Source organism: Pseudomonas sp. P4_C1 (assembly GCF_056402155.1).
The window spans coordinates 1-55,505 of the sequence record NZ_JBFUHY010000015.1; the positions used below are offsets into that span (position 1 = coordinate 1).

57 protein-coding genes and 4 pseudogenes (1 of these 61 running past the window's edge) are annotated in these 55,505 nt (G+C 61.3%); 28 read left to right on the plus strand and 33 right to left on the minus strand.

The genetic code is table 11. The annotated features are described in order from the left end of the window. A partial coding sequence (locus AC1DU9_RS12140; protein WP_477810200.1) for an integrase core domain-containing protein occupies positions 1-210 on the plus strand: 210 nt, incomplete at its 5' end. Between the two features lie 248 nt (positions 211-458). Here the strand turns inward: AC1DU9_RS12140 and AC1DU9_RS12145 are convergent. Beyond that, positions 459-1,589 carry a DmpA family aminopeptidase gene (locus AC1DU9_RS12145; protein ID WP_223463507.1) on the minus strand — a complete coding sequence of 377 codons (1,131 nt, stop codon included), beginning with the start codon at positions 1,587-1,589 and terminating at the stop codon, positions 459-461. A 103-nt stretch (positions 1,590-1,692) separates the two neighbouring features. Further along, the gene (locus AC1DU9_RS12150; RefSeq protein ID WP_223463508.1) at positions 1,693-2,796 is read right to left on the minus strand and encodes an extracellular solute-binding protein; all 1,104 of its coding nucleotides are present in this window, start codon (positions 2,794-2,796) and stop codon (positions 1,693-1,695) included. Positions 2,797-2,906: 110 nt separating this feature from the next. Between AC1DU9_RS12150 and AC1DU9_RS12155 the strand changes: the two genes are divergently transcribed. Beyond that, the gene (locus AC1DU9_RS12155; protein WP_223463509.1) at positions 2,907-3,680 is read left to right on the plus strand and encodes a helix-turn-helix transcriptional regulator; all 774 of its coding nucleotides are present in this window, start codon (positions 2,907-2,909) and stop codon (positions 3,678-3,680) included. 61 nt (positions 3,681-3,741) lie between these two features. Here AC1DU9_RS12155 and AC1DU9_RS12160 read toward each other — a convergent pair whose 3' ends face one another. Next, the gene (locus tag AC1DU9_RS12160; protein WP_223463510.1) at positions 3,742-4,683 is read right to left on the minus strand and encodes a class I SAM-dependent methyltransferase; all 942 of its coding nucleotides are present in this window, start codon (positions 4,681-4,683) and stop codon (positions 3,742-3,744) included. Positions 4,684-4,979: 296 nt separating this feature from the next. Between AC1DU9_RS12160 and AC1DU9_RS12165 the strand changes: the two genes are divergently transcribed. The 5 genes from AC1DU9_RS12165 (at position 4,980) to AC1DU9_RS12185 (ending at position 8,134) form a co-directional block, all read left to right on the plus strand. Beyond that, positions 4,980-5,597 (plus strand): cytochrome b/b6 domain-containing protein, encoded by a 618-nt coding sequence (locus AC1DU9_RS12165; protein WP_223463511.1) that lies wholly within the window; start codon positions 4,980-4,982, stop codon positions 5,595-5,597. Next, positions 5,594-6,379 (plus strand): molybdopterin-dependent oxidoreductase, encoded by a 786-nt coding sequence (locus AC1DU9_RS12170; RefSeq protein WP_223463512.1) that lies wholly within the window; start codon positions 5,594-5,596, stop codon positions 6,377-6,379. The genes AC1DU9_RS12165 and AC1DU9_RS12170 overlap by 4 nt, the downstream gene beginning before the upstream one ends. A 53-nt stretch (positions 6,380-6,432) precedes the next feature. Continuing rightward, positions 6,433-6,717 carry a pentapeptide MXKDX repeat protein gene (locus AC1DU9_RS12175; RefSeq protein ID WP_223463513.1) on the plus strand — a complete coding sequence of 95 codons (285 nt, stop codon included), beginning with the start codon at positions 6,433-6,435 and terminating at the stop codon, positions 6,715-6,717. Positions 6,718-7,000: 283 nt separating this feature from the next. After that, positions 7,001-7,408, plus strand: a complete 408-nt coding sequence (locus AC1DU9_RS12180; protein WP_223463514.1) for a response regulator — start codon at positions 7,001-7,003, stop codon at positions 7,406-7,408. Between the two features lie 60 nt (positions 7,409-7,468). Continuing rightward, entirely contained in the window at positions 7,469-8,134 is a 666-nt protein-coding gene (locus tag AC1DU9_RS12185) for an HAD-IA family hydrolase (protein ID WP_223463515.1), read from the plus strand. Between the two features lie 53 nt (positions 8,135-8,187). Here the strand turns inward: AC1DU9_RS12185 and AC1DU9_RS12190 are convergent, their stop codons facing one another. Then, on the minus strand, positions 8,188-8,847 hold the full coding sequence (locus AC1DU9_RS12190) for a methyltransferase family protein (RefSeq protein WP_223463516.1): 660 nt from the start codon (positions 8,845-8,847) through the stop codon (positions 8,188-8,190). Between the two features lie 216 nt (positions 8,848-9,063). Between AC1DU9_RS12190 and AC1DU9_RS12195 the strand changes: the two genes are divergently transcribed. Beyond that, on the plus strand, positions 9,064-9,996 hold the full coding sequence (locus AC1DU9_RS12195; RefSeq protein WP_477810201.1) for a pyridoxal-phosphate dependent enzyme: 933 nt from the start codon (positions 9,064-9,066) through the stop codon (positions 9,994-9,996). Between the two features lie 53 nt (positions 9,997-10,049). On the opposite strand, the gene AC1DU9_RS12200 is transcribed toward AC1DU9_RS12195, so the two are convergent. Next, entirely contained in the window at positions 10,050-10,370 is a 321-nt protein-coding gene (locus tag AC1DU9_RS12200) for a DUF2388 domain-containing protein (protein ID WP_223463518.1), read from the minus strand. A 190-nt stretch (positions 10,371-10,560) separates the two neighbouring features. Here AC1DU9_RS12200 and AC1DU9_RS12205 point away from each other — a divergent pair, with 190 nt between their 5' ends. After that, positions 10,561-11,670 carry an NAD(P)/FAD-dependent oxidoreductase gene (locus tag AC1DU9_RS12205; RefSeq protein WP_477810202.1) on the plus strand — a complete coding sequence of 370 codons (1,110 nt, stop codon included), beginning with the start codon at positions 10,561-10,563 and terminating at the stop codon, positions 11,668-11,670. A 339-nt stretch (positions 11,671-12,009) separates the two neighbouring features. After that, positions 12,010-12,606 carry a DinB family protein gene (locus AC1DU9_RS12210; protein ID WP_477810203.1) on the plus strand — a complete coding sequence of 199 codons (597 nt, stop codon included), beginning with the start codon at positions 12,010-12,012 and terminating at the stop codon, positions 12,604-12,606. Between the two features lie 81 nt (positions 12,607-12,687). On the opposite strand, the pseudogene AC1DU9_RS12215 reads toward AC1DU9_RS12210, so the two are convergent. Next, a pseudogene (locus AC1DU9_RS12215) lies at positions 12,688-12,807 on the minus strand (LysR family transcriptional regulator); the annotation flags it as partial. Between the two features lie 854 nt (positions 12,808-13,661). After that, positions 13,662-13,757: pseudogene (locus AC1DU9_RS12220) on the minus strand (LysR family transcriptional regulator); the annotation flags it as partial. Here AC1DU9_RS12220 and AC1DU9_RS12225 point away from each other — a divergent pair. From AC1DU9_RS12225 to AC1DU9_RS12235, 3 genes and pseudogenes are all read left to right on the plus strand, one after another. Then, positions 13,756-14,145 (plus strand): annotated as a pseudogene (locus tag AC1DU9_RS12225) (aldo/keto reductase); the annotation flags it as partial. The pseudogenes AC1DU9_RS12220 and AC1DU9_RS12225 sit on opposite strands and share 2 nt — an antisense overlap. A 2-nt stretch (positions 14,146-14,147) precedes the next feature. Beyond that, complete coding sequence (locus AC1DU9_RS12230; protein WP_223463520.1) at positions 14,148-14,945, plus strand: SDR family NAD(P)-dependent oxidoreductase; 798 nt, start codon at positions 14,148-14,150, stop codon at positions 14,943-14,945. 26 nt (positions 14,946-14,971) lie between these two features. Beyond that, a complete protein-coding gene (locus AC1DU9_RS12235; RefSeq protein WP_477810204.1) occupies positions 14,972-15,382 on the plus strand; it encodes an SRPBCC family protein in 411 nt (136 codons plus the stop codon). 129 nt (positions 15,383-15,511) lie between these two features. Here AC1DU9_RS12235 and AC1DU9_RS12240 read toward each other — a convergent pair whose 3' ends face one another. The 3 genes from AC1DU9_RS12240 to AC1DU9_RS12250 all read right to left on the minus strand — a co-directional run bounded on the left by AC1DU9_RS12240 (position 15,512) and on the right by AC1DU9_RS12250 (position 18,438). Next, positions 15,512-16,915 carry a sensor histidine kinase gene (locus AC1DU9_RS12240; RefSeq protein WP_223463522.1) on the minus strand — a complete coding sequence of 468 codons (1,404 nt, stop codon included), beginning with the start codon at positions 16,913-16,915 and terminating at the stop codon, positions 15,512-15,514. Then, the gene (locus AC1DU9_RS12245; protein WP_008020526.1) at positions 16,893-17,576 is read right to left on the minus strand and encodes a response regulator transcription factor; all 684 of its coding nucleotides are present in this window, start codon (positions 17,574-17,576) and stop codon (positions 16,893-16,895) included. The genes AC1DU9_RS12240 and AC1DU9_RS12245 overlap by 23 nt, the downstream gene beginning before the upstream one ends. A 256-nt stretch (positions 17,577-17,832) precedes the next feature. Further along, positions 17,833-18,438: a glutathione S-transferase gene (locus tag AC1DU9_RS12250; RefSeq protein WP_223463523.1), complete on the minus strand. Its 606-nt coding sequence runs from the start codon at positions 18,436-18,438 to the stop codon at positions 17,833-17,835. Positions 18,439-18,808: 370 nt separating this feature from the next. Here AC1DU9_RS12250 and AC1DU9_RS12255 point away from each other — a divergent pair, with 370 nt between their 5' ends. The 3 genes from AC1DU9_RS12255 (at position 18,809) to AC1DU9_RS12265 (ending at position 21,389) form a co-directional block, all read left to right on the plus strand. Further along, positions 18,809-19,213, plus strand: a complete 405-nt coding sequence (locus AC1DU9_RS12255) for a TraR/DksA family transcriptional regulator (protein ID WP_007935965.1) — start codon at positions 18,809-18,811, stop codon at positions 19,211-19,213. 619 nt (positions 19,214-19,832) lie between these two features. Then, positions 19,833-21,056, plus strand: a complete 1,224-nt coding sequence (locus AC1DU9_RS12260) for a methyl-accepting chemotaxis protein (RefSeq protein WP_477810230.1) — start codon at positions 19,833-19,835, stop codon at positions 21,054-21,056. 129 nt (positions 21,057-21,185) lie between these two features. Next, entirely contained in the window at positions 21,186-21,389 is a 204-nt protein-coding gene (locus AC1DU9_RS12265; protein WP_223463524.1) for a hypothetical protein, read from the plus strand. A gap of 88 nt (positions 21,390-21,477) precedes the next feature. On the opposite strand, the gene AC1DU9_RS12270 is transcribed toward AC1DU9_RS12265, so the two are convergent. Together AC1DU9_RS12270 and AC1DU9_RS12275 are read right to left on the minus strand one after the other, a co-directional pair. Continuing rightward, entirely contained in the window at positions 21,478-21,708 is a 231-nt protein-coding gene (locus AC1DU9_RS12270) for a hypothetical protein (RefSeq protein ID WP_477810205.1), read from the minus strand. 160 nt (positions 21,709-21,868) lie between these two features. Then, positions 21,869-22,117 carry a hypothetical protein gene (locus AC1DU9_RS12275; RefSeq protein ID WP_223463525.1) on the minus strand — a complete coding sequence of 83 codons (249 nt, stop codon included), beginning with the start codon at positions 22,115-22,117 and terminating at the stop codon, positions 21,869-21,871. 413 nt (positions 22,118-22,530) lie between these two features. On the opposite strand from AC1DU9_RS12275, the gene AC1DU9_RS12280 reads away from it, so the two are divergent. The 4 genes from AC1DU9_RS12280 (at position 22,531) to AC1DU9_RS12295 (ending at position 24,892) form a co-directional block, all read left to right on the plus strand. Next, complete coding sequence (locus AC1DU9_RS12280; RefSeq protein WP_223463526.1) at positions 22,531-23,001, plus strand: hypothetical protein; 471 nt, start codon at positions 22,531-22,533, stop codon at positions 22,999-23,001. Beyond that, positions 23,001-23,204 carry a hypothetical protein gene (locus tag AC1DU9_RS12285; RefSeq protein ID WP_223463527.1) on the plus strand — a complete coding sequence of 68 codons (204 nt, stop codon included), beginning with the start codon at positions 23,001-23,003 and terminating at the stop codon, positions 23,202-23,204. The genes AC1DU9_RS12280 and AC1DU9_RS12285 overlap by 1 nt, the downstream gene beginning before the upstream one ends. Positions 23,205-23,322: 118 nt before the next feature. Beyond that, positions 23,323-24,336 carry an ABC transporter substrate-binding protein gene (locus AC1DU9_RS12290; RefSeq protein ID WP_223463528.1) on the plus strand — a complete coding sequence of 338 codons (1,014 nt, stop codon included), beginning with the start codon at positions 23,323-23,325 and terminating at the stop codon, positions 24,334-24,336. A gap of 118 nt (positions 24,337-24,454) precedes the next feature. Beyond that, positions 24,455-24,892, plus strand: a complete 438-nt coding sequence (locus tag AC1DU9_RS12295; protein WP_223463529.1) for a DUF3995 domain-containing protein — start codon at positions 24,455-24,457, stop codon at positions 24,890-24,892. Positions 24,893-25,065: 173 nt separating this feature from the next. On the opposite strand, the gene AC1DU9_RS12300 is transcribed toward AC1DU9_RS12295, so the two are convergent. From AC1DU9_RS12300 to AC1DU9_RS12330, 7 genes are all read right to left on the minus strand, one after another. Then, complete coding sequence (locus AC1DU9_RS12300; RefSeq protein ID WP_223463530.1) at positions 25,066-25,428, minus strand: Na+/H+ antiporter subunit G; 363 nt, start codon at positions 25,426-25,428, stop codon at positions 25,066-25,068. Next, a complete protein-coding gene (locus tag AC1DU9_RS12305; protein WP_007986253.1) occupies positions 25,425-25,703 on the minus strand; it encodes a K+/H+ antiporter subunit F in 279 nt (92 codons plus the stop codon). The genes AC1DU9_RS12300 and AC1DU9_RS12305 overlap by 4 nt, the downstream gene beginning before the upstream one ends. Then, positions 25,700-26,188 carry a Na+/H+ antiporter subunit E gene (locus tag AC1DU9_RS12310; protein ID WP_223463531.1) on the minus strand — a complete coding sequence of 163 codons (489 nt, stop codon included), beginning with the start codon at positions 26,186-26,188 and terminating at the stop codon, positions 25,700-25,702. The genes AC1DU9_RS12305 and AC1DU9_RS12310 overlap by 4 nt, the downstream gene beginning before the upstream one ends. After that, on the minus strand, positions 26,185-27,870 hold the full coding sequence (locus AC1DU9_RS12315; RefSeq protein WP_477810206.1) for a monovalent cation/H+ antiporter subunit D: 1,686 nt from the start codon (positions 27,868-27,870) through the stop codon (positions 26,185-26,187). Before AC1DU9_RS12315 ends, AC1DU9_RS12310 begins: the two co-directional genes overlap by 4 nt. Continuing rightward, complete coding sequence (locus AC1DU9_RS12320) at positions 27,867-28,211, minus strand: Na+/H+ antiporter subunit C (RefSeq protein ID WP_008020558.1); 345 nt, start codon at positions 28,209-28,211, stop codon at positions 27,867-27,869. Before AC1DU9_RS12320 ends, AC1DU9_RS12315 begins: the two co-directional genes overlap by 4 nt. Then, positions 28,211-31,129 carry a monovalent cation/H+ antiporter subunit A gene (locus tag AC1DU9_RS12325; protein WP_477810207.1) on the minus strand — a complete coding sequence of 973 codons (2,919 nt, stop codon included), beginning with the start codon at positions 31,127-31,129 and terminating at the stop codon, positions 28,211-28,213. Before AC1DU9_RS12325 ends, AC1DU9_RS12320 begins: the two co-directional genes overlap by 1 nt. A gap of 272 nt (positions 31,130-31,401) precedes the next feature. After that, positions 31,402-32,427, minus strand: coding sequence for a DMT family transporter (locus AC1DU9_RS12330; protein WP_477810208.1), 1,026 nt, complete (start codon positions 32,425-32,427; stop codon positions 31,402-31,404). Between AC1DU9_RS12330 and AC1DU9_RS12335 the strand changes: the two genes are divergently transcribed. Both AC1DU9_RS12335 and AC1DU9_RS12340 read left to right on the plus strand, forming a co-directional pair. Then, a complete protein-coding gene (locus AC1DU9_RS12335; protein ID WP_223463535.1) occupies positions 32,422-32,985 on the plus strand; it encodes a helix-turn-helix domain-containing protein in 564 nt (187 codons plus the stop codon). The two genes, AC1DU9_RS12330 and AC1DU9_RS12335, sit on opposite strands and share 6 nt — an antisense overlap. 14 nt (positions 32,986-32,999) lie before the next feature. Beyond that, on the plus strand, positions 33,000-34,406 hold the full coding sequence (locus AC1DU9_RS12340) for an FAD/NAD(P)-binding protein (RefSeq protein ID WP_223463536.1): 1,407 nt from the start codon (positions 33,000-33,002) through the stop codon (positions 34,404-34,406). A 7-nt stretch (positions 34,407-34,413) separates the two neighbouring features. Here the strand turns inward: AC1DU9_RS12340 and AC1DU9_RS12345 are convergent. Further along, positions 34,414-34,908, minus strand: a pseudogene (locus AC1DU9_RS12345) (hypothetical protein); the annotation flags it as partial. A gap of 280 nt (positions 34,909-35,188) precedes the next feature. On the opposite strand from AC1DU9_RS12345, the gene AC1DU9_RS12350 reads away from it, so the two are divergent. The 5 genes from AC1DU9_RS12350 to AC1DU9_RS12370 all read left to right on the plus strand — a co-directional run bounded on the left by AC1DU9_RS12350 (position 35,189) and on the right by AC1DU9_RS12370 (position 41,244). After that, the gene (locus tag AC1DU9_RS12350; protein ID WP_223463539.1) at positions 35,189-36,634 is read left to right on the plus strand and encodes a sensor histidine kinase; all 1,446 of its coding nucleotides are present in this window, start codon (positions 35,189-35,191) and stop codon (positions 36,632-36,634) included. A gap of 185 nt (positions 36,635-36,819) precedes the next feature. Continuing rightward, positions 36,820-37,122: a hypothetical protein gene (locus AC1DU9_RS12355; protein ID WP_411740722.1), complete on the plus strand. Its 303-nt coding sequence runs from the start codon at positions 36,820-36,822 to the stop codon at positions 37,120-37,122. A 17-nt stretch (positions 37,123-37,139) separates the two neighbouring features. Then, positions 37,140-38,237: an SCO family protein gene (locus AC1DU9_RS12360; RefSeq protein ID WP_223463540.1), complete on the plus strand. Its 1,098-nt coding sequence runs from the start codon at positions 37,140-37,142 to the stop codon at positions 38,235-38,237. Positions 38,238-38,339: 102 nt separating this feature from the next. Then, complete coding sequence (locus AC1DU9_RS12365) at positions 38,340-39,833, plus strand: sensor histidine kinase (protein WP_223463541.1); 1,494 nt, start codon at positions 38,340-38,342, stop codon at positions 39,831-39,833. After that, the gene (locus AC1DU9_RS12370; RefSeq protein ID WP_477810209.1) at positions 39,802-41,244 is read left to right on the plus strand and encodes a sigma-54-dependent transcriptional regulator; all 1,443 of its coding nucleotides are present in this window, start codon (positions 39,802-39,804) and stop codon (positions 41,242-41,244) included. Before AC1DU9_RS12365 ends, AC1DU9_RS12370 begins: the two co-directional genes overlap by 32 nt. A gap of 29 nt (positions 41,245-41,273) precedes the next feature. On the opposite strand, the gene AC1DU9_RS12375 is transcribed toward AC1DU9_RS12370, so the two are convergent. After that, a complete protein-coding gene (locus AC1DU9_RS12375; RefSeq protein WP_223463543.1) occupies positions 41,274-41,651 on the minus strand; it encodes a hypothetical protein in 378 nt (125 codons plus the stop codon). Positions 41,652-41,822: 171 nt separating this feature from the next. Here AC1DU9_RS12375 and AC1DU9_RS12380 point away from each other — a divergent pair, with 171 nt between their 5' ends. Further along, the gene (locus AC1DU9_RS12380) at positions 41,823-42,629 is read left to right on the plus strand and encodes a class I SAM-dependent methyltransferase (RefSeq protein ID WP_223463544.1); all 807 of its coding nucleotides are present in this window, start codon (positions 41,823-41,825) and stop codon (positions 42,627-42,629) included. Between the two features lie 134 nt (positions 42,630-42,763). Here AC1DU9_RS12380 and AC1DU9_RS12385 read toward each other — a convergent pair whose 3' ends face one another. From AC1DU9_RS12385 to AC1DU9_RS12440, 12 genes are all read right to left on the minus strand, one after another. Then, positions 42,764-42,928 (minus strand): helix-turn-helix domain-containing protein, encoded by a 165-nt coding sequence (locus AC1DU9_RS12385; protein WP_223463545.1) that lies wholly within the window; start codon positions 42,926-42,928, stop codon positions 42,764-42,766. A gap of 168 nt (positions 42,929-43,096) precedes the next feature. Then, positions 43,097-43,876 carry a ChbG/HpnK family deacetylase gene (locus AC1DU9_RS12390; protein ID WP_223463546.1) on the minus strand — a complete coding sequence of 260 codons (780 nt, stop codon included), beginning with the start codon at positions 43,874-43,876 and terminating at the stop codon, positions 43,097-43,099. After that, a complete protein-coding gene (locus tag AC1DU9_RS12395) occupies positions 43,848-45,059 on the minus strand; it encodes a GNAT family N-acetyltransferase (protein ID WP_223463547.1) in 1,212 nt (403 codons plus the stop codon). Before AC1DU9_RS12395 ends, AC1DU9_RS12390 begins: the two co-directional genes overlap by 29 nt. A 4-nt stretch (positions 45,060-45,063) precedes the next feature. Beyond that, positions 45,064-45,750 (minus strand): N-acetyltransferase, encoded by a 687-nt coding sequence (locus AC1DU9_RS12400; protein ID WP_223463548.1) that lies wholly within the window; start codon positions 45,748-45,750, stop codon positions 45,064-45,066. Between the two features lie 82 nt (positions 45,751-45,832). Then, positions 45,833-47,752, minus strand: coding sequence for a hypothetical protein (locus tag AC1DU9_RS12405; RefSeq protein WP_223463549.1), 1,920 nt, complete (start codon positions 47,750-47,752; stop codon positions 45,833-45,835). Then, entirely contained in the window at positions 47,749-49,053 is a 1,305-nt protein-coding gene (locus AC1DU9_RS12410) for an oligosaccharide flippase family protein (protein WP_477810210.1), read from the minus strand. The genes AC1DU9_RS12405 and AC1DU9_RS12410 overlap by 4 nt, the downstream gene beginning before the upstream one ends. After that, positions 49,050-50,048, minus strand: a complete 999-nt coding sequence (locus tag AC1DU9_RS12415; protein WP_477810211.1) for a polysaccharide deacetylase family protein — start codon at positions 50,046-50,048, stop codon at positions 49,050-49,052. The genes AC1DU9_RS12410 and AC1DU9_RS12415 overlap by 4 nt, the downstream gene beginning before the upstream one ends. A 12-nt stretch (positions 50,049-50,060) precedes the next feature. Further along, positions 50,061-51,197, minus strand: coding sequence for a glycosyltransferase (locus AC1DU9_RS12420; protein WP_477810212.1), 1,137 nt, complete (start codon positions 51,195-51,197; stop codon positions 50,061-50,063). After that, complete coding sequence (locus AC1DU9_RS12425; protein WP_223463553.1) at positions 51,190-52,158, minus strand: glycosyltransferase family 2 protein; 969 nt, start codon at positions 52,156-52,158, stop codon at positions 51,190-51,192. The genes AC1DU9_RS12420 and AC1DU9_RS12425 overlap by 8 nt, the downstream gene beginning before the upstream one ends. Continuing rightward, positions 52,155-53,522 (minus strand): O-antigen ligase family protein, encoded by a 1,368-nt coding sequence (locus AC1DU9_RS12430; RefSeq protein WP_223463554.1) that lies wholly within the window; start codon positions 53,520-53,522, stop codon positions 52,155-52,157. The genes AC1DU9_RS12425 and AC1DU9_RS12430 overlap by 4 nt, the downstream gene beginning before the upstream one ends. Further along, entirely contained in the window at positions 53,519-54,613 is a 1,095-nt protein-coding gene (locus AC1DU9_RS12435; protein WP_477810213.1) for a glycosyltransferase family 4 protein, read from the minus strand. Before AC1DU9_RS12435 ends, AC1DU9_RS12430 begins: the two co-directional genes overlap by 4 nt. Then, positions 54,610-55,505, minus strand: the 3' portion of a protein-coding gene (locus AC1DU9_RS12440; RefSeq protein WP_477810214.1) for a GumC family protein. It continues 697 nt past the right edge of the window; only the last 896 of its 1,593 coding nucleotides appear in the window; its start codon lies off the right edge, out of view; it ends in the stop codon at positions 54,610-54,612. Before AC1DU9_RS12440 ends, AC1DU9_RS12435 begins: the two co-directional genes overlap by 4 nt.

Consider the following 55,505-nt stretch of genomic DNA (forward strand, 5'->3'; position numbering starts at 1 on the left):
ATGAGTCGCAAAGGTGAGTGCTGGGATAACGCCCCGATGGAGCGTTTCTTTGGGAGCCTTAAATCAGAGTGGGTGCCAGAAGATGGCTACAACTCTGAGCATGAAGCCCGCATAGACGTGCAACGCTACGTGATGCGTTACAACAACGTCAGGCTCCATAGCTACAACGGCTATCGTTCACCGGTAGCTATGGAAAAACTGGCGGCATGAAAACCGTAACTGGTGTCCAAAATTAGTTGACCAGTTCAGGCTCGCTCCTACAGTGATTTGTGTGGGTTTTCAGAGGCAAAAAAAGAGCCTCAAAGCTCTTGATGGGGAGGAAGTGGAGCCGTGAGGCTCAAGATGCGCGTGAAGCAGGCAGTGAGCTTGGTAGGGGTTCAGTTCACTCACCACCTACGCAGCGGCTTGAGCAAGCAAGCGGCTGCGCAAGTTCATCCTAAAAAGACCGAGTGTTGCACTCAAGTACCGCTAGTCGCATCCCCAGGCCAGCCGGCGCGACGCAACGCCTTGAGCAAGGTTTCAACATCCAGCCCCCGTACCGCATGCCCGTTGCCTTCGGCGGTGTCGGCGGCGAGCAAGGCATTGATGATGGCTTCTTCCACGGCTTCGGTGGCCGCCAGGAACAGCTCGCTGATGTGATCGTTGTTGACCATGCTCAGGTTGTCGGTGGTCGGTGCTTTCTTGCTCTCATATGCGGCCGGCGGCACGTGTTCATTGCCGGTGGCGAAGGCGATGAAGATGTCGCCGCTGTGGTCTTCATTGCCGCCGCCGGTGCGGGCCAGGCCGAGGCTGGCGCGCTGGGCCAGGCGGGTGCACTGGTGCGGCAGCAACGGCGCATCGGTGGCCAGGCAGACCACGATCGAACCCATGCCCGGATGGGGCAGAGAGGCCTTGAGGAACGGCGAATCGACCTGTTCCATGTAGCGCCCGACCGGATACCCGTCAACGCGCAGTTCATTGCGAATGCCATGGTTGGCCTGGACAATCGCGCCGACCGTCCAGCCACCCTGGGCGCTGTTCAAGCGTCGCGACGCGGTGCCGATGCCGCCCTTGAATTCGTGGCAGATCATGCCGCTGCCACCGCCGACATTACCTTCGGTCACTGGACCGCCCGCCGCCGAACGCACGGCCTGGGCCACGTGTTCAGGCTTCACGTGAAAGCCGTTGATGTCGTTGAGCAGGCCGTCGAAGGTTTCCAGCACCACCGGCATGTTCCAGTAGAGGCGCCCGTCATCTGGTTGCTGCTCGCGGTCGAGCACGATCAGCGCATCGCGCACCACGCCCAGGCTGTGGGTGTTGGTGAAGGCGATGGGGCTGGTCAGCAAGCCCGCTTCGCGAATCCACTCCAGCCCCGTGGCATCGCCGTTGCCGTTGAGCACATGCACGCCGGCAAAGCACGGCTGCTGGCTGGTGGAACCGGCACGCGGTTCGATGACGGTGACGCCGGTGAGGATGTCGCGGCCGGTGGCAGTGCGTCCTCGTACATTGCTGTGGCCGACCCGAACGCCGGGGACGTCAGTGATGGCGTTGAGCGGGCCGGGCTGCAGTTGGCCGAACTGGATGTTCAGGTCGCGGGCACGTGGTTTCATGGGTTTTCTCATCTTCGATTCGTGGCAGAAAAAAGAATATTTGTTGGGCACCACGGACCCTGTGGGAGCAAGCTCGCTCCCACAGGGTTTTGTGATGTCCTCGTCACTGACCGTTTTTGACCTTGCTCCAGATCCGCGTGCGCACGCGCTCGGTGACCGGCGGCAGGGGCTGTAGGGTGAACAAGGTGGCCATGGCTTCGGCAGGCGGATAGACGGCCGGGTTGCTGCGGGTCGCTTCGGCCACCAGCGTGGTGGCGCTGCGGTTGCCGTTGGGGTAGTTGAGGTGGTCACTGACCGGGGCGATGACCTCAGGGCGCATCAGGTAGTCGATGAAGGCCATCCCTTGTTCCGGGTGCGGTGCATCCTTGAGCAGTACCAGCGTATCGAACCACACCGGCGCGCCTTCCTTGGGCAAGCTGTAGGCGATCTTCACGCCGTTGCCGGCCTGCTCGGCGGTGTTCTTGGCTTCGAGCATCGCGCCGGACCAGCCCACCGCCACGCAGATATTGCCGTTGGACAGGTCGCTGATGAACTTCGACGAGTTGAAGTAGGCGATGTGCGGGCGCAGTTTGAGTAGCAGCGCTTCGGCCTTCTTGTAGTCCTCGGGGTTGGTGCTGTTGGGTGGCAGGCCGAGGTAGTGCAGGGCAACCGGCAGCATCTCCGACGGCGAGTCGAGCATGGCCACGCCGCATTGGCCGAGTTTGGCCAGGTTCTCCTCCTTGAACACCAGATCCCAGGAATCCACCGGCGCCTTGTCACCCAGCGCTGCGCGGACTTTGTCGATGTTGTAGCCGATGCCGTTGGTGCCCCACAGGTAGGGCACGGCGTACTGGTTACCCGGATCGTTGTTGGCGAGTTTCGCCAGCAGGTCGGCGTCCATGTTCTTGAAGTCCGGCATCTGCGCCCGGGGCAATGGCGCCAGGGCACCGGCCTTGATCAGCGTGGGCAAACTGAAATTGCTCGCCACCACCACGTCGTAGCCGCTGCGGCTGGTGAGCAACTTGCCTTCCAGCACTTCGGCGCTGTCGAAGGTGTCGTAGACCGGCGCAATCCCGGTGTCACGCTTGAAGTCCTGCAAGGTGGTGGGGCCGATGTAGTCGTACCAGTTGTACACGTGCACCGTCGGGGCCTCGACCGCAAAAGCCGACAGCGAAACCGCCAGACAGGCGCCAAACCCCAGATTGAAATACAAGCGGTGACGACTCATGATGCGGCACTCCTGGCCTGTTGCGGCCGGTGGTAATCAGGAGTTTGCAGCGTATCGACCGGGGTGGCCTTCACCCATTCCCATCATGGGTTACTCGAAAGGGGTAGTGCGTGGACGCGTTGTTGAAAGAGTTGCCGGTGCACCAGGGGCTGGCGCGGGTCTTCACGGCGGTGGGGCGGGACGGTTTCTGGCGTGCGTTGGTCGATACCCTGCGCTTGCTGGTGCCGCTGGACAACGCGCTGGTAGCGCTGATGCGCCCGGGGCATGTGCCGCGCCTGCTGATCGATTTCGATGCCAAGGGCAGCCCTGACGAGCATGAAGAACTGGCGGACTACAGCGCCGGCATGTACCTGCTCGACCCGTTCTACCAAGCCGCTTGCGCGGGCATCGCCGACGGCTTGCACAGCCTCGAATCGGTGGCCCCCGACCAGTTCCAGTACAGTGAGTACTACCTGAGTTACTTCAGCACCGTGGTCGGTGGCGACGAGTTGCAGTTCATGGTCAACGTCGACGGCGCCGTGCTCGGCCTGTCCCTCGGGCGTTCGACGCGCTTCAGCCTCGAGGAGCAGGGCCGCTTGCTGTGCGTGCGTGACTGGGTGCTGGCAGCAATGCACCGACACCTGGATTTGCTGCCGCCGGAAGGGCCGGCAGCTGAATCACCGGCCGGCGACCTGGCGACCTTGCTCGATCGCTTCGACGCACGCCTGACGCTGCGCGAGATCGAAACAGCGCGGCGGATTCTCCAGGGCTTCTCCAGCAAGGCCATCGCCCAGCAAATGGGCATCTCCCCGGAGACGGTGAAAGTGCACCGGCGCAACCTCTATCACAAGCTCAACGTGAACGGGCATGGCGAGTTGTTTGCGTTGGTGTTGCAGCCGCGTTGAACACCTGTGGGAGCGAGCTCGCTCCCACATGGATCTACGGTATAGATCCGAAAGTAGTGAATCAGTCTCGCTGCCGAAACACCAACGCCTTCAACCCACATTCAATATCCGCATCCGGAAACTCCGGCGGGTTCTCCAGCCGCTGCTCGAACCGCAGGCTTGGTGCCTCACGAGTCACGCCATCAATCAGGAAATCGGCGCCAAACGCCGGGTCGTTCATGCAGGCCAGTACGGTGCCTTGAGGGCTGAGCAATTCCGGCAACCGGCGCAGCACACGCTGGTAATCCTTGGTGAGCAGGAAACTGCCTTTCTGGAACGACGGCGGGTCGATGATCACCAAGTCGTACGGCCCCTTGCCAATCACCTTGCCCCAGGATTTGAACAGGTCGTGACCGAGGAAGCTGACCTTGCTCATGTCGTGGCCGTTGAGCCGGTGGTTGTCGCGGCCACGGTTCAAGGCCGGGCTCGACATGTCGAGGTTGACCACATGCGTCGCGCCGCCTTCGATAGCGGCCACCGAGAAGCCGCAGGTGTAGGCGAACAGGTTCAGCACCCGTTTGCCCCCGGCATTGGCGCGGACCCAATCGCGGCCGTAGCGCATGTCGAGGAACAGCCCGGTGTTCTGCTTGCGGCCCAGGTCCACCCGGTACTTCAACCCGCCTTCGGTGATGGTCATTTCCTCGATGACCTCCCCGAGCAGCCATTCGGTGGTGCTTTGCAGCAGGTAGCGGTGTTGCAACAGCAGCGTGTGGGCACCGGATTTTGCCCACTGCTCAGACTGGGTGATCGCCATCAGCACCTGCTTCAGGTCTTCCAGCTGCGCCGCTTCCGGCTCCTTGAACAGCGCCACCAGCACCACGCCTTGCAACCAGTCCACAGTCACTTGCTCCAGCCCTGGCCAGCAGCGGCCACGGCCGTGGAACAGGCGGCGGGTTTCGGCGGGGGCGGCCGCCAGGGCGGTCAGCAGATGCTGGTTGAGGGTGGCGAGGGCTTCAGGGTTCATCGGGTCGGGTCGGTCATTTGTGGGGGCGGCATTTAACCATAGTTGCGCACTGGACGGACCACCATAGAACCCTGTGGGAGCGAGCTTGCTCCGGGCGGCGTTCCGACGATAGCGGTGGGTCAGTCAACTTCGATGTTGAATGTAATGCCGTCATCGCGAGCAAGCTCGCTCCCACAGGTTTTCCGGTGCTCGTCAGGAACGAGTTATCACGATTAATTTAACTTTACGTGAGGATTTGGCGATCTCCGCGCTCCCATACTCGGCTCCAACGAACAACAACAAACCGGGAGCCGGACATGTCGCAGAGCACTGCTTCACCCAAGTCCACTCATCCATGCTGGCTACGGCTGACCCATTGGCTCAACGCCTTGGCGGTGCTGGTGATGGTCACCAGCGGCTGGCGCATCTACAACGCCTCGCCGATCTACGAATTCAGTTTTCCCAAGTCGATCACCCTCGGCGGCTGGCTAGGCGGTGCGCTGCAATGGCATTTCGCGGCGATGTGGTTCCTGGCGATCAACGGCCTGATCTACCTGGCCTTCAATCTGTTCAGCGGGCGCCTGAAGCGACGCTTCTTTCCGGTTTCGCCCAAAGGCGTACTGCACGACCTGTGGGACGCCTTGCGCGGAAAACTCGGACACGCCGACCTCAGCCAATACAACCAGGTGCAACGGGTGGCGTACCTGTTCGTGATGGTCGACATCATTCTGCTGGTGCTTTCCGGGCTGGTGTTGTGGAAGTCGGTGCAGTTCCCGCTGTTGCGTGAATTGCTGTTCGGTTATGAAGGCGCGCGCCGTGTGCACTTTTTCGCCATGGCACTGTTGGTGGCCTTCGTGGCGGTGCATCTGCTGATGGTCGCGCTGGTTCCGAAAACGCTGTTGGCCATGATCGTCGGCCGCAAGGAGCAGGTATGAAAAAGCGCATTCAGGTCCCCGGGCTGGACGAGGCTTCGATCCTCGGCGACGCCCGCAAGATCCTCGCCCCGCAAATCGAAGACCGCTCGCGCCGCTCGTTTCTGCTGCGTGGTTTGACCCTCGGCGGCGTGGCCATGCTGTCCGGCTGCAACATCACCGACAACGAAAGCGTCGAGACTGCGTTGTCGTCCATGTCGCGCTTCAACGATCGGGTACAGGGCTGGCTGTTCAACCCCAATGCGATGGCGCCGACCTATCCGGCGTCGATGATCACCCGGCCGTTTCCCTTCAATGCCTTTTACGGCATCGACGAGGCGCCGGTGGTGGAGGAGGAGGGCTATCGCCTGGAAGTCACCGGCCTGGTCGCCGACAAACGTAGCTGGCGCCTCGAAGAGCTGCGCGCCATGGCCCAGACCGAGCAGATCACCCGGCACATTTGCGTCGAAGGCTGGAGCGCCATCGGGCGTTGGGGCGGCGTGCGCTTCAGTGACTTCCTCCAGCGCATCGGCGCTGACACCGATGCCAAATACGTCGGTTTCAAATGCGCCGACGACTACTACACCAGCATCGACATGGCCACCGCGCTGCATGCGCAGACTCAGTTGACGCTGACTTACGACGGCGCTGTGCTGCCCCGCGAGTATGGCTTCCCGATGAAGCTGCGCATGCCCACCAAGCTCGGCTACAAAAATCCCAAACACATCCAGGCGATTTTCGTCACTAACACCTATCCGGGTGGCTACTGGGAAGACCAGGGCTACAACTGGTTCGGTGGCAGCTGATGAACGCCCGAAACATTCACCGCCCGCAAACCCGTGCTCCAAGGAGATTCATCATGAAAAAGTTGACCACTGTTGTTCTGTCCATGTGCCTGGCCGTTGGTGCTGCCTCTGTGTTCGCAGCTGACACGATGAGCAACGACAGCATGAGCAAGGATGCGATGTCCAAGGACGCCATGTCCAAGGATGCGATGTCCAAGGATGCGATGAAAAAAGACGCGATGAAGAAGACCGATTCCATGTCCAAGGACGCCATGTCCAAAGACAGCATGTCCAAGGACGCGATGAAAAAAGATGCAATGTCCAAGGATGCGATGAAGAAAAGCGAAATGTCGCAGTAAGTCCAAGCACCGCAGACCCTGTGGGAGCGAGCTTGCTCGCGATGAGGGCATGACAGTCGACATCTATGTTGACTGATCCGCCGCCATCGCGAGCAAGCTCGCTCCCACAGGTTTTTCCACAGGGCTTCAGGGGTAGCGTGCTGCGCAAGCTTGATCAGCACACTTGATACCAGGTCACCTGGTTGCATCAAAAATGAATTTCCGCCGAGTCCGCTGCTCATACCTTTTAGGTAGCGGGTCAGAGCCCGCGAAATCATTGAGGCTATCAGGGGGCGGCACGGTCATGAGTCGAGTACCGACGGCGGGTGGAGATCTTCCTGGCGGGTTGATTCTGGTGGTTGAGGACGACCCGCTGATCCTGGATTTTCTCTGTGAGATTCTTCAGGAAGAAGGTTTTGTCGTCGAGCCGCAAACCAGTGCGGACGCGGCAGTGATGTATCTGGAGCAACATGCGCCGCAGGTGCACATGCTGCTGACGGACATCACCATGCCCGGCACGCTCAATGGCGCGGACCTGGCTAACCAGTTCGGCGATCGCTGGCCGGACAAGCCAATCATGATCATGTCCGGTTTCGAAACCCCTGAAAGCGCAGGCGTGCGGCATGAGGTCTCCTTCATCAAGAAACCCTGGATGATTGGCGGGCTGCTCGATTGCGTGGGCCAGACCTTCAAGTCCAAACGACTCAACTGACCTGTGCGCAGATGCTACATTGCCGGGTAAATCCGTCCGGCACTTGCGAGGTTCTTTTTCTTGTCCGATCACTCCGTATTCAACTCGACTTACCGTGCCTTTCTGTTCGACATGGACGGTACGGTCCTGACATCCATCGCCGCCGCCGAGCGGGTCTGGACCACCTGGGCGGTGCGCCATGGCGTCGATGTCGACACATTCCTGCCGACCATCCACGGTGCCCGCGCCGTCGACACCATCAGGCGCCTGGGGTTGCCCGGGGTGGATGCCGAGGCCGAAGCCGCGTGGATTACCGAAGCGGAAATCGAAGATGTCGACGGGGTATTCGAAGTGGCTGGCGCGGGCAAATTCTTGCGGTCTTTGCCTGCCAGCCAATGGGCCATCGTCACTTCCGCTCCGCGGGAACTGGCGTTGCGGCGGATGGCGGCGGCGGGGATTCCCGTGCCTGCCGTCATGATCACCGCCGAGGATGTGACTGCCGGCAAGCCGGACCCCGCCGGTTACCGCCTCGCGGCCCGGCGCCTGGGTGTCGAGCCTGGGCAGTGCCTGGTTTTTGAAGACGCCACGGTGGGGATTCTGGCGGCCGAGGCGGCGGGGGCGGATTTGATGATCGTGACGGCGACCCATGAGCAGCCGATCAAGACGTTGCATGGGACGTTGGCGGGTTATGAAATGGTCCGGGTTCTGGTGGATGCCGGTGGTCGGCTTCGACTACTGGCTTTATGAGCGACTCCACCCCCTGTGGGAGCGAGCTCGCTCCCACAGGGGCCTGCGTTTTTTCAATAAAGCCCGGGGATCAGCCGCCAGGAGCGGGCGCAATAAGCCTCGTATTCGCTGCCGAACTGCGCCCGGAGCAAGGCTTCTTCCGAGTGAATGCGCGCGATCAGCGGGATCAGCGTCAGCGCCACCAAAATCAGTCCGACACCAGAGCGAAAGGCTAATGCCCAACCCATGCCGATGACCATCATCCCCAGATAACTGGGGTTGCGCAGGTTGCGGTAAATCCCCTCAGTGACCAGTTGATGTCCCGGCTGAATGGCCACCAGTCCGCTGAAGCGCTTGCCCAGTACAAACACCGGCCACAACCGCAGCGCGCCACCGACGACGAACAACAGTGCGCCGAGCCAGCGCACGCCTTCACCGCCAAAGGTCCAGAAATCGATGCGGTCGGTATAAGCCGGCAGAAAGCCGCTCAGTAAGCCGATCACGCCAAAGGCCGGAATGACCCAGCGGTTGGCCCGGTCTTCGCGTTCCCCCGAACTCAGGTTGACCTCGGTGAACAGAGAAGCGACAGCCATGATCAGAGTGGCCAGGGCAACGACGACCAGTGAACCGTGGCTGAAATAAGCCGCGAAACCACCCAGTCCCCAGATCGCCAGCGTGAGGTAGGCGAGGGTGCTGACGACGGCGAAAAATGCCAGTTTGGCCGAGATTTTCATGGTACCTCCGCGAACAGGCTTACGTAGGAGCTGCCGTAGGCTGCGATCTTTTGATCGTTCTTTGGCCTTCGAGTTTCCATGGGTAAAAGATCGCAACCGGCGCCGGACCGCTGAGACGGTCGCCCGGAGGCCGGGTGAACTAAGCTTGGGAGAGAGGACCGTTCACCGCCGGCTCGCACGAGTTCGACGAGCCGGTGGCGTGAAACAGGAGCCTGTATGCTTCACATCCGCACGCCTTTGATCCTGCACCCTGGCCTGTCGACCCCGACCCGCCGTATCTGGCTGAAACTGGAAAACCTGCAACCTGGCGGCTCGTTCAAAATACGCGGCATTGGCTTGCTGTGCAGTCGGGCGGCGCAGCAGGGCAAGCGCAAGGTGGTCTGTCCCTCCGGCGGTAACGCGGGACTGGCCACGGCCATGGCCGCTGCATGCCTGGGACTCAAGGCATGCATCGTGGTGCCGCACACCACCCCGCAAAGCACCCGGGCGCGGATCAGCAATACCGGCGCCGAGGTGATCGTGCACGGCAAGGTCTGGGACGAAGCCAATCTACGGGCACGGGAGCTCGCCCAGGACCCACGCAGTGAATTCGTGCCCGCTTTCGACCACCCGGTGTTGTGGGAAGGGCACAGCACCATGGTCGATGAAATCCTTGAAGACTGCCCGCCAGTGGATGTGCTGGTGACCTCGGTGGGCGGCGGTGGCTTGCTGGCGGGGCTGCTCACCGGACTGATTCGTCATCGGCACACCGATTGCCGCATCGTGGCCTGCGAAACCGAAGGCGCGGCGTCGTTCGCCGCGGCGGTGGCGGCCGGGTACCCGGTCAAATTGGCGAAAATCGACACCGTCGCCACGTCCCTGGGCGCCGCCCAAGTGGCCGCCTGGCCGGTCAAGCACATCGGCGATTTTTCCCATGAATGCGTAGTGCTCAGTGATGATGAGGCGATCATGGGCGTGGTGCGTTACGCCAATGATTTGCGTCAGCTGGTCGAGCCGGCGTGCGGGGTTTCATTGGCGGTTGCCTACCTGGATCACCCGGCGATTGCCGACGCCAATGACGTGGTGATCGTGGTGTGCGGCGGGGTGAGTATCAACGCGCAACTCGTGGCCGGGTGGGCACGCTTGTCCACTGGCACGCACGCCGGGTAGGGCCGGAAACGCTATCCCGGTGTCACAAGCCCCACCGCTGGCGATGACGATCGTCAGTGATCGGTGGCAACGCCTTCCTGGACGAGGATGGCGCGGGCCAGCTCTTCGTCGCTTGCGTTGTTGAGGGCGGGATTGTCCTGACGGACTTTTTTCAATACCGCCTCCAGATAAGCACCACGAATCGCACCGCCACTGGCGACGAAGCTGGAAGCGTCATCCCGGGCGGGAATCATGAGTTTGTCGTCTTTGAACGTCGAATAAAGCGAGGCGGAAACCCCGGCCGAGGTGGCGACATCTTCGGCATCCACTTTAGCCAGAGCGGAACCGACGGGCAAACAAAGCAGCAGGGAAGAAAGGATAAACATGCGGCGCATGATGGTGTCCTCCGACAGCATGGAGCATAAGGGAAATACCACATAGTTTAGGATGCATGGCAATCGCCGAGAGTTCCCCGGCGCTGCCGATTGTGCATATGGACAGGGGACTTCATGGCCTTGTCGCTGGCGATTTTCTCCAGCCTGATCGACTATCGGCAGCGGGAACAGGTGTGAGAGGGCTGGGGCGTTGAACGTCGATATTCAAAGTGTGGTGATCGGGGCTGGCGTCGTCGGATTGGCAGTGGCCAGGGCCTTGGCCATGAGCGGGCGCGACGTGCTGGTGGTTGACGCGGGTGAGGGCATCGGAACGGGCATCAGCTCGCGTAACTCGCAAGTGATTCACGCCGGTATCTATTACCCGGGTGGCAGCCTCAAGGCGCGGTTGTGCGTGGAGGGCAAGCAGCGTCTCTACGCTTATTGCGATGAGCACGGTATTGATTACCGGCGCGTCGGCAAGCTGATCGTGGCCACCGATGAGCAACAGCGCTCGGCTATGCAGCGTCTGTTGGAGCAGGGGCGTGTCAATGGTGTCGATGACCTGCAATGGCTGGATGGCGCACAGGCCCGGGCGCTTGAACCGGCGTTGTCCTGTATCGCGGCGCTGTGGTCGCCGTCTACCGGCATCGTCGACTCCCACGCCCTGATGCTGGCGCTTCAGGGCGATGCCGAGCGGTTCGCAGCGACGCTGGCCTTGCGCACACCGCTGCTGTCGGGCCGTTGCATGGAGCAGGGCTTCGAGCTGCGCATGGGCGGCATTCAACCCATGACCCTGTGCTGCCGCGAATTGATCAATTGCGCGGGGCTGTCCGCGCCCGAGGTGGCGCGCGCTATTGTCGGTCTGCCTGGGCAATTCATTCCCCGGGCGCATTTGTGCAAGGGCAGTTATTTCAGTTTCAGCGGCCGGGCGCCGTTTCGCCACCTGGTGTATCCAGCCCCGGAGAGCGCGGGACTGGGTGTGCACATGACGCTCGACCTGGGCGGGCAGGCGCGCTTCGGGCCGGATGTCGAATGGGTCGAGCACATCGATTACCGCGTCGAGCCCCACAGGGTCGAGGGGTTCTATCAGGCGATCCGCCGCTATTGGCCGGGGTTGCCGGACGACAGCCTGCAACCGGCCTACAGCGGTATTCGCCCGAAAATCAGCGGGCCGACCGAGCCGGCTGCCGACTTTCTCATCAGCGGTCGGGCCGAACATGGGGTGCCGGGACTGGTGAATCTGTTCGGCATCGAATCACCGGGGCTGACCAGTTGCCTGGCGCTCGCCGAACAGGTAGTAAAACGCCTGGACGACCGATGATCAGGGCTGGCACTGCCTTGTGGGCATTGGGTCTATGCTAGGGGGCGTTCTCAATTAGTTTCCCCACCGCGTTGTCGCCTTAAAGCTGGCCAGGCAAGGCGTAGGCCGCGGGGAATGGTTGTTCCCTTTCCAAGGCCTGCAACGCAGCATGGCCAGCTTTAAGGCACAACCCGAAGGGCCGGGCCTGCTGTTGTGCAGGGCTGTGTTGCTCGAAGCTGATTTGGAATGACCAAACTGCGCTTCTCGCGCCTTGCCCTGCACAACAGCAGACCCGGCGCGGTGGGGAAACTAATTGAGAACGCCCCCTAGGGATGCGCTTACTGCCATCGGAGAACTCTGATGATCACCGTACGCACTGCCTGTCTGCTGGCCGATTACAAACGCTGGGCCAATCAGCGCCTCTTTGACAGCCTCGCAGYGCTCCCTCCGGGGGAAGTCAAAAAAGAACGGGTGTCGGTGTTCAAAAACATGATCGGCACCCTCAATCACGTCTACGTGGTCGATTGCATCTGGCAGGCGCACCTCGAAGGCCGGGGGCATGGCTTCAAGACCTCACACGACCTGCTGCATGCCGATCTGTCCGAACTGCGCATGGCGCAAAAAGAGATCGATCGCTGGTATTGCGACTGGAGCGCCCGGCAAACCGATGCCTCCCTGGACAAGCCCCTGGAGTTCACCTTTGTCTCGGGCGAAAGCGGCACCATGAGCGCCGGCGCGATGCTGATGCACGTGGTCAATCACGCCAGCTATCACCGTGGCTGGGTGGTGCAGATGTACTTCGAGATTCCGGCCATGCCACCGGTGACCGACATGCCGGTGTATTTGCGCGAGTCCGAGCCGTTAGTCCTGCAGTCGATCAATGCCCCGATAGTGGCGCCGCCATGTGCTGTGCAATTTTCGAGCGCAACCAGCGTTCTGCCGGATCGTTATCGTTGACCCCGTTCCAGACCATCGACAGTTCGGACAGCTTGATATCAAACGGTGCGTCGTCTGCCCGCAGCTGACTGCTGCCGTCGTCAGATCGCGCAACTTTGCCAGCGACGCGCTGACAGGAGGCTGGCCGAGGAACAGCTTTTCCCCGGCGCGGGTCAGGTTCTTTTTGAACATCAGGGTTTCGAAAATCACCAGCAAGTTCATGTCCACGCGGCGCAGGTCGTTGCGGTTCGTGGTGGTGGCTCAGTGGGTTTCAGGCTTTTTCAGTAAAGCATCAAACCTTGAGGAAAGACGCGCAACCTGTGGGAGCGAGCCTGCTCGCGATAGCGGTGGGTCAGTCACATGAATGTTGGATGTGCTGCCGCCATCGCGAGCAGGCTCGCTCCCACACGGGATCTCCAGCGAGCACAAATGCTGCGTACGACATCAATGAACTGTGGGAGCCTGCTCGCGATAGCGGTGGGTCAGTCACATGGATGTTGGATGTGCTGCCGCCATCGCGAGCAAGCTCGCTCCCACACGGGATCTCCAGCGAGCACAAATGCTGCGTACGACACCAATCAACTGTGGGAGCGAGCCTGCTCGCGATAGCGGTGGGTCAGTCACATGGACGTTGGATGTGCTGCCGTCATTGCGAGCAAGCTCGCTCCCACACGGGATCTCCAGCGAGCACAAATGCTGAGTACGACACCAATCAACTGTGTGCGGGCTTGCTCGCGAAAGCGGCGTGTCAGGCAACATCAATGTTTACTGTTCCGCAGTCTTCGCGAGCAAGCTCGCTCCCACACGGGATCTCCAGCGAGCACAAATGTTGCGTACGACACCAATCAACTGTGGGAGCGAGCCTGCTCGCGATAGCGGTGGGTCAGTCACATGGACGTTGGATGTGCTGCCGTCATCGCGAGCAAGCTCGCTCCCACACGGGATCTCCAGCAAGCACAAATGCAGCGTACGGCACCAATCAACTGTGGGAGCGAGCTTGCTCGCGATAGCGGTGGGTCAGTCACATGGATGTTGGATGTGCTGCCGTCATCGCGAGCAAGCTCGCTCCCACAGTGTTATGTGGTGGGTTCAGGCTCCGTCAGCACCTTCCTGAATGTCTCCACCAGCGGCCGAAAATTGATCCGGTGCCACGCCGCCCACAATGGCGTGGTGACCCTTGATCTGAGCGAAGCGCAGCCGGACGGTTTTCTGCTGGCAGGTCGCTACACTCTTCTCGACCATGATCGCGCCTTGCAGCGCTTGATGGACGCGGCCCTGGCGCAGAACGTCGAGATCGTGGTCGGCGGCCCGTACAGCTCGGGCATTCTGGCCGGTGGCGCACACTTCGAATACCAGAAGGCCAGCCCGGCGATCMTCAGCAAGGTCGAGCAGATCAAACGCATTGTGGCGGCCCACGGCGTTGATATCAAGGCTGCGGCGTTGCAATTTTCGTTGGCGAACCCGGCAGTGGCGGCGGTGATCCCCACTGCGTTCTGGCAGGCGATGCGTGAGGCGAAGCTGGTTTCCGAGCGCGCACCCTTGCCCCTCATTGGAGCTTGAAAATGAAGATTGATTTGAGCGGAAAACTCGCGATCGTCAGCGGCAGCACCGCCGGCATTGGCCTGGGCATCAGTCAGGCACTGGCCGAGGCCGGCGCCACGGTGGTGGTGATCGGCCGCGACGCGGCCAAGGTCGAACAGGCGTTGGCGAGCATTCGCCAACGCGTACCCGGCGCGCAATTGCGCGGTGTGACCGCCGACCTCGGTACCGCCGAAGGCGCCGAAAGATTGTTCGCCGCCGAACCTCGGGCGGATATCCTGGTGAACAACCTCGGGATCTTCAACACGGTGGATTTCTTCGACGCCCCGGACAGTGAGTGGACGCGCTTCTACGAGGTCAACGTGATCTCCGGCGTGCGTCTGTCGCGGCACTACACGCCGCAGATGGTCAAGCAGGGCTGGGGCCGGGTGATCTTTCTGTCTTCGGAGTCCGGCGTGGCGACACCGGCGGACATGATCAACTACGGCGTGACCAAAAGCGCCAACCTGGCGGTGTCCCATGGCCTGGCCAAACGCCTGGCCGGCACCGGCGTGACGGTCAACGCGATCCTGCCCGGCCCGACCTTTACCGATGGCCTGGAAGACATGCTCAAGGACGCCATCGCCGAATCCGGACGCAGCGCCCGGGACGAAGCCGATGCGTTCGTGCGCAAGGCCCGGCCGACGTCGATCATCCAGCGCGTGGCGGATGTCGAGGAGGTCGCCAATCTGGTGGCCTACATCGCTTCGCCGTTATCCTCGGCCACCACCGGTGCTGCCTTGCGGGTCGACGGCGGTGTCGTCGACAGCCTGGCCATCTGAACCTTATTGATTAGAGAGAACATTTCATGGCAACAGCATCAGCCTTCATCGACATCCCGGCTTCGGCCGAACAGGTCTGGCAATTGATTGGCGGTTTCAACTCGCTGCCGGACTGGCTGCCGTTCATTCCCAAGAGCGAGCTCAGCGAAGGCGGGCGCGTGCGCAGCCTGCAAACGGCGGACGGCGCAGTGGTGATCGAACGCCTGCAAGCGTTCGACAACGTCGGCCAAACCTACAGCTACTCGATTTTGCAGGCACCCTTTCCGGCGACTGATTATCTGGCGACGATCAAGGTTCAAGCCCAAGGCGAGGGCGCGCGGGTGACCTGGTCCGGGAGGTTCGAGCCGGTGGGTGTGAGCAACGAGGAARTGGAGGCGTTGTTTACCGGTATCTATCAGGGTGGACTTGAGGCGTTGCGGGCCAATTACCCGGCTTGATAAACACCACCAATCCCTTGTAGGAGCGAGCTTGCTCGCGATGGACGTCAACGAAAACGCTTACTGTCTGAATGAGCGCGTCGACCTTGCGTCCATCGCGAGCAGGCTCGCTCCTACAGGGGATCAATTTCAGGCTTGAGGAATCAAGCTCTCCCGACAATCGAGCACCAGCCGCGCGCCACCCAGTTCGCTGCTGCCCACCTCCAGGGTAAACCCGTGCAGGCTGACAATCGCCGCGACGATGGACAGCCCCAGCCCGAAGCCGCTCTTTTGATTGCCCGCCTCGGCACGGTAGAAACGCTGGAACACCGCTTCACGTTCCGCCTCGGGAATGCCCGGGCCGGAGTCGAGCACTTCGATCCGCGTGTGCCCGCCAGCATTGATCCCGCGCAAGATCACCGCGCCACCGGGCGGGGTGAATTTGATCGAGTTGCTCAACAGGTTCGCCACGGCTTCGAACAGCAGTGCGCGGTCGCCATTGAGGGGCGGCAATGACGCGGGCAGGTGTAGTTGGAACACCAGACCGTCGTCTTCCGCCAGGGGCAGATAGAACTCATGCAGCTCTTGCAACAACGACACCGGGTCCAGTTGCACGAAACCGGAGCGACGCTGGCGATCTTCCAGTTCGGAAATCCGCAGCAAGCCACGGAAACGCGCCATCAACGTGTCGGCCTCGGCCAGCACCAGGTCCAGTTGCATGGCCTGCGGCGAGCCTTCGCCGGCTTGCTGCTGCATGCGGTAAAGCTGCGCGCGCAGACGGGTCAGGGGCGTGCGCAGGTCATGGGCGATGTTGTCGCACACGCCCTTGACCTCGTTCATCAAGCGCTCGATGCGTTCGAGCATGGCATTGACGATGGCGGCGAGCATGTCCAGTTCGTCACGCCGGTTGGACAGTGGCAAACGCCGGCTCAGGTCGCCGGCGACGATGGCTTCGGCGCTGGCCTGAATCCCGCGAATGCGTCGCAACGGCCGGCGCCGCAGCAAATACCAGCCGACGATGCCCGGCACGATGGTCAGGGTCACACCCCAGAACAGGGCGTGAAGGATGATCCGGGTGACGGCGAACAGCGAGCCGTTGTCGCGAACCAGCACCAGCCAGCGGCCGTCGAGGGTGCGGGTCGCCACGGCGTCGCAACTGTCGGCGGGCAGCGTCTGGTCGTTGCTGTCGTCGGAGGCATCGCAATCGCGCAGCATGTGGATCTTGCCATCGAGCGGCAAGCCGTCCGGAATGTAGCGCAGGGCGCCGCTGAGGTAACGCTGCCGGGCATCGAACAGGCCGTAGGCGTCGATGCCGCGGATATCGAAGGTCATGCTGACGGCGAGGGCGTCCACCAGTTGCTCGCCGGAGAAGCGCGAAAACAGGTGCTGGCGTTGCATCAGCGAATGCTTGGCCAGGTTGTCCAGGTAAGCGGAAACCTCGTAGTACATGACCCCCATGAGAATCCCGCTCCAGATCACGAACAGCGAACTGTAGAGCGCCAGCAAACGGCTGCTGGAAGAGCGCCAGCCTTTAGACGGGTTCGGCAATGACATAACCCGAGCCTCGCACGGTCCGAATCAGTGGGACATTGCCAGGCGGGTCGATCTTCTTGCGCAGACGGCCGATGTGGACATCGATCAGGTTGGTACCGGGGTCGAAGTGGTAACCCCAGACTTCTTCGAAAATCATCATCCGCGAGAGGATTTGCCCGGTATTGCGCATCAGGAACTCCAGCAGTTTGTACTCGGTGGGCAACAGCGTCAGCAGTTGACCGTCGCGGCTGGCTTCGTGGCTGATCAGGTTCAGCTCCAGATCCGCCACCCGCAGCGTGGTGGCCTGGGCGGTGACAGTGTTCTGCCGGCGCAGCAGGACTTCGACCCGGGCGGCCATTTCATCGGTGGCGAAGGGTTTGGTCAGGTAGTCGTCGCCGCCGGCGCGCAAGCCGCGCACGCGTTCATCGACATCGGACAGCGCGCTGATCATCAGGATCGGCGTGGCCACGCCCATGGTCCGCAGCGTGGTGACAATCGCCAGGCCATCGAGCCCGGGCAACATGCGGTCGAGTGTGATCAGGTCATAGTTGCCGCTGACCGCACGCTCCAGCCCTTCGCGGCCATTGTCGACCCAGTCGACGTCGAGGCCGTGGCTACTCAGTTCAGCGACAATTTCCCGGGCGGTCACGGCGTCGTCTTCGATGGTCAAGATGCGGGTCATAGGGCTGGCCTGATAAGCAGTTCATTACGAAGTTGCGAACATTTTGCCAAGAATTGCCCGCGACTTAATAAATTAACTTTCATCTGGCTCGCGATAGCGGGCTGACAGGCAATTCATGTGTCGACTGACACGACGCCATCGCGAGCAAGCTCGCTCCCACAATGGATTGATGTCGAGCACAAAATCCGCGTACGACGAAAATTACTGTGGGAGCGAGCTTGCTCGCGATAGCGGCAGATCAGGCGAAATGAATCGGTCAGTCAATCGGCGTACTGATAAACACCTCAAGCCCTTCGGCATACGCCGTGAACGCAGCAATCCGCGGAAACTGCGCCGCACTCACCTGATCCGGCACTACCAGATTGGTAAAGCTCCAGGCTACGGCGAGGGTAATGCCGTCCTGCTCAAGCGAACCATCAGTTTTCAGCGGCTGTTTTTCCAGCTCCCGCTCCAGCGCCGAATAGGCCGCCGTCAGCTGTCCTTCGACCCGCTGCACCCAGGGTTCAAATTGAATTTCCTCGGGCCGCAAGTTGCGCTCGTAGTAAAGCTGCACGGACTTTTCGCTGGCGGCCAGCGCCAGGCCGATCAGGCGTAACGCGCGCAAGCGCTGACCAGGCTCGACGGGCAACAGGCTGTTGCCGGCCAGGGTTTCGAGGTAGTCGATGATCAGCGTCGAATCCATCAACACCTCACCGTCATCCAGCACCAGTGTGGGCGCCTTGACCACCGGATTGATCTGCTGGAATTGTTCGAAGTGGCGGAACACCGAGACCGATTGATGTTCCAGGGTGATTCCCAGGCATTTGGCAGAAATGGCGGCGCGCCTGACATAGGGCGAATCCAGCATACCGATCAGCTTCATGGTCCTTTCCTTTATATGGCCATTTCGGTAGGGACAACCTTAGCTGAGGTTCGCAGCCCTGCAAATGACTGTGAATAATGCCCGGCGCAAGCCGTTTGTCTTCTATATACAGCCGTTCGACTGAATTTCTTGCTATAAACGCACTCCGATTACCACCTCAAAGCCTGCAGTAGAGCATTTTCAGGGCTTTGTCGGACAAATTCGCTGTCTTTTCAGTTGCTGAGGCCTCAAGTCGGCCGTAGACTGCCGCCCCTCGTAAATTGAGTGCCGGGTGGCGCTTGGAACAAACGGCGCCTTTCCGATGGCCTGCCCAGGTCTGCCGGAACGCTCCCTTATTCGCCTTAATGCACGTTTTTTTATAGAGATATCAATGACAAAGGACAAGTTGCTGGCCATGCCGGCGGATGACTACATGAATGCCGAGCAACATGCTTTTTTCTCCGAGCTGTTGCAGAACATGAAAGTCGAAACCCATGAGCGCATCGAACAGAACCGCATCGCCATCGAAAGCCTGGACACCCCGGCCGATCCGGCAGACGCGGCTTCGGTCGAAGAAGAGCGCACCTGGCTGGTGAACGCTATCGATCGCGACCAGCGCATGCTGCCTCAGTTGGAACAAGCCCTTGAGCGCATCAAGGAAGACAGCTTTGGCTGGTGCGACGACAGCGGCGAGCCGATTGGCCTCAAGCGCCTGCTGATCAGCCCGACCACCAAGTACTGCATCGAAGCTCAAGAGCGTCACGAGCAAATCGACAAGCACCAGCGTCAGGCCTGATTCTGCAAGGCAGCCCCTTTGATCCGGGCTGCCCTGAAAAGATCGCAGCCTGCGGCAGCCCCTGCGCAATTGATGCAGGGCGCTGTTGCAGGCTGCGATCTTCGTTTTCTGCCGTCTTCGATTTCCCGGTTGTTCTATTGATCTGCTGCAACGCTCACGACTAAAGGCTCATGGATAATGGCTTTATGGTGGCGTTTAATGCGAAGACAACAATTAGAAGCTTTCCGGGGTAACGATGATGACGAGAGACGGGTCTCTGGTTGCGGCAGTGCCTGCACCAGTGCTGTTGCCGAAAAACCGCTGGCTGACACCGACGCTGCAAAGCATCGCCCTGATGCTGTTGTTATGTGGCATGACGCTGGGTGACGGGTCGCTCTACCTTGGCCTGCCGCTGGCCGTATTGATTGTCTGGCTGCCTCGCCTGCGTTCGCGCGCGATCCCGCAGGCGGCTTCCCCCGACAACCCCGATGCCATTGGCGAGTTGACTCGCGATCTTTCCTACACCACCAGCCATAACGCGCTGTCAGCCGCCGGTGTGGCGTTCTCGGTTCGGCAACTGGCGGACAAACTGCAATCGCAGCTCACGGCGGCGGCACAGATCGTCAGCAACGCCGAGGTCATGATCACCACCGAACAGGCCACCTCGACGCTCAGTCGCCAGGCGCTGAGTGCCGCCAGCGAGGCTCATCAAAGTGGCGCGGTGGGGCGTACGCAACTGATCGAGTCCATCGCGCGCATGCATCAGCTCAGCCAGCGCGCCAGTAACAGCCGTGAACTGATCGAAGCTTTGAGCCTGCGCAGCGATGATATCCAGCGCGTGACCCTGGTGATTCAGTCCATCGCCAGCCAGACCAACCTGTTGGCGTTGAACGCAGCGATAGAAGCGGCGCGGGCGGGGGAGCACGGTCGCGGGTTTGCGGTGGTGGCCGACGAGGTTCGCGGGCTCGCCGCACGCACGGCGACTGCCACGGGCGAAGTGGGCGAAATGGTGGCCGATATCCAGCAACGTACCGCGCAGGTGGTGGAGCAGATCCGTCAACTATCCAGCGACCTTGATACCGGCGTCGAGCAGGTCGAACGGACGGGACAGCATCTGGAGAACATTGCCCGTCTGGCGGCCAGTGTCGAGTCCCAGGTCGGGGAAATCGCCCAGGGGGCAGACACCAACCGTGAGCAACTCGACAGCCTGTTCCACGCCATCGAGCAGATGCGCAGCGACCTGGCGGTCAGCGACCAGCAGACTCAACGCCTGGCCCAGGCGGCGGTGCAAATGGAAGGGCAAGCCGAAACCATCAGCGAGCGTCTTGCCGAGGTGGGGCTGGATGACTATCACCAGCGGGTCTATGACCTGGCGCGGGAAGGCGCGAGGCAGATTGCAGCGCGATTCGAGGTGGATATCGATGCCGGTCGAATCAGTCTCGACGATCTGTTCGACCGCAATTACCAGACTATTCCCAATACCAGCCCGGCCAAGTACCAGACGCGTTTCGACCGCTACACCGATCAGGTTCTGCCAACGATCCAGGAACCGTTGTTACCGCGTCACGAAGGATTGGTGTTTGCCATCGCCTGCACCCAGCAGGGTTATGTGCCGACCCATAACAAGGCATTCAGCCAGCCGTTGACGGGCGATGCGCAGGTCGATGCCTTGCAGAACCGGACCAAACGCAAGTTCGCTGACCGTACCGGGATCCGCTGCGGCAGCCATCAGAAGGCCGTGCTGCTGCAAACCTATACCCGTGACACCGGCGAGTTGATGCACGATCTCTCGGTGCCGATCATGCTCAAGGGCCGGCATTGGGGTGGTTTGCGCCTGGGCTACAAACCGGAAAAGCCGCGTTAGAAAACCCGGGCTGCAGGACGATTGTTACGAATCCTGCAATGAACCTGTGCAGGGTTTTGCTGTTTCCTCGTCGGAAAACTGATTAACATACCTACTAATTAGGTTGCTAATGAATTTCGAGGGGTCAGCATGCAAGGCAAAGTTGATGTCGCGGTCATGATCGGCAGCGGTGTACCCGCCAATTTGCGATCCATGGGGCGCAGGGTCTGCTGGGTCGTGTTGCTCAATGGCGAGCGCCGGGGCACGGCGTTCTCCAGTCGCGATGAAGCGGAGGAATGCAAGGCTGCCTGGTTGGCGCAATTGAACGCCGAAAAACCTGGCAGCCTGCATTGAGGTGGTCAGTGCGTCTGGTGCATGCGCAGGTTCAGGTCGTCGACCACCCGCGCCCAGTCTGCGTCTTGGCTCACCGCCAACCCGACAATCAGGCTTTCAATGCACCCGCATCGACCGCGGCCTTCAACTCCCTGGCCGATTCCTGGGCCGCAACGGCGGCGATATCCGGGGTTTTGAACCAGCGATCCTTTTCGACCTGGTGATAGGTCACGGCCTTTAGCGGTGGTTTGGCGCGCATGACAATCACGGCCTGGAATTCACCGTCGATTTCTCTGGCTTCACCCCGGATAAAAAACTCGCCGATATCAAATTCCGTCACGTTGCAGACTTCCCCTGGAAATACATTGTTGTTGTCAACGCAACCCGATTTTTTGCGGATCCGTTTTATTGGGCTGGCAGTATGGCAGTAGTTGYCCGTCGACGGCTGAGATAAGTCGGCGGGCAGACGAAACGTCGATGGGATGAGTGCGGCGGGTATGTCAACAATGTGATTCAAGAAACCGGGCGAGGGCACAGGCTTCATTATGATCCGCTCGGAAACCTCTTACGCAGCCTGTCGAAATATCCTTGATATGAAAGAAGGCAATGCCTGCCATCACCACCTGAAATCGCGGGCGGGCCGGGGCATCGAGAAGCGGTTCATGGGGGCGGAACCCTATCGGGTGCAAGATCGGTGGTGTTTCCGTGTCAGGCACCAAGGGATAAGCGAAGTGAGTCAGCGTGCACATATGAAGTCCTTTTCATGGTTTTATCGACGTATGTACGTCGTTTTGGCTAGTCTCCAAGAGCATCGCTGCTCTAGAATCACCCTCACTGGCGGGGAATCGATGTTTATCTAAAGCAATTTTTTGCGGACGATATGTAGGAAAAGATTTTTTCTTGATGAGATTTTTCCCCAAAGTTGATAGTCCATGCTTTTCTGGCAGCAGAAAGGGTGTTTTCCTTCAGCCTGTGACGAACGCCAGGCAGGACGACGCGAGTGACGTTCCAGTAGTCTTCTCAAGCTTCGTGATGAGTGAGCGCACTGCTCATTCAGGACTTCAATTCGGGTTCTTTGGCGACACCTTCGGCATTGCCGCTTTTTTGGCTGTGCGTTTATTTCTCGCGCACGGCACCAATTTTCAGATGTGGGGATGTTTCCTTGGCAGTAAGTAATCTCGATATGCATGCTTTGTTCGTGCTGGGTGATTTGCGCGCAAAGCTGGTCAAGCAGTTTCAGTCACGTTTCGTTTACATCACCGAACAGAACGCTGAAGGCATCTACATTGCCGAAATCGACACCGAATCAGCCCTGGTGGTGGACGACAAGCCCGGACTCAAACTCAAGGTCGGCGATCATTTCAGCGCGTCCGTGCTGCCCAGTCGTGAAGGCGGCAAGCTGGACATCAAGTTCCGCGACATCAAGCTTACGGTTTACGGGATTGGCGATTACGCCTTCGTGACCACGGCCGACGGTCAGGGGATAGTGTTCAAGGAAGGTCACAGCGTGGTGATGGTGTTTGCCGCCTATCAACAGTTGCAGGAAGGCCTGACCAAGACCCTCAAGGCCGTGACCGCCAAAGCGGCCAAATGGCGCAAGGGCGAACTGGTGACCTTCAAGGCCAGCGAGTGATGACCCTGACCCGCGCCGATTTCCACGAACAGAACCTGGCCAGCGCTCAAGACGAAGCGCGGCGGCTGTTCGGGCAGAAGGTCATTCTGCAAGGAGCCTGGCTGAATTGGGTGGCGTCACAGCTTTACCAACTGCAACCGGCGGCATACGCCAGTATGGTCAGGCGCGAGCTGATGCGTTTGCAGGAAAATCGCGAAAACTGATCCACGCACCTCGAAAGCAGGAACCTCTACTACAGTCATTGGACTGAGTATTCAGAGGCTTCGCGGTCTACTGCCAGGCCATCCTGCTATTGCTGTGAACAGCACGAGGTGCAAAAGCATGAACGGATTTCGACGGTTGCTGGCTGCTGTCCTGGCCACTTTCGGCTTACTGGCGACACCCGCCCCGGTGTTTGCCGCCCAGGCGCCGATCCACTTCGCCGACCTGAACTGGGAAAGCGGCAGCCTGATTACCGATGTCCTGCGCATCATTGTCGAGAAGGGCTATGGGCTACCGACCGACACCTTGCCGGGCACCACCATCACTCTGGAAACCGCGCTGGCCAATAATGACATCCAGGTCATTGGCGAAGAGTGGGCCGGTCGCAGCCCGGTGTGGGTCAAGGCGGAAGCCGAAGGCAAGGTCGTCAGCCTCGGCGACACGGTCAAGGGCGCTACCGAAGGCTGGTGGGTGCCGGAATATGTGATCAAGGGCGACCCGGCCAAGGGCATCAAGCCGCTGGCGCCGGACCTGCGCAGCGTCAGCGACCTGCCGCGTTACAAAGACGTGTTCAAGGATCCGGAAGCCCCGACCAAGGGGCGTTTCCTCAACAGCCCCATCGGTTGGACCTCGGAAGTGGTCAACAAGCAGAAGCTCAAGGCGTATGGGCTGGACGACAGCTACGTGAACTTCCGCAGCGGTTCGGGTGCGGCACTGGATGCAGAGATCAGTTCGTCCATTCATCGTGGCAAACCGGTACTGTTTTACTACTGGTCGCCCACGCCGTTGCTCGGCCGCTTCAAGCTGATTCAACTCGAAGAGCCACCGTTCAACGCCGAAGCCTGGAAAACCTTGACCGACGCCGACAACCCCAACCCACAGCCGACCCGTTCCCTGGCCTCCAAGCTGTCGATCGGTGTGTCCACCCCCTTCCAGAAGCAGTATCCACAGATTGCCGAGTTCTTCGCCAAGGTCGACTTTCCGATCGACCCGCTGAACAAAGCGCTGGCCGAGATGAGCGAGAAACATACGCCGCCGCGTCAGGCGGCGCAGGCGTTCATGAAGGCTCATCCGGACGTCTGGAGGGCCTGGCTGCCCAAGGACGTGGCGGATAAAGTCTCCACCGCCCTGTAGGCGCTGCCGCAGGCTGCGATCTTTTGATCTTTGTCATAAAAAAGCAAAATCAAAACATCGCAGCCTGCGGCAGCTCCTACAATGTTCAGTTCATATCCCTTTCAAGGATTTCTGAACCATGACCCTGTTGTTGGCTCAGTCGCTGGTGACGATCTTCGCCGTGATCAGTCTGGTGCATGTGTATTGGGCGTTGGGTGGCGAATGGGCTGCGGTGGCGGCGGTCCCGCAGGTACCGCACGAGGGCAGTGCGCAACTGAGGCCAGCGTTCAAGCCACGAGGCTGGATCACCCTGGTGGTGGCCGGCCTGTTGCTGTTGATTGCCGCGCTGGTGTGCTTGCGGGTGGGTTGGTGGCTGCCACCCTTGCATCACTGGTCGTTGCAGTGGGTGATCAGCGCGATTGCAATTTTGCTGTTTGCCCGGGCGATTGGCGATTCGGAGCTGGTGGGTTTTTTCAAAGAGGTCAAAGGCTCGAAATTTGCCCGGCTGGACACCTGGGTTTACTCGCCGTTGTGTGTGGTGCTGGGGGCTGGGTTGTTGGCGGTGGCCTGGGTCTGAGACAAACCGGTCCTGATGCATTGACAGGTCTATCGCCTTCGTCGGATCGCCGCCCGGACCAAGTCCGCTCCCACAGTGACGGGTGTCGTACACACCTTTTGAGTCCGACACCAAACCCTGTGGGAGCGAGCTTGCTCGCGATGAGGCCGGCCCAGGCACAACAAATCTTTGACCTAACTACCGCTCTCACTCCGCCGACTGCTCACTTCAGCCGGCACATCATCCCCGGCCATGCGTTTGCGAAACAGCGCTGCCCGGGCCAGCAGCAAGGTGGTCACCGGCACGGTAATCGCCAGCAGGATCGGAATCAGCCAGGCGTGCAATACCGGCGCGGACTTGAGCGCCGAAAAGTAGATGATCGAAGCCAGCGCCACGCACCAGGCCCCGAGTGTCGAGGCCAGGGCTGGTGGGTGCATGCGCTGGAAGTAATCCTTCATGCACAACAGGCCCGTGGCGCCGATCAATGCAAACAGGCTGCCGAGCACCAGCAGGATCGCCACCGGGATTTCCACCCACAACGACAATGGCGTATTCATTCGATCACCTCACCGCGCAGCAGGAATTTCGCCAGGGCGAACGAGCCGACGAAACCGAACAGGGCGATCAGCAGCGCCGCCTCGAAGTACGTGTCACTGGCATAACGGATACCCAGCGCCAGCATCATCAGCATCGCGACGATGTACAGGTAGTCCAGTGCCAGAACCCGGTCCTGGGCCGACGGTCCCTTGAACAGGCGGATCAGGGTCAGGATCATCGCCAAAGAAAAGAAGAACAGGCTCAGCAGGATCGCGTTCGACAGCAACGGGCTCATTCGAAGATCTCCATCAAAGGACGTTCGTAGGTCGCCTTGAAGTGCTGGATGAACAGCGCCTCATCATCGAGGTCGAAGACGTGCAACAGCAGAATGCTGCGGTCCAGCGCCAGCTCCGACCAGACCGTACCGGGCACTACCGTGGTGATCATCGACAGAGCAGCCAGGCCATTGGCATCGCGCAAGTCCAGCGGCACCTTGATGAATCGCGAGCGGGGCGGGCGGCGACCGGCATTGAGTACGCGCCAGGCCACGGCGAGGTTGGACACCAGCACATCACGCCCGACCAGCAGGACCAGGCGCAGGATCACCCCGGGACGACGGATGCGCACCGGCAGCGGACGCAGCCTGCGCATCATCAGCGGCGCACAAAACCCCAGAACCGCACCCAGCAGCAGATTGCCGGGGCTGGTCGACAGGTTCAGCAGCAACCACAGCAGCCACAAGGCCAGCGACAGCAGCGGTGCCGGAAACAGGCGCTTCATGGCTGCACCTCCAGCGTGGTCGCATGGGCCGGCGGGTTCGGTACGACGCGCGTGTCGAGCACCGCCATCACATACTGCTGCGGGTTGTACAAGGCATCGGCGGCGGCCTGGGTGTAGCGCAGCAGCGGATCGGCCTTGAAGGTCAGCGCAATGCTCAAGCCCAGCAGGGCGAGGATCGGTACGCATTCAAGGCGTCGCAGCAGGGGCGATGGCCGTTCCGCTGGCGTCCAGAAGCGCTGGATGCCCAAACGCGAGAAGGCGATCAGTGACGCCAGCCCGGACACAATCAACAACACCAACAGACCCCACGCGGCGTTGGAAACCGGTGTGTCGCCGCTGTTGCCCAGGCCCAGCGGATTGAGCAGGGCACCGATCAACCCGAGTTTGCCGATAAAGCCGGAGAGCGGCGGCATGCCGATGATCAGCAAGGCGCAAGCGATGAAACTCAGCCCAAGAAACGCCATGGTCCAGGGAATCACCTGGCCGACCACGGCTTTTTGTTCGTCGTCGAGGTTGATGCCTTTGGGCGGATGCAGGGATTCCAGTGGCCGGGGCAGCAGTTCGGTTTCATCTTCGAGCAGGATTTCATTGGCCGAGCGCGAGCGCTCGATCAGTTCGGCCAGCAGGAATAGTGCGCTCAGCGCCAGGGTCGAGCTGAACAGATAAAACAGCGCCGCGCCGACCAGGTTCGGCTGGGCGAAACCGATGGTCGACAACAGAATGCCCGCCGACACCAGAATGCTCAGGCTGGCCATGCGCTCCAGGCGTTGTGCGGCGAGGATCGCCATGGCAGCGCAAACGATGGTCGCCATGCCGCCGTAGATCAGCCACTCACCGCCATAGAACGCCGATGCCCCGGCCTGGGCGGAGAACAGCAGCGTCCACAGGCGCAGCAAGGTGTAGACGCCGACCTTGGTCATGATCGCGAACATCGCCGCCACCGGCGCGCTGGCCGACGAATAGGCTGGCACCAGCCAGAAGTTCAGCGGCCACATGCCGGCCTTGGCCAGGAACGCGACGGCAAGAATCCCCGCGCCGGCGTGCAGCAAGCCGCGATCGGCTGCGGACACCAGCGGGATCTTTACCGCCAGGTCGGCCATGTTCAGCGTGCCGGTTACGCCATAGATCAGCGCCGCACCAATCAGGAACAGCGACGAGGCCAGCAGGTTGATCGAGATGTAATGCAGCCCCGACGACACCCGTGCCCGGCCCGAGCCGTGGAGCATCAACCCGTAGGACGCCGCCAGCAGCACCTCGAAGAACACGAACAGGTTGAACAGGTCAGCGGTGAGGAACGCGCCGTAAAGGCCCATCATCTGGATCTGGAACAGCGCGTGAAAACTCGAACCGGCGCCGTCCCAGCGGGCCATGGCAAACAGCAGGGCACAGACGCCGATGATGCCGGTCAGCACCAGCATCAGCGCCGACAGGCGATCAACCACCAGCACCAGGCCGAATGGCACTTGCCAGTTGCCCGGCAGGTACACGCCGATGGAGCCGGGCACGCCGGTGGTCTGCGTCCATTGCCACAATGCCACGGCAATGCCCAGCCCGAGCAGGCTGGAGAACAGATTGATCCTGGCCTTGAGCGGCCGGTGCTTCTCACCGAGCATCAGCATGATCGCGGCAGTCAGCAACGGCAGCAGGATGGGCGCGACGATCAGGTGGGTCATCGCCATCATTCCCTGGGCTCCCGGCCATCCACATGGTCGGTGCCGGTCAGGCCCCGGGAGGCCAGCAGCACCACCAGGAACAGCGCGGTCATGGCGAAGCTGATGACGATCGCCGTCAGCACCAGGGCTTGCGGCAACGGGTCGGTGTAATGCAACAGGTCCTGAGGGATGCCGTCCTTGATGATCGGTTCCTTGCCGATGAACAGGCTGCCCATGCTGAAAATGAACAGATTGACGCCATAGGACAGCAAGCACAGGCCCATGACCACCTGGAACGTCCGTGGGCGCAGGATCAGCCAGACGCCGGACGCGGCCAGCACGCCGATGGCGATTGCGATGACTTCTTCCATCAGACGACCTCCTTCATGGCAATGGATTTAGGTTGGGCAGCGGTTTTGTGACCCCGTACCGATTGGTGGGCGAGGGCGGTGAGGATCAACAGGGTCGAACCGACCACCACGCCGTACACGCCGATGTCGAAGAACAGCGCGCTGGCCAGGTGAATATCACCCAGCAGCGGCAACGAGAAATGCCAGGTGTGGGTGGTCAGGAACGGATAGCCGACCAGCATCGCACCCAGCCCGGTGGCTGTGGCAATCAGCAGTCCGGTGCCCATCCAGCGCAGTGGCCGCAGGCTCATCTGCGCCTCGACCCACTGCGTGCCGGCGACCATGTATTGCAGGATGAACGCCACCGACATCACCAGCCCGGCGACAAAACCGCCGCCCGGTTGATTGTGCCCGCGCATGAACAGGTAGAAGGACACCACCAGCGCCACCGGCAACAGCAGGCGCACCAGCACCGCCGGCACCATCATGAAGCCGAGCGCGGTGTCGCTGGCGTGACGCGGGTTGACCAGGTCGGTGACCACATCCGGCGCGAGCAAGCGTTGCTGGGCCGGCAGTTGCAGGCTTTCTTTCGGCGGACGGAAGCGGCGCAGCAGGGCGAACACGGTCAGGGCCACGGCCACCAGCACGGTGATTTCACCGAGGGTGTCGAAACCACGGAAGTCCACCAGCATCACGTTGACCACGTTGCTGCCGCCGCCCTCGGGCAAGGCGCGGCTGAGGTAGAACGAGGAAATGTCGTTGGGGGTCTGGCGCGTCAGCATGGCGTAGGCCAGCAACGCCATGCCGACACCGACCGCGGTCGACAGCAGCAAGTCGCGGATCCGCCGTACCCGCGCCCGGCGCAGACTGCCCGGCAACGGCGAGACCTCCTCGATCCGTCGTGGCAACCAGCGCAGGCCCAGCAGGATCAGCACCGTGGTCACCACTTCGACCGCCAGTTGGGTCAGGGCCAGGTCCGGCGCCGAAAACCAGACGAAAGTGACGCAGGTCATCAGGCCGCAGACGCTGACCATGGTCAGGGCCGCGAGCCGGTGATACTTGGCTTGATAGGCCGCGCCAAGGGCGCAGGCGATGGCCAGCAACCACAAGGTGACGAAGACGATCGACCCGGGGATTTTCGGCCGGTCGCCCCAGTGCAGGCTGCTGTGCAACATGGGAATCAACCCGGCCAGCACGGCGGCGAACACCACCAGGAACAACTGCATTTGCAGGCGCCGGGTGCCAATCCGCGGCTCCAGGCGCCGGGCCAGGCGCATGCTGGCGACCAACGCGTATTCGAACAGGTGCTTGCCGTCCAGGCGACCGACGACGGGCGGGCGGTTGAAGCGCCCGCGCTTGAATTGATTGCGCAGCAGCAGATAGAGCACGGTGCCGCAGGACAAGGCGATCAGGCTCATGATCATCGGCGCGTTCAGGCCGTGCCAGATGGCCAGACTGTATTCGGGCAGCGTGCCGCCGACCACCGGTTGCGCCGCCGCCGCGAGCAGTGGGCCGACCACCTGGGCCGGGAAGATCCCCACCACCAGGCAAGTGAACACCAGCAACTCGACCGGTGCGCGCATCCAGCGCGGTGGCTCGTGGGGCGTGTGGGGCAAGTCGGTCGCGGGCGGACCGAAGAACACATCCACGGTGAAACGCAGGGAGTAAGCCACGCTGAAGGTACCGGCAATGGTTGCCACGATCGGCAAGCTCAGTTCGACCCAGCGGGTGGCATTGATGAACACGGTTTCGGCGAAGAACATTTCCTTGGACAGGAAGCCGTTGAGCAACGGTACGCCGGCCATCGAGGCGCTGGCGACCATGGCCAGGGTGGCGGTGAACGGCATCAGTTTGTACAGGCCACTGAGCTTGCGGATGTCGCGGGTGCCACTTTCGTGGTCGATGATGCCCGCGGCCATGAACAGCGAGGCCTTGAACGTCGCATGGTTGAGGATGTGGAACACCGCGGCGACGGCGGCCAGCGGACTGTTCAGGCCGAGCAGCAGGGTGATCAGGCCGAGGTGGCTGATGGTCGAGTAGGCCAGCAAGCCCTTGAGGTCGTTCTGGAACATTGCGCAGTACGCCCCGAGCAACAGGGTGCAGGCGCCGGCGCCGCTGACGATATAGAACCATTGTTCACTGCCCGAGAGCGATGGCCATAGCCGCGCGAGCAGAAACACCCCGGCCTTGACCATGGTCGCCGAGTGCAGGTACGCCGACACAGGGGTCGGCGCGGCCATGGCGTGGGGCAGCCAGAAATGGAAGGGAAATTGCGCGCTTTTGCTCAGTGCGCCGATCAGGATCAGGGGCAATAGAATCGGGTAGAGGGCATGGGCGCGAATCAGGTCGCCGGCGGCCAGGACCTTGTCCAGGTCATAGCTGCCGACCACATGGCCGAGCAGCATGACCCCCGCCAGCAGGCACAAACCGCCCGCACCGGTCACCATCAGTGCCATGTAGGCGCCGCGCCGGGCATCGGCGCGATGGTGCCAGTAGCCAATCAACAGGAACGAAAAGAGGCTGGTCAGCTCCCAGAAAAACACGATCTGGATCAGGTTGCCGGAAATCACCAGCCCGAGCATGGCGCCCATGAAGGCCAGGAAAAACGCGAAGAAACGCGGCACCGGATCGTTCGGCGACATGTAGTAGCGCGCGTACAACGAAACCAGGGTGCCGATGCCCAGCACCAGCATGGAGAACAGCCAGGCGAAACCGTCCATGCGCAGGACGAAGTTCAGGCCCAGGCTGGGCAACCAGAGAAACTCTTCGCGAATGAYGCCGCCATGGGCGATCTGCGGGTACAGGAATGCGACCTGAAGGGTACCGATCAGGGCGATCAGGCCAGCCAGCAGGGATTCGGCGTTACGGGCGTTGTGCGGCAACACGGCCGCCAAACAGCTGCCTATGAAAGGCAGAAGCAGTAGAACTATCAGGGACATAGGCTTCTAATCTGCGGAAGTTTGTGAAGCATCATACGTGCCAGCTCCCGGATCACCAAACGCCAAGCTGTCGCAGAATCCTACACGGTAGACGGAAAAGCCCTGATTCACATTGTTTCTGGTAGAGGGTTTTCGCCTGTGCTGACGCCATCGCGAGCAAGCTCGCTCCCACAGGTTTTGAGGTGTACATACAGTTTTGTGCGCAATACAAAACACTGTGGGAGCGAGCTTGCTCGCGATGGCGGCCTATCAGGTAATGCAGAATCCGCGGTTTATCGCTGAGTTTCCTCTTCCAACTCTTCCTCAGCCGCCGCAGTCTTACCCTTGGTCTTCAACTCACTGACTATCACCGCCGCCACAATCAATCCAGCCCCGACCAAGGCAATCGCCGGCAGGCGTTCCCCGGCGATGCGCCCGACAATCCCGGCCCATACCGGCTCACCGGCATAGATCAGCGTGGCGCGGGTTGGTGACACGCTTTTCTGTGCCCAGTTCATCGCCACCTGAATCGCCGCACTCGCCGCCCCAAGGCCCAGCGCGCTACACAGCAGCAACCACGAGAAATCCGGTATCGCCTCGCTGGTCGGCACCACCATCAGGAACGACAGCACCGAAGTCACCGCCAGTTGCACCGTCGTCACCCGGCGTACATCGACCTGGCCGGCATAGGTGCTGATCAGGATGATCTCGGCCGCAATGGCCACGGCGCTGATCAAGGTAGCGATTTCACCGGGGCTGAAGTTGAACGACGCACCGGACGGCCCGGACAACAGCATCAACCCGGTAAAGGCCAGCATGATGCCGATGCTGGGCATCAATCCCGGTCGCCGCCCCAGCACCAGCCATTGCAGCAACGGCACGAAAGGGACATACAGCGCGGTAATGAATGCCGACTGGCTGCTGGGAATGCTTTGCAGCCCGACCGTCTGCAAGCCGTAGCCGAGCATGATCGCCACGCCGATAAATGCCCCGGCCTTGAGTTCGAACAAGGTCAGGTCGCGCAGTTGACGCCAGGAAAACAGGGCGACGATGCCAGCGGCGGCGGCAAAGCGCAGGCCGACGAAAAACATCGGGCCGCTGACGGTCATCGCATGCTGTACCAACAGGAAGGTACCGCCCCAGACCATCGTGATCAGCACCAGCACGCATTCGGCCTTGCTGAACCTTGTGAAACGGGAGGCAGCCTTTGGGGAGTTCACCGACGTCATGACCTTGCACGCTACTTGAGGGGGACGCACAATGCGCCGAATGTTGCGCAGTATACTGCCCAACCCCACCCAGTGAGCAATATAGTGCACAAAGATTCTACCCAACGGGCTTCGGTCCTCCAGCACGTCAGCCAAAACGTCCGTCGTTTGCGGCATGCCGCCGACCTGAGCCAGAGCGCGCTGGCGGAAAAGTCCGGTGTCAGCCGTCGAATGCTGGTGGCGATCGAGGCGGGGGAAAAGAACGTCAGCCTGACCACCCTCGACCGGGTGGCCGAAGCCCTCGGCGTTGCCTTCAGTGATTTGATCCAGGCCCCCGACGCCCGAGATCCCGGCCGTATCAATGAACTGGCCTGGACCGGCACGATCCCCGGCAGCAAAGCGGTGTTGCTCTCCAAGGCCCAGGCCAGCCGCGAAGTCGAGCAGTGGGAGTGGTGCCTGCAACCGGGCGAGGTGTATCCGTCGGAGCCGGACGCCGATGGCTGGAGCGAGCAGATTTATGTCTTCGAAGGTTGCCTGACCGTTATGCTCGGCGACCAGCCACAGCATATCGCCGCGGGTGAATTCTTCATGTTCGCCAGCAACCAGCCGCACTGTTATCGCAATGACGGGGCGGTGGCGGCGCGGTTTGTGCGTAATGTGGTGATCTGAACAGGGAGAGCACGATGGACCAGACCTTGACCAATGACGCTGACATCCTGATTGTCGGCGGTGGCCTCAGTGGCGCGATGCTGGCGGCGCAGTTGATGCGTTTGCCGGGCCGGCGCCGGGTGCTGGTGATCGAGCCCCGGACCGAGTTGGGGCGGGGCGAAGCCTACAGCGCGGTGGAACTGGGCCATACGCTCAACGGCAACGCGGCGCGGGTGAGTCTCGACCCGGACAACGCCGACGATTTTACCCAATGGCTGACCGAGTACATCGAGGCGGGCGGCTGGCCGGAATCGGATCAGCAGCACGTGCCGGTCAGCGAGCTGTTTGCGCCACGGGGAATTTTTGGCCTGTACGCCCGGCAGCGCCTGGCAGACGCGCAGGCACTGGGCGCATTGAACGGTTCGACGGTCGAGCATGTGCAGGCCGAAGTGGTCGATTTGCAAGCCGATGCAGACGTAGTGCGGTTGACCTTGAGTGATGGCCGAAGCTTGCAGGGCGCTTTTGCGGTCTTGGCCACGGGGGTGTTTCCCGCTGCGCGCACGCCACAAACCCGATCTTGTGGTTTGAACGCTGCAGCCCTTGATCCATGGGACGTGGGGGCTATGCAGCGACTCGACCCGCAATCGACGGTCATGATCATCGGCTCTGGCCTGACCATGGTCGACGCCGTGGTGTCCCTGGATCAGGCCGGGCATCGTGGGCCCATCGAAGTGTTTTCCCGCCATGGCCTGCGCCCCCATGTACGTCGCCAGCCACCGGCCTGGGTGGATTTTCTCGCGCAGGATCAGCACATCCGTACACCTCGCCAGTTGATGCGTGAACTGCGTCGGCACTGTCGGGACGCCATCGCCCAGGGTGTCGACTGGCAGGGGCCACTGAACACGGTGCGGGCACACATCAGCCGCTTGTGGCACCAGGCGACGGACGTGCAGCGTCGGCAGTTCGTGCGGCATGTGCGGCCGTGGTGGGAAAGCCATCACCACCGCTCGCCGCCCTTGAGCGCCGAACTGGTGGAGCGCTTATATAAAGAAGGGCGGTTACGTATTCACGCGGCCTCGTTCAAGGGGCTTGAGCCTTCGTTGAATGGCGAGGTGAGTATCTGCCTTCGACGGCGCGGCGAGGCGCAGACCAGTGTGGTCAGCGGTGCCGCCCTGATCAACTCCAGCGGTATCGAATACGATTGGCGCCGGGTCGCGCGACCACTACCCCGGCAATTGCTCGCCCGCGGCCTGGTGCGGCCGGGGCCTTTGGCCTTGGGCATCGCGGCAGAGGTCGATGGCGCGGTACTGAACGCCGAGGGTCAGCCCGCCCGCCGCCTGTTTGCCATGGGCCCGCCATTGCGCGGCATGTGGTGGGAAAGTACCGCCGTCACCGATGTGGCGAGCCAGGCCAAGGCGTTGGCCGAGCGGCTGGTGCGCTAGCTGCCCCGACGCCGTAGGGGTGGGTGATAACATAGGTGCCGGCAGTGGGCACGTCGATGCGAATACGGATACGGGCGAAGCTGATCTGGTCGCCCTCCAGCGGATCATCGCCACTGAAGGCGGCTTCAAGCGCCGAGACATAGGTCAGGTCAATGCCTCGGGCGGCATCGACGATGGTGGTTTCGCCGGTGGCCCAGAACGCTTCGTCGGGGAAATTGGTCGGGAAGACCAACGGTTGGGTGTCGTCGAAAATGCCGGGATCAGGGATCAACGAACACATGTAAGTCGGGGCGCCTGGCGCGCTGGTAACCCTTGAACTGACAGCTTTTGACAAACACAGGTCAAGGGTTCGGCCGTGGGTGTCCTGATACCAGGCGGAGAAATTGCCATTGGCTGGCAGGTAGGGGCCGGGGTCTACGGCAAACAGCGCTGCCTGGGCAATACCTTGGGCTAGAGCGGTCACGACCAGGGCGGTCGCGGTTTTGCACAGTAAAGGGTGCATGAGTATTCCCTCTATCGAAGTACCTGCCCCTTGGGGACGGGTCAGTTGGCAGGGTGTTTGGCAACTGCCATACCAATCAGCGAAAACGCCCGTGAGAAGCTCGCAGTAAAGGCATTGGCGCAGTCACGGGTGATAGACCGGGAAGTTCGGGAGCGGGCAGCTGTCCCCAACTTTGGGGGGAGATGGGACGGCGGGGCGGGGGGGTATCGCAGTCCCCAGGTTCGGGCAAACGGCCATGAGTGGGCTATAAACCTATAGGGGGTTTCCGGGAACCGTGTCCATGAACTCAATGACCAAAGTGCTTGTGACCGAAAGCGAAGCCCGTTTGAACACGCGCAAGCGGCCGTTTGATCTGCTGCGCTGGTTTTCGCTGGTCAGCATGGTGGTGATCGGCATGGTGGCGGTGGCGCTGGGGGCGGTGACCTCGCGGTTCGTGATTACCGAAAGCGTGCAGCGCGATGCGCTATTGACCTCGCAATTCATTCAGTCGATTGCCTTGACCGAGTTGCGCCATGTGTCGATTCCCAACTCCCCGAGCATGGGTGAGTTGCTCGACCCACGAAATGACAAGTACTTTCCTGACGTCGACCCGCTGTCACGTGCCGATTTCCGTGATGATTTCATCGACCATGTCGAACATTTGCCGGACGTGATCCTGGCCAGCATCTATGCCCCCGACCGCAGGGTGATCTGGTCGACCAACCCGGCCTTGACGGGCACCACGATTTATGGCGACGAAGACCTCGACCGGGCGTTCAGCTCCAGGCTTCCCGTGTCGAGCAGTTACCACGATGTGGACAAATCCCGCATGGAACAGAAGTTCCTGGAACCACCCAAATTCATCTTCATCGAAAACTACGTTCCCTTGTTCGACGCCGAGGGTCGCAACGTCACGGCGATGGTCGAGATTTACAAGGAACCGCAGGACCTGATCAACCGCATGCAGCGCGGCCTGGTGCTGATCTGGCTGGCGACCGCCCTGGGCGGCAGTCTGATTTACCTGGGCCTGTACTGGATCGTGCGGCGGGCGGCGATCCTGCTGGTGACGCAGCAGAAGCAATTGATCACCAACGAAACCTTTGTGGCGCTGGGGGAGGTGTCCTCGGCGGTCGCCCACAGCCTGCGCAATCCACTGGCGAACATTCGTTCAAGCGCCGAGCTGGCGATGGAGTTCGACAGCGGTCCGGCACACGGGAACATCAACGACATCATTGCTCAGGTCGATCGCATGTCGAAATGGGTACGGGAGTTGCTCCAGTCCCTGCGACCGCTCAACGACGAGGCTGAACCGGTGAACCTGGTGGCGGCCCTGCATGACAGCCTGATGGCTTACGAGCAGCAGATCAGCAAGGCCAGGATCAACGTGGTGTTCGAGCCGGACCAGACGCCCATGGTCCTGGGTCAGCAGGTGCAACTGACCCAGATTCTCAACAGCCTGCTGTCCAACGCGGTGGAAGCCATGGACGGCGGCGGCACCCTGACCATCCTGATCGAACCTCACGATGCCCGGCGCGTCAGCGTGAGGGTGAGCGATACCGGAAAAGGCATGAGCGAAGAGCAGCGCGCCATGGCCTTCCGGCCATTCTTTACCACCAAGCAGGGCGGGCTGGGCGTCGGGCTGGTGCTGGTCAAGCGGATCATGGAACGTTTTGGTGGTGCGGTGACCCTGCAAAGCCGTGAAGGCGAGGGCACCACTGTCCGCCTGTTGTTTAATCTGGCCCTCTGAAAATGGGGATGAACTATCCCCCGTTTGTGGGTGCAATCCCCAGCTATCTCCACAGTCATGGCACATCGATGTTGATAAACCGTTGTTTTGGCGAGTGTTAATACTTTTTTATAAAGCAGATACAAAATTGGCGAGGTCCTTGCTACAGCACCATCACCCCGTTCACGACATCGAGGCGGCTGGTGATGGAAAAAAAAGCGCAGCGCAACTTCAAACGGCCAGGACTGTTAGCGCCCCTGGGCGTCCTGCTGACGATGACACTGAGTACAGCGACACTGCGCGCCAGCCCTATCGATGACGAGCGACAGCCAGAACCTTCCGACCCTTTGGCTTATTGCGACGAACCCGCTGATGAACCGGCGGCGCTGAATGCCAATTTGAGCATGCCGGAGGCCAACCAGGATTCTTTCGATTTCGCCAAAACTGTTGATGGTGCGTTATGGGCAACCGGTGATGGCTACTGTCTGAAAGTGACCGTCAAGCAATGAACAGAGAGGGTGTCGACATGAAAATGCATACACCACGCTCACGAGCCTTGGGCATGCACCTGGTGCTGATGGTGGTGACCGGTTTGCTGGCCAGCCAGCTGCTGGTCGCCAGCCAGCCAACGTCGACGCCCACACCTGCTCCTGCATCCACTGCCGAACCCGCTGTCGTTGAAGACAACACCCCCTGGGGTGGCGACTATTTCCCCAACACCCTGCTGACCGACCAGGACGGTCAACAGCTGCGTTTTTTCGATGACATGATCAAAGGCAAGGTGGTGGTGATCAACTTCATCTTCACCTCGTGCAGCGACTCCTGCCCCCTGGAAACCGCGCGCCTGCGCCAGGTGCAGAAACTGCTGGGGGATCGGGTCGGCAAGGACATCTTCTTCTATTCCATCAGCATCGACCCCTTGAGTGATACCCCCGAGGTGCTCAAGGCCTATGCGCAGCGCTTCCAGGTCGGGCCGGGCTGGAAATTCCTCACCGGGGAATTCGCCGACGTCACCGAGTTGCGCAAGAAACTGGGGCTGTTCATCGAAGGCATCGATAACGGGCGCAACAAGGACCACAACCTGAGCCTGATCATCGGCAACCAGGCAACGGGCCGCTGGATGAAATCCTCGCCGTTCGAAAATCCGTGGATTCTGGCCGATCAACTGGCCAATACCCTGCATAACTGGAAACAGCCCAGTGTGGAAGAAAGCTACGTCAACGCACCGGAAATCCGCCCGCCGAGCAATGGCGAAGAGCTGTTCCGCACCCGCTGCGCGTCTTGCCACAGCCTCGGTCCGCTGGACGGGCAGGGCATTGGCATGCGCAGCATCGGCCCGGACCTGATCGGCGTGACCCATCAGCGCGATCCGGCCTGGCTCAGCCGCTGGATCCGCGAACCGGATCGCATGCTCGCGGAAAAGGACCCGATTGCGATGGAGCTGTTCGATCGCTACAACAAGATCCCGATGCCCAACTTGCGGCTGGATGAGCATTCCGTCCGGTCCATCATCGATTTCCTGCAAGAAGAAACTGACCGTCAGCATCCGCCAGTGGTCAGTGGTAATGAGGAGCCTGAGCATCATCATTCGGTCGCGCAACCCGACATGACCCAGGTGCCATAGCGTCGAAATAGTTACGTGGGCCAGTCAATTGCTATCAATGTTACCTACACTGACTTGATACCCGGCTGGAAAGGCTCGATTTCAAAGACTCAGGACATAGCCATGCAGATACTGGAACAACAAAAGGTAGCTGCGCCGCAGGCTCCGGCAGTACCGCGCAAGGGCTGGCGGCCGCAGTTCAATTTGCTGCGCTGGTTCTCCCTGGCAAGCTTTTTCATCATCGCCGTGGTGGCGCTGGGGCTGGGTTACATCTCCACGCGCTTTGTGGTCGATGAAAGCATCAAGCGCGATTCGATGCTGACTGCGCAGTTCATTCAAGCCATTGGCGAGGCCGAAATCCGTCATGAAAGGATTTCGCCGGACAGAACCATAGGCGAAATGCTCGACCCGCGTCTGGACCATGCCGATTCCGACATCAACCCCGAAGCCCGGGCCGACGCGCGCCTTGAGTTTCTCGACCATGTGGAGCATCTGCCGGACATCCTGCTGGCGACGGTGTACGCCCAGGACCGCACCGTGGTCTGGTCGACCAACTCCGAGTTGATTGGCATACGCATCGAAGGCGACGAGGAGCTGGATGAATCCTTCGAAATGAAATCGCCGGTGTCCACCAACTACCACGAGATCGATGAGGCGCGCCCCGAGCAGCGCCTGCTGCGCGAACCGCAATACCTGTTCGTCGAGAACTACATTCCGATGTTCAATGCCGACAGAAGCAAAGTGATTGCCATGGTGGAGATCTACAAGGAACCGGTGGACCTGGTGGAGCGCATCCAGCGTGGCTTCAAGGCGATCTGGCTGGCCACCCTGATCGGCGGGGCGGTCATTTACCTGGGGCTGTTCTGGATCGTCCGGCGTGCGGCGATACAGCTGCAGAACCAGCAGAACCAGCTGATCGCCAACGAGACCTTTGTCGCCTTGGGGGAAATGTCCTCGGCGGTCGCCCACAGCCTGCGCAATCCGCTGGCGAACATCCGTTCCAGCGCCGAACTGGCCCAGGGCATCGCCAGCCAGACCGCACAGAAAAATATTGGCGACATCATCAATCAGGTCGACCGCATGTCGCGCTGGGTCCGTGAATTGCTGGTGTCGTTGCGGCCGATGAATGACGACTGTGAAACGGTCGACCTGGTGCTGGCCCTCGATGACACCTTGAGTGCCTTCGAGTCCCTGATCAAGCGCTCGAACGTCGAAGTGCGTTTCTCTCCTGTCAGCGTGCCACAGGTCGTCAGCCAACAGGTGTTGCTCACGCAGATACTCAATAGCCTGTTTGCCAACGCACTGGAAGCCATGCCCAAGGGGGGCGTGTTGACGATCGAGATCGATTCTTCTGTGCCCGGCGACTTGAGAATGACCCTGGCCGACACGGGCAAGGGCATATCCGAACAACAGCAACAAATGGTCTTCAAGCCGTTTTTCACCACCAAGCAAGGCGGTTTGGGTGTGGGCCTGGCCCTGGTGAAGAGAATAATGGAGCGGTTTGATGGCTCGGTCGAACTGACTAGCCGGGAGCAGGAAGGAACCCGTGTTTGTCTCAATTTCAAAGTGGCAACGGGAGGAGCATATGGAGCACAGCATTCTGCTGGTCGAGGATGACGAAATTCTCGCCGAGAATATTCAGAATTACCTGGAGCGCAAGGGCTTCGAGGTGACCGTTTGCCACTCGGCCGAAGATGCACTGGAGCAATTGGGCTCCTTCGCTCCTGACGTGGTACTGACCGACAACTCGTTGCCGGGCATGAGTGGTCACGAGCTGATCCAGAGGCTGCGCGTCAGCGCGCCGGATCTGAAAGTGATCATGATGACCGGCTACGGCAACGTCGAAGACGCCGTGGTGGCGATGAAAGAGGGCGCCTTTCACTACGTCACCAAACCGGTGGCCCTGCCGGAGCTCAAGCAGCTGCTGGACAAGGCCCTGGCTACTGACCGCATGGAGCGCACACTGTCGTTTTACCAGGAGCGCGAAGCCCAGAAGTCGGGGTTGCAGGCGCTGATTGGCGAGTCGGCACCGATGGTGTATCTCAAGGGCACCATCAGCCAGTTGCTCGACGCCGAACGGCGGATGGCCAACAGTGATCTGCCACCGGTCCTGGTGGAAGGCGAGACCGGCACCGGCAAGGAACTGGTGGCCCGGGCCTTGCACTTCGACGGCTCGCGCGCCAAAGGCCCGTTCATTGAATTCAACTGCGCTTCGATCCCGTCCAATCTGGTGGAATCGGAACTGTTCGGCCACGAGAAGGGCGCCTTCACCGACGCCAAGGACCGTCRCATGGGGCTGGTGGAAGCGGCCGATGGCGGCACGCTGTTCCTCGATGAAATCGGTGAAATGGATCTGCTGTTGCAAGCCAAGCTGCTGAAACTGCTGGAAGACCGGACCATTCGCCGGGTCGGTTCGGTGAAGGAGCGCAAGGTCGATCTACGGGTGATCAGCGCCACCAACTGCAATCTCGAGCAAATGGTCCAGCAAGGCAAATTCCGCCGCGACCTGTTTTTCCGCCTGCGCATCATTTCGATCAAGGTGCCGCGCCTGTATGCCCGTGGCTCCGATATCCTGCTGCTGGCCCGGCACTTCCTGAGGCTGCATGGCAAACGCTACGGCAAGCCGAACCTGCATTTCAGCAATCAGGCCGAAGATTTACTGCTCAGCTACAGCTGGCCGGGCAACGTGCGGGAATTGCGCAACATGCTGGAACAAACCGTGTTACTGGCGCAAAGCGACACCATCGCCGCCCATCAGTTGAACGTCTGCCTGAGCCTGGTGGATGATCCACCGATGTTTCATCCCGAGCCGCAACATTTCAGCGAGCCACGTCCGACCAACGGTAACGGTAACGGTAGCGAATCCACGAATCTGCCGGAAGTGGAGCGTGACATGGTGCGCAAGATGCTCGACAAGACCGACTGGAATGTCACCAAATCGGCACGCCTGCTGGGACTCAGCCGCGACATGTTGCGCTACCGGATCGAAAAACTCGGCCTCTGCCGCCCGGACAAACGGCAGTGGTAGGGAAACTGATTGAGAACGCCCCCTGGTGCTCACTGCAACATCGGGCCTTGCCTCAGGCAGGACAGCACGCAACCGGAGTCCTGGACTTCCTGGTTCACGTAGACGCCATGTTCCGGATCGTAGGTGCGGACAAACACGCGAACCGTGGCGTCGGCCACGGTCGGCAGGCGTGAGTCGTAAAACACGTGCTCGCTTGAAATCGGAATGAACTCCCCGGGCGCGGTCGGGATGTACGAACCCGGCGGCACGGTGCTCATGGACGGTGGTACGGGGTGGGCGAAGGGTTGGTCGGCGCCGTAATAGTTGAATTCACTGCTGTAGTTGGTGGTGGGCATGTCGTCGGCGTGGGCGACAGCGGTGGCGCTCAGGCAAACGGCGAGCAACAGCGTCAGATTGGTTTTGTTCATGGCAACACCTGCGAAATCGGTTTAATCACATGTCCCCAAGGTCATTAACTATAGCTGCCGCCGTGGGCAGCCGTCGGTGCTGTGCGGATTACATGTTCGCAACACCTGCCAGGATGAGGTTGAACTAGACTCCGGCCGGTCAAATCGACGACCCGAACCCTGGAGCGTGCAATGGAACTGCCGACAAAAGAACAAGCCATCGCCAGCAACCGCGAGGCCTGGAATGACTCCGCCCGTCACCACAAAGACTCAAGCGAATGGCAAGCCTTGTTGAAGGACGTGACCCACGCGGATTTCTCCTGCCTGGATGACACCTTGACCGCCTTGCTGACCCAGACAGGTGTCGACGGCAAGGAGGTGGTGCAACTGGGCTGCAACAACGGCCGCGAAAGTCTGTCGCTGTTTGCCCTGGGCGCGCGCAGCGTGGTGGGTGTCGACCAGTCTGAAGCATTTCTCGAACAGGCACGGGAACTGGCGTCCCGCTCGCCCCATGCGCCGCAATTCATCGAAGCGGACATTCACCACTTGCCTGCGCAACTGCAGGAGCGCTTTGACCTCGCGCTGATCACCATCGGCGTCCTGAACTGGATGCCGGATATCAGCGAATTCTTCCGCCATGCGGCGCGCACGCTGAAGCCGGGTGGCGCACTGGTGGTGTACGAAACCCACCCGTTCCTGGAAATGTTCGACCCCGAGACAACCGATCCTTTTCGCCTGGCCAGCTCATACTTCCGTCGCGAACCGTTCGTGCAGCACGAACCGATCGTCTACGAAGGCAAGGTCGAACAGCCGTCGGCGGCGTCCTACTGGTTCGTCCACACCCTGGGCGACCTCTTCAGCGCCGCCATTGCGGCAGGGCTGCAGATCCGTCACTTCAAGGAATACCGGCACTCCAATCGCGAAGAATGCTATGACCGCTATCAGCAGCAGGTGGCGCAGTTGCCGTTGTGTTTTACGTGGGTGGTGGTGAAGAACTGAGTGATGTGTAGCTCGGACTGACGCCTTCGCAAGCAGGCTCGCTCTCACACTGAATCTTTGTCGTACACAGGATTTGTGTATGACATCGGTCAAAATGTGGGAGCGAGCCTGCTCGCGATGGCGGCGACGCGGTTTCAGGTGGACCCGGTTAGAACTGAATAGGCCTCGGTTATGTAGTCGATAGCTCGAGAAAACTCTTCGACATCTCCGTATTTCATTACCTGAAAAAAGTACTCGTTGATGGCCTCGTTGCTATCGAGTATTGCTGCCATGTCGAAGTCTTTTAATTTCTCTTTCATTGGCTCTGACTCCCGAATCCAATTCGAAAGTACTCGCAGATGGTGGTCCAAGGCGAGTCAGGCTGCTCCTTACTGATGTACGCTTTTTCCTAGAAGTATGTGAGACGTTTAACTTCATCGCGAGCAGGCTCGCTCCCACAAGCACGAGGCGAGCTATTCCAGAACGGCCTATGCGCGCTGCAGTACGGTATCACCCGCAGCGGTATAGGCCACCCTTGGCACTCCCGGCAAGCGCTGTTCCAGCAGTGCACTCAAGGACTCTCCCGGTTCCAGGTAGGCATCGCCGAAGTCGGCGCCGAGCTGGTTCGGGTGGGCGACGATTTCCAGCAGCCCGTCGGCTGGCGGCTCCGCGTTGCGCAGATCCACCGGGGTGCACACGTAGTCGGCGGTAGCGCCGGCCAGGTTGCTCAGGCGGCGATTGAGCAGGTCCTTGAACACGCGCTTGGGAAGGCTGAGGTTTTGCCCCAGGTTGCGCGCCAGACGCACCGGCACCCCCTGGCGGGCGGCGAAGCGTGCGACGATCTCGCCGATCGGCCAGATGTTGTGCACGTGCTGATGGGAGTCCAGGTGGCTGGGGCGCAGGCCGTTGTCCAGGCAGCGCTGCCACTGGGCTTCGAGTTCTTCCAGTACGGCGTGGCGATCCCGGCGCCCGAGCCAGAGGCGGGTGCGGGGCAGGTTGAGATCGAACACACCGGCACCGTCGCAAAACGTCGGGCGTTGCACAATGCTCTGGCTCAATGGACGGCCGTAGGTCAGGTTGAAGTGCAGGCCGATGCGGCCTTCGAGCAATGGATGCCGGGCCATGGCACAGGCCGCTTCGAATGCCGGCATGTTGGCCATGGCGGTGGCGGAGCTGATGAGCCCGGCCTGGAACGCGCCCAGGATCACCGCGTTTTCGCAGGCACTGAGGCCGAAATCGTCAGCGTTGACTATCACTTGGCGAGGCATGTTTACCCTCCTTGAGGTTTTCCGTAGGCGCAGGCGTTTTGACGACAGGTGTCGCGCCGGGTGTAGGGGTGGCGACTGCGGCCGCCGCGCGCCGGGCGCGCCATTGCTGCAATCGGGGTTTGAAGCGTTGCCAGACCCGCAAGGCCAGCCCCAGCACCAGGCCGCCTGGACGCCAGGAGTAAAAACTCCAGCGCCAGTGTTCCAGTTGCCCGGTCATGCGTTCGTGCAGTTGATGGCTGGAGTTTTCCAGGCTGACCCGTGACGCATCGATCCACTGCCAGTTGTCTTCCAGGCCCCAGCGAATCCACTCTTCGAGCAACACCCGGCCGCTGCCCAGGTCGGCATATTGCGGCAGGAACGCCAGGTTGTAGTCGTACAGTCGGCCCTGTTCCAGCAAGCCGAGGCGATAGCTGATGCAGCGCCCCTCCAGCTCCAGCACCACCACGCGCACCAGGCCCCGGGCCGCGAGGGCGGTGAAGGCGCGGTCCATCCACTGGCGATGCCGCGCATCGGCAAAGATCCCGACCCCTTCATCGCCTTTCCAGCTCACTGCTTCGACTTCACTGATGTCCTGCAACAGCGGCCCCATGGTCAGGGCGTCAGGAGTAATCCGCCGCACCCGGGCGCCACACGCGGCGATGCGTTTGCGCGCGCGGCGCAGCTTGTAGCGCGGGTCGCCGGAGACTTCCTGATGGTCGGCCTCGCTGATCAGGTGCACCGGCACCCGACAGCTGAGGCGTTGTTCGGCGGTCGAACTCAGTGCCTGCCACGGTGCCAGGGCCTGCGTCGTGGAACCGGCCAGTTCGTTGAGTTGCAGCACGGCATGGGGCAGGTGTTGACGGATCTGCGCCAGCGCGTTGCGCATAGCGTCGCCGTCCAGCCTCGTCAGCAGCGCGAGGCGGTCGGCTAGGGGATAGCCCAAATGATGCAGGACCCGAAACGGCAAACACGCAAAGCGCTCCACGGATGCCACCAGCGGCAGGCACAGCGCCAGTTCGTCACCCTGCCAGCCGAGAAGCACGTGCAACTGCTCGACGGGCTTGAGTGCCAGTTCCGACGCGTATAGCCAGGCCAGGGTGTTGAACGGCGTGTGGTCTGTTACGCGCTGGCGCAACGCTTCGTAAGCCGCTATCGGAAAGTCGTCGGTGCACAGCGAAGTGCGCCATTCGAATCGTGCAGACATAAGATCAACTCGCCTCGGCTGGAACAGGAGAGGGTGCCGGTTTGCGCAAGGCATCCAGGCGTGAACCTCTGTAACGGGTTTCGCGGAAGAAGCGCCAGCCGAACAGGTGGTAGATGTTCATGATCCGCCCCTGCTCGCGATACCCCATGCGGATGTGCAGCTTGAGCGCGGGAATGTTGTGGGACTCGCAGATGTCCACCACTTTGTTGCAGCCCTGATCAGCCATGGCTTTCCACAGGTTCAGCTGGAAATCGACCGACAGCGTGGTGCCCCGGTAGGCAGGAATCTGCTCGAGAGCGAACTCGAAGAACTCACCTGGCTGCACCGGGAACATGCAGCCGTAGTAATGACGGTCGAGATAATCGCGTGTGCTGCCCCAGATAAAGGCCACGGTATCGCCGTTTTCATCCAGGTACATGTGCCCGGTGTACCCTTCGCACGCCAACTCGGCCATGGTGCCCACGCGATCGCCGAAGTGTTTGGCGAACGCCACGGCGTTTTGAGGGGTGATGGTTTCCAGTCGCAGCGGTGTATAGGGCCGAAGGTTGTGTGGCGGTACCGGGCTCACCAGATCGCGCTCCATCCACAACAGTTCTTCGTGGAAAAATACGTAGTGTTTCCACAACTTGCCGACGGTGGCGCGCAGGCCTTTTTGCTTGATGTGATCGCTGAGTTTTTTCAGAACATTCATGTTTTTGATTCCTGACGGTGTTGGCCGTGAGTGGAATGACTCAATGCGCGGCGAATCGTCCACGGGCAAAAATAAATGACGTTCATGAGGCGCTCCAGCTGAGGGCAAACAGGGTTTCTCCCGGCAAATCGAAGCTGATGCGACCTTCCAGGCACTTGAAAGATGCGTCGCGACTGCGGTTGTCGTCGCCGAAATAGCGCAATGATCCCAGGGGCAATGGACATTGCGCGCCGGCCAGGCTCACACGCTGCAAGCGCGAGCCTTTGTTGACGCCCAGCAGGCTGCGTTGGTGCCCGGCAGACATGGCCAGCACGTCAACCTCGAAGGCGTCGTTCTCCAGGCGCATGACATCGCTTAGCCAATGCTGGCGGATGAATTGCTGCGCCAGACCTACGGGCTTGAGCTCGAATTCATCCTTGCCGAGCACGCGGAACATGCCCTTGGGATACTCAGGTTCGTCGTCGGCCTGGAACCAGCCGAGCATGTCGAGCAAGCCGTCCTGGGAAGCATTGATGATGACCGAGGCCCACCATAACGAGGCGTAATGGGTGTCCTGATCGTAAGGGCTGAGGCTGGCCCCGCTGGACATGTTGGTCTGGTCCAGCAACAAGGCTTTGCGCGGTCGTCCCTGGGCGTCGAGCCCCACCAGCTCTGCCGCTTTGCGTACGCTATCGCGGTAGACACGGGTCGCCAGCAGGTCGCGGACCATCCATTCGTGCCACGCCAGCGCATCGATCTTGTCGCCGGACTCGGCCAGCAAGCGTCGGGCCCAGTCGATGCCGCGCTTGTCGGCGGCATTGTCGACGAGCGGGCCATTGACGAACCGGGAGCTGGCCGGCATGGCAATGCGGACGCCGGCTTTGGTGTTGTCCGGGTTGCTGCGCACTTGCCAGGCCATGCTCTTGAAGATGCGCTGGTAGGTGGCGTAGTCCGGGTAGTTGAGGTTCGGTTCGTCGGCAAAGCCGATGTAGTGCGTGCCCTTGCCGCCAAGTGCGCGTGTGGCGGCGAGCCAGGCGTCGAGGCCGGCGTTGCTGGTGGTGTCGGCGCGCAGGTTGGCCTGGCGCTGACGGCCGGCCAGCAGGGTGATGTCCTGAGTGATGCCGAAGCGATCCTGATACAGCCGACGGAACACGTCTTCGTAATGTGGTCGCGTCGCCATGATGTCGACCAGGCTGTAATAGGTTCCGGCCTGTGGTTGCAGGGCATCGAGCACGGCGAAACTGGAGTCCGGCAGTCGCGCATAGGGCAGGGCGATACCCAGGTTCGGGGTCTTGCCGAGCACGTCTTTGTACAGCGTCAGCCCGGTCTGGCCTTCGTCTTCGCGCAAGGGTTTGAGCTGTTGCGGGTTCTGGGCGAACAGGTTGGCCGTGCCGTCGAGCCAGAATGCGACCTTGCCGCTGCCGCGCAGGTGCAGGCGCCAGACTTGATCGGTGGTTGCAACGGGCAACTCGACTTTGTCGAACTGCCAATAGGCGGGGTAAGACTCGAGAGACAGTGAAAGCTGTTGGCCGTCGCTCACGCGCTGCGCTTGCAATGCGTCGACGCCGCCGTGGAATTTACCGGCCAGCACCGCGTGCTCACCGGCCGCGACCTTGAAATACAACTCGTCACCGTCCCGGGACTCGGCGCTGAAATGCACCTTGGCCGGGGCGAACAGTGCGACGGTGTGGTCGTCGTGCTCAACCGTATAACGGCGGAAGCTGTAGCCGGGAATTTCCAGTCGATAACTGGCGGCGCCCGGCGCCAGGTCCCAGCGTTGGCTACCGTGGGGCTCATTGGCGGCAATCAGTCGTTCGCTCTGGAGTTTACCCTGGCCGTCGAGCAAGTAGAGGTGTTCTTCGTTGGCTTCAGTCTGCCACACCGGGGCCCAGAGCACGGTCAGGGTGTCGGGGCGGTCCGTTTGCAGGTACAGGCTGCCGTCGCGGATATCGGCCCAACGCATGGGCGCCGCTTCGGCGCTCAGCCCGAGGCCAAGACTCACCAGCAATAACAGGTGTTTCATGCCGACTTCCGTTGCAGCATCAGCAGCATCGGCGCGATGTCGCCGGGCAGGACGATGAGCGTTTGCCAGGCCGGCACGTGGCTCAACCGGCAATACACCACCAACAGCGCCACGGTCACGGCCAGGTACGCGATAGAGGACGCCGCTGCTGCGCCGACGATGCCGTAGGTCGGGATCAGCAGCACATTGAGCGTCAGGTTGAGCAGGGCGCTAAGGCCCATCAACAACGAAATCGTGCCGGGCCGGTTTTTGCCCAGCAGGTCCAGGCGCAGAATGCTCATGTAGCACAGACCGAACAGGCCTGGCAGCAGCGCCAGCAACGCAGGATACGCAGGCTGATAGGCCTCGCCAAACAGCGTCACGATCAACCATTCACCGACCACTGCCATGCTCAGGCAAGCGCCGAGCATCACCGTAGCGGTCAAGCGCAAGGCCAGCGGCGTGACTTTTTCGATGCCTTCTTCCTGTTGCAGCAGGCGCTTCATCAGCGGCGTGGTCACCGCTTCCGGAACGATCAGCAGCAACTCGGCGGCCGCGCTCGCCATGGCGTAGTGACCCAGCGCCGTGGTGCCGAGCAGAGCGCCGATGAACAGATAGTCGGAGCGCAGAATCACTTGCTGGAACAGCAGGTCCGGATGGCTGCGGGCGCTGTAGCGCAGCAGTTCGTTCTGACTGGCGCGGTCCCATTGCAGGCTCAGCGGATGCCCGCGCTTGAGCCACACCCACCCGGCGAGCACCACCAGGCTGATCCCCGCCAGCCAACTGATCAGTGCCGCTTCCAGGGCTGCGCTTTTCCACATCCAGAACAGGGCAAGGAACACCAGCAGCGGCGCCAGCGACTCGATCAGACGCAAGGCATTGAAGGCAACCACGCCGCCCGAGGCGTTGTGCAAAGTCAGCAAGCCGCTTTTGAGCACGGTCAGCGGCACCGCCAGCAGCAACAGCCAGGCGAGCAGGCCCAATTGCAGGGTGATGTCCAGTTCTGTGCCGAACTCGCGGGTCAGCGCCACCACCAGCAAGGTCAGCAACGCCGCCAGCAGACAACCGAACAGCAGCACCTGGCTGAGCAGCAAGCCCATCGGTCGTTGCTTGGCCGCCTGATAGCCCACCGCTGAATTCAAGCCGCCGCTGGTGGCAGCGCTGATCAGGTCGGGCAGGGTGTTGAGCAAGGCAAACAAGCCCCGTTCACTGGGGCCGAGGATCCGCGCCAGCAATATGTTACGCAGCAAGCGCAGGGCGATCATCGCCAGCTTGGTGCCCATGCTCAGGGCCAGGTGCCTGAGGTAGTTGCTGCGGCTCATGGACGTGCCCCACGGTAGATGCGCCAGGACAGCAACCCGGGATCGCGCGCGGTACGCTGGCTCACGCCGAAGCGTGGCAGGGCCAGAGGATCTTCGGTCCCCCGATAAATGCCGGTGCCGGTGCCCAGGGCAAACGGGAAGTCGTGCCTGGCCACCTGTTGGCGCACCCGCGCATCGTTGTCGCCATTGGGGTAGCAGTAAACCGGCAACGGCCGGTTGCAGCCGTTGAGCAGCGCGTCGCGACTGCGGCTCAGTTCTTCATGCAGGCGTTGATCGTCGAGGCCGGTGAGGATGGCGTGGCTGGCACCGTGGGGGCCGAAGCGCACCAGGCCGGACGCTTCCAGGTGGCGCACTTGCTGCCAGTCCAGTGCCTGGGGCAACGACTCCTGCGGGCAGTCGTCGGTCAGGCGATTGAGGTCCAGCGGTGACAGGTTTTTCAGGCTCTGCAAAAAGTTCAGCAACGCCAGGCTGCGGCGTTGCTGATCCGGGTCATCGCACAGTGTCGGCAACGGGCGCCCCAGGTGCAGCAAGCGTTCGATCAGGTGCCGGCGTGCCGGTTCGCCATGGCTGTTCCACAGGGTTTCGCCGATGCTTTCCCACCAGAACCGCTGGCGGCTGCCGATGAAATCGGTGGACAGAAAGATGCTCGCCGGCACCTGGTGCTTTTGCAGCAACGGGAAGGCATTCACCGCGTTGTCGCGCCAGCCGTCGTCGAAGGTCAGCGCCACTTTCGGCCGCGGCGAGCGCGCAACCGGTTGCAGAATGTCCATCAGCGGCACGCAGTCGAAGTGTTTTTTCAACCACACCAGCAAATGTTCAAAGGCCTTTGGCCCGACGCACAGTTCATTGCGGTGGGGCAGTTCGGCGGCCTGGTCGCTGGCCAGCACCCGGTGCAGCATCAGGATCACCCCGGCGCCGTGCAGTTGGTTGCGTCCGACCGGGGAGTTCAGGTACAGCCAGCCACTGGTGCGTTTTAACAGTTGTTTGATCGCCACGGCACGCACCTCTCATCGATTTTGCTCAGGGTTCCATTGGGCGTAACGCTGACCGCCCAGGAACTGCCACAGGCCGATGCTCATCCCGGCAAGGGTCACCAGGAGGAACGCGGCCAGGCGAAAGGGTTTGGGCAAGCGGTGTTGCGAATCCAGCAGGCCGGCAATGGCCATCGTGTAACCGAGCAATTGTGCGATCAGGCTCAGACGATAAAAGCCGTGGTCTTCCCACAGCCAGAAATTGCTCAGCAGCAACGGCAGCAACAGGATCGGCGCCAGCCGCCGGATCAGCTTGTGGCTGATCAAGGCAATCGCATACAGGCCGTGGGTCAGCGGATTCATCAGCTCCCGGCGCTGGGCCAGGCTTTGCAAGCCACCCACCGTGACCCGCTGACGGCGGCGAAATTGCTTGTCGGCTTCGTCCACGCCCTGGTCGATCACCCGGGCCTGGGGCACGTAGACAATCCGCTTGAACGCGACGGGTGCGCAGGTGCTGATAAAGAAGTCGTCGTTGACCTCCGCCGGCACGTTCTGGAACAACTCGCGGCGCAGGGCGAGCAATGCGCCGTCGGCGGAGACCATGCAGCCGGTGCGATTTTCCACGTAGCGCAACCAGCCTTCGTAATGCCGATACAGGCTGTCACCCACGCTCAAGCCCTTGCCGGTCACCGGGATCACCATGTGCCCGGCGCAGCCACCGACCTGCGGGTCGTTGAGCGGTGCGAGCAAATGGCCGAGGGTGTCGGTGGACCATTGGTTGTCGGCGTCGGTGAACACCAGGATCGCACCGCTGCTGATCGCGACCCCGGCATTGAGCGTCGCCGCCTTGCCCTGGCGGGGCAGATCGAGCACGGTGATGCGCGGGTCGTTGACCTTGTGTGCACAGGCCACGGTGTCGTCGGTCGAGCCGTCACTGGCCAGGATGATGTGCAGCGAGCGGGCCTGATAATCCTGGGCCAGCACGGTGCGCAGTTTTTCTTCGATATGCCGCGCTTCGTTGTGCGCGGCAATTACGATGCTCACGTCCATCGGTTGGGCCGGTCCATGGCGCGGTGCCGGGTAAAACGGTGCCAGCAAGGTCAACAACAGGGGATAACCGAGGTAGGCGTAAACCGGCAGCAACAGGCACAACCAGAAAATGAATTCAGCCACGGGCGGGCCTCCTGGCATTCCAATGACAAAGGCTGAGGATGAGCCCGGCGCCCGCCAGGTGCAGGCGCACCCAGTGCAGGCCCCAGAGTTGCAGGGTCAGGAGCGGGTCACGGTGCCTGGCACTCTGACGCAGGCTCAGTGCCAGGGCGGGCAGGATGGTCAGCAGTAGCATCAGCATCGAATGCTGGGGGAAACCGTCGAACAGGGCGGAAATGGCCATGAAATCGATGACCCAGACGGCAATCGACAGCAGCGGAAAGCGCAGCAAGCGCAGGCTCGGGCCATGGGTGCGCAGCAGTTGCAGATGACTGCCCTGGCGCCATAATTCCTTGCCCATCCATTCCCGCCAACTGCCTTCGTAACCCCAATGCAGCGCCACGCTTTGGTTGACCGAGCGCAGCTTGGCACCGGCGTCGACCAGGCGCATGGTCAGTTCCTTGTCCTCGCCGGTGCGCAGTTGTTCATTGAAACCACCGACCTTGTCGAACCAGCGACGGCGCATCAGCAGGTTGCAAGTGGGCAGCCATTGCGCGACATGCAGCGGCTGCGTAGCGGGGCGTAAGGTGCGGCGCTGCCAGGCGTCGGCGTACCACGGCGCCTCGGCCGGGGTGTGCAGGTCCAGGCCGATGACATCGCCCTGGCCGCCGGACTCGAGGTCGAACAACAGCTTGAGCCAATTCTCGGGCATCTCGACGTCGGCATCGATAAAGGCCAGCCATTCACCGCTGGCAATCGCCGCTCCGCGATTGCGCAATGCACCGATGAGCAGGCCGGGCAGGACCAGAACCTGGGCGCCGAGCTGCCGGGCAATGTCCGGGCCCTGGTCGTCGGAGCCGTTGTCGACCACGATCAACTCGCATTCGACGTTGGCCGCCTCGGCGGCATGTCGTGCCGCGAGCAGGGTCCGGGCGATGTGCTGCTCCTCGTTGTACATCGGGATGACGATGCTGATGCGGTTCATGCCTTGACCTCTTTCAGCGGGGCTTCTTCGGCTTTCGTGCGCAGCACGCCGGTCAACGCGAGCATGATCCACAGGTACTTGTGGTTCGGTGCGCTGAGGAACATCAGGAACAACGTCAACGACAGAAAGCTCATGCTCAGGTGGGTCATCAGATCGGCCTGATGCCTGTCTCCTCGCAACAGCCAGGTGCGGCGGGCGCGAATCAGGTTGTACAACCCCAGGGCCAGCATGCCGACGAACATCAGGCCGGCGGGAATCCCCAGTTCACTGAAGATCTCCAGGTAGGTGTTGTGGGCGCGACGGTACAGGTCGTCGGTCTTGCCGCTGACGGAAAAGGTCTTGGCATAACCGGTGGTGGCGTAGTGCAGCGGGAACGTGCCGGGGCCGGTGCCGAGCAAGGGGTTCTCGGCGATCATGGCGCTGCCGACCACAATGTAGGAGGCGCGACGGCCCAGGGACGCGTCCTGACTCTTGGCCCCGGAGCTGAGGATGCTCAGCGACTGGATGCGCGCCACGTAACTTGCCGGCATCGCATAGAGCCCCAGCGCAATCACAATCGCCAGGCCGAGCATGGCAAAGCCCAGGTGGCGTGGACGAATATGTGGTAATTGCGCGCGATAGTGCCACGTGCCGATCAACAGGCTGAGGAGCAACACCACCAGCCCCGAACGGGATTCAGTCTTGGTCATGCCGGCCAGCAGCACGAGGGCACAGCCCCCCCAGAACAACCGGTGCAACCGGTTCGGGCTGCGGACCACCAGCAACAGCGCCATGGGCACGGCGAAGGCGATCATCAGGGCAAATTCGTTCGGGTCATTGAGCATACCGGACGCACGGCCTTCGTCCTGGTATTTGGCTGAGAACATCGCCATGGCGCAGGTCACCGCGACACTGATGGCAACCAGTTTGGCGAACATGTCGAGGTTCAACTCACGCCCGACCAGCAGGGTGATGACAAACAGAATCAGGCCGACGCTCAATTCGCGCAGGTGGCCCAGGGACATGTCCATGTTGTCGGTGTTCAACAGGCTGAGCAGGTACAGAACCATGAACCCGATCAGCAAACGCCAGATATTGCTGCGCAGGCGCTCGGCCGACCGTTGGTGAATCGCCAGTTGCAGCATCAGGATCAGCGCCAGCGAAGCCCCGAGGAACTTGGAGCCCGACAACGCGCTGTCCTTGAACAGGCCCTCGAAAGGCAGGATGGCGACAATGCCCAGCAGGCCCCAGGTCGGCTTGCGGTACAGCACCGCGACACCCACCAGGCCCAGCACCGCTCCCGGCGCCAGGTACGGATAAGGGCTGGCCAGCAATCCGAGGCAGACCAGGCCGAGCAAGCTGACGATCGAGAGCGGAACGATCACGCGCGTGCCTCCCGTGCAGTCCGGATGTAAAGCTGCGACCAGCGTTCGGCCAGGACCTTGAGGTCGTAGCGATCCTGTTGCGTACGTTTTGCGTTGTCGATCAATTCGCCGGCCAGGGCCGGGTCATCCAGCAGCGCGCCGATCTGGCGGGCGAGGGCGGTGCTGTCGGTGGGCGAGGCCAGCAGGCCGTTGTGGCGGTCCTGCAAGACATCGGGAATCCCGCCGACGCCGAAGGCCACCACCGGCACCCCGGCCTGCATCGCTTCGAGCAGAATCATCGGCGTGCCTTCGGTGCGCGAGCTGATCACCAACGCATCGAGTTGCCGCCACCAGGCGCGCATGTCGGTCTGGTAGCCCGGCAGCGTGATGCGCGCCTGCAATCCGGCTTCGTCTATACGCGTCTGCAGGCTTTCCCGCTCCGGCCCGTCGCCGAGCATCACCGCGTCCAGTTGCGGGTACTGCCGACACAACGGGATCAGCGCATCGAGAAACAGGTCCGGGCCCTTTTCGCTGCTCAGGCGCCCGACGTAGCCGGCCAGCCAGCGTTGACGTGCGCCACTGCGCGGCGGCAAGTCGTTGGCCGCCGGCAGGCCGTTGGGGATCACCTGCAACTTGTCCGTGCGCACATTGGCCTGACGGTGCAGCGCCGCAATGCTTTCGGCGACACACACCACTCGGTCCACCGAGGCCGTGCGGCACAGTTGCAGGCTCAGCCAGGTGTAGAACTTCTGCTTGCGACTGCGCGGGGTGAAGCCGTGCTGGGTGATCACCAGTGGCAGGCGCAACAGCGTGGCGCCGAGCCAGCCGAACAACAGGCCCTTGAAGTTGTGCGTATTGATCAGTGGCCGCTTTTCCCGTCGCTGGCGCAAATGTCCCAGCACTGCGCCCAGGCCTGCACAGCCGAGGCAATCGACACCGGCCTGGCGAAATCGCGCGATCAGTTCTGGCGGCGCATCGAGAAACAGCACCTGGTGCTGCCCCGGCGTCGCCAGGCAATGATCCAGCAGCATCCGCTCGGCGCCATAGAAACCGCCGCTGCTGAGCAAATGAATGATCGGCAGGTCGTGGGCGGTGCCGAGCGGCGCGTTCAATTGCGCACCCAATGCACGAGGGCCGGTACGCTCCAGTTCTTGTGCGGGTTGTTCGGCTGGGTGCTGTGATCATTGATCACCAGCAGCACCGGCAAGCCCAGTTCATGGGTGATTTGCGCAGGGTGCTTGAAGCGGTGGTCGAAGAACTCACGCACATAGACCAGGGCAATCGCCAGCAGCAAACCGGTGAACAGCCCGAACGGAATGATCAGCATCGGCTTGGGGAACGCCGCTTCGGTCGGTTCGAAAGGCGGGCTGAGCACCCGTGCGTTGGACAGGTCGTTGTCCAGCGCGCGCGCCGTGCTGCTTTCAGCGAAGCGCTGGGCATAGGTGGCGAACGCCTTGTGCAGCGCGTTGATCTCGGTGTCCATCTGCCGCAGTTTGCTGCGGGTTTCCTGCAACTGATGGATGCGATTCTGGAACTCGGCAATACGCGCGGTTTTCTGGTCGATGACCGAGCTGATCGTCATCAGGTCGCTGGTGCGCTCCTGAATCCGGTTGCTGACAATCTTCAGGAATTGCCCACGGGCCCGGATGATTTGCTCGCGGGCCATTTGCATCGGATCACTGCCGGGCTGCAAGACCGCCAGGTCGTCCATGTAGTGGCTGACCAGGGTCGTCAGTCGCTCACCCAGTTGCTTGATCTCGCGGTCTTCGAAAGCGACGCTATCGACCGTGGTGGTGAAGGTGTAGGGGAAGGTGTAGTCGTTGAATCTGGCATTGTTGGCGGTCGCCAGGCTGGTTTTCAGGTAATCGAGCCAGCGCTGGCTTTGCAGCAGTCGGTCCTGATACAGGTTGAGCGCCTGCTCCTCGGTGTTGATCGCGTTGAGGCGGAACGTGATTTCTTCCTTGGGGTCGGACGAACCGATGCTTTCGAGCAAGGCCAGGCGAT

Bases quoted from the DNA above. Each gene is read 5' to 3' on its own strand.
- AC1DU9_RS12380 (WP_223463544.1), top strand. From the start codon at position 41,823: ATGGAACTGCCGACAAAAGAACAAGCCATCGCCAGCAACCGCGAGGCC.
- AC1DU9_RS12145 (WP_223463507.1), bottom strand. From the start codon at position 1,589: ATGAAACCACGTGCCCGCGACCTGAACATCCAGTTCGGCCAACTGCAG.
- AC1DU9_RS12405 (WP_223463549.1), bottom strand. From the start codon at position 47,752: ATGAAACACCTGTTATTGCTGGTGAGTCTTGGCCTCGGGCTGAGCGCC.
- AC1DU9_RS12275 (WP_223463525.1), bottom strand. From the start codon at position 22,117: ATGTGCACGCTGACTCACTTCGCTTATCCCTTGGTGCCTGACACGGAA.
- AC1DU9_RS12310 (WP_223463531.1), bottom strand. From the start codon at position 26,188: ATGAAGCGCCTGTTTCCGGCACCGCTGCTGTCGCTGGCCTTGTGGCTG.
- AC1DU9_RS12255 (WP_007935965.1), top strand. From the start codon at position 18,809: ATGACAAAGGACAAGTTGCTGGCCATGCCGGCGGATGACTACATGAAT.
- AC1DU9_RS12355 (WP_411740722.1), top strand. From the start codon at position 36,820: ATGGAAAAAAAAGCGCAGCGCAACTTCAAACGGCCAGGACTGTTAGCG.
- AC1DU9_RS12295 (WP_223463529.1), top strand. From the start codon at position 24,455: ATGACCCTGTTGTTGGCTCAGTCGCTGGTGACGATCTTCGCCGTGATC.
- AC1DU9_RS12400 (WP_223463548.1), bottom strand. From the start codon at position 45,750: ATGAATGTTCTGAAAAAACTCAGCGATCACATCAAGCAAAAAGGCCTG.
- AC1DU9_RS12150 (WP_223463508.1), bottom strand. From the start codon at position 2,796: ATGAGTCGTCACCGCTTGTATTTCAATCTGGGGTTTGGCGCCTGTCTG.
- AC1DU9_RS12245 (WP_008020526.1), bottom strand. From the start codon at position 17,576: ATGACCCGCATCTTGACCATCGAAGACGACGCCGTGACCGCCCGGGAA.
- AC1DU9_RS12315 (WP_477810206.1), bottom strand. From the start codon at position 27,870: ATGATGGCGATGACCCACCTGATCGTCGCGCCCATCCTGCTGCCGTTG.
- AC1DU9_RS12290 (WP_223463528.1), top strand. From the start codon at position 23,323: ATGAACGGATTTCGACGGTTGCTGGCTGCTGTCCTGGCCACTTTCGGC.
- AC1DU9_RS12425 (WP_223463553.1), bottom strand. From the start codon at position 52,158: ATGAACCGCATCAGCATCGTCATCCCGATGTACAACGAGGAGCAGCAC.
- AC1DU9_RS12340 (WP_223463536.1), top strand. From the start codon at position 33,000: ATGGACCAGACCTTGACCAATGACGCTGACATCCTGATTGTCGGCGGT.
- AC1DU9_RS12360 (WP_223463540.1), top strand. From the start codon at position 37,140: ATGAAAATGCATACACCACGCTCACGAGCCTTGGGCATGCACCTGGTG.
- AC1DU9_RS12410 (WP_477810210.1), bottom strand. From the start codon at position 49,053: ATGAGCCGCAGCAACTACCTCAGGCACCTGGCCCTGAGCATGGGCACC.
- AC1DU9_RS12285 (WP_223463527.1), top strand. From the start codon at position 23,001: ATGACCCTGACCCGCGCCGATTTCCACGAACAGAACCTGGCCAGCGCT.
- AC1DU9_RS12175 (WP_223463513.1), top strand. From the start codon at position 6,433: ATGAAAAAGTTGACCACTGTTGTTCTGTCCATGTGCCTGGCCGTTGGT.
- AC1DU9_RS12375 (WP_223463543.1), bottom strand. From the start codon at position 41,651: ATGAACAAAACCAATCTGACGCTGTTGCTCGCCGTTTGCCTGAGCGCC.
- AC1DU9_RS12300 (WP_223463530.1), bottom strand. From the start codon at position 25,428: ATGAATACGCCATTGTCGTTGTGGGTGGAAATCCCGGTGGCGATCCTG.
- AC1DU9_RS12350 (WP_223463539.1), top strand. From the start codon at position 35,189: ATGAACTCAATGACCAAAGTGCTTGTGACCGAAAGCGAAGCCCGTTTG.
- AC1DU9_RS12170 (WP_223463512.1), top strand. From the start codon at position 5,594: ATGAAAAAGCGCATTCAGGTCCCCGGGCTGGACGAGGCTTCGATCCTC.
- AC1DU9_RS12260 (WP_477810230.1), top strand. From the start codon at position 19,833: ATGATCACCACCGAACAGGCCACCTCGACGCTCAGTCGCCAGGCGCTG.
- AC1DU9_RS12395 (WP_223463547.1), bottom strand. From the start codon at position 45,059: ATGTCTGCACGATTCGAATGGCGCACTTCGCTGTGCACCGACGACTTT.
- AC1DU9_RS12200 (WP_223463518.1), bottom strand. From the start codon at position 10,370: ATGCGCCGCATGTTTATCCTTTCTTCCCTGCTGCTTTGTTTGCCCGTC.
- AC1DU9_RS12195 (WP_477810201.1), top strand. From the start codon at position 9,064: ATGCTTCACATCCGCACGCCTTTGATCCTGCACCCTGGCCTGTCGACC.
- AC1DU9_RS12190 (WP_223463516.1), bottom strand. From the start codon at position 8,847: ATGAAAATCTCGGCCAAACTGGCATTTTTCGCCGTCGTCAGCACCCTC.
- AC1DU9_RS12305 (WP_007986253.1), bottom strand. From the start codon at position 25,703: ATGAGCCCGTTGCTGTCGAACGCGATCCTGCTGAGCCTGTTCTTCTTT.
- AC1DU9_RS12365 (WP_223463541.1), top strand. From the start codon at position 38,340: ATGCAGATACTGGAACAACAAAAGGTAGCTGCGCCGCAGGCTCCGGCA.
- AC1DU9_RS12265 (WP_223463524.1), top strand. From the start codon at position 21,186: ATGCAAGGCAAAGTTGATGTCGCGGTCATGATCGGCAGCGGTGTACCC.
- AC1DU9_RS12250 (WP_223463523.1), bottom strand. From the start codon at position 18,438: ATGAAGCTGATCGGTATGCTGGATTCGCCCTATGTCAGGCGCGCCGCC.
- AC1DU9_RS12230 (WP_223463520.1), top strand. From the start codon at position 14,148: ATGAAGATTGATTTGAGCGGAAAACTCGCGATCGTCAGCGGCAGCACC.
- AC1DU9_RS12160 (WP_223463510.1), bottom strand. From the start codon at position 4,683: ATGAACCCTGAAGCCCTCGCCACCCTCAACCAGCATCTGCTGACCGCC.
- AC1DU9_RS12180 (WP_223463514.1), top strand. From the start codon at position 7,001: ATGAGTCGAGTACCGACGGCGGGTGGAGATCTTCCTGGCGGGTTGATT.
- AC1DU9_RS12165 (WP_223463511.1), top strand. From the start codon at position 4,980: ATGTCGCAGAGCACTGCTTCACCCAAGTCCACTCATCCATGCTGGCTA.
- AC1DU9_RS12240 (WP_223463522.1), bottom strand. From the start codon at position 16,915: ATGTCATTGCCGAACCCGTCTAAAGGCTGGCGCTCTTCCAGCAGCCGT.
- AC1DU9_RS12320 (WP_008020558.1), bottom strand. From the start codon at position 28,211: ATGGAAGAAGTCATCGCAATCGCCATCGGCGTGCTGGCCGCGTCCGGC.
- AC1DU9_RS12385 (WP_223463545.1), bottom strand. From the start codon at position 42,928: ATGAAAGAGAAATTAAAAGACTTCGACATGGCAGCAATACTCGATAGC.
- AC1DU9_RS12390 (WP_223463546.1), bottom strand. From the start codon at position 43,876: ATGCCTCGCCAAGTGATAGTCAACGCTGACGATTTCGGCCTCAGTGCC.